Raw genomic sequence first — 57,671 nt, forward strand, 5'->3', positions numbered from 1 at the left:
ACGTGGCGTCCGACCTGTTCGAGGCCCTGCAGACGCCCGAGGAGGTCGCGGCCCGCTACGCGCAGTCGCTCAAGGCCAGCCGCGACCAGGTGCTCCACCTCGCCAAGCCGCCGTACGTCACCTCGCCGGCCCCGGGCGGGTCGCCGGGTGGGTCACAGGGCGGGGGAACGGGCCTCGTCTGGCAGGACGGCGTCCGGTTCCGGTCGGTGTACGACACCGACGGGCTGGCGGACGAGCAGTCGCTGGAGACGGTGCTGCGCGGCACCGCGATCGGCGGCCGGCTGCGGGTGTGCGCCGGAGTGCCGATGAAGCTGGTCGTCTTCGACCGCACGGCGGCCATCATGCCGCTGCGCCCGGACGACCCGGCCGCCGGATCCCTCCTGATCCACGCGCCGGCCCTGATCGACGTGCTGATCACGCTGTTCGAGAGCGTGTGGGAACGCGCCGTGCCGGTCGTGCTGAACTCGCCGGAGCCCGGCGCGGGCCAGGTGGGCGGACATCCCGAGAAACTCGACGGCCGCACCCACGACATCCTCCGGCTGCTGGCCGCGGGCATGAAGGACGAGGCGGTGGCGCGGGTGCTCGGGCTCAGCCGCCGTACCGTGCAGAAGCACATCAGCGACGTGGCCAGGGCGCTGGGCGCCAGGACGCGTTTCCAGATCGCCCTCATCGCGCGCAGCCGCGGCTGGCTGGAGCCGTACGACTGAGGGCGCTCAGCCCCGCGGGGCGTACATGATGACCAGGACGCCGAGCACGCAGACGGCCGCGCCGATCACGTCCCACCGGTCGGGACGGAAGCCGTCGGCCACCATGCCCCACACGAGCGAGCCGGCCACGAACACGCCTCCGTAGGCGGCGAGGATGCGGCCGAAGTCGGCGTCGGGCTGGAAGGTGGCCACCAGCCCGTAGATCCCCAGGGCGACGAACCCGGCCCCCACCCACCACAGCCCGCGCTGCTCGCGCACCCCCTGCCAGACGAGCCACGCCCCGCCGATCTCGGCGAGAGCGGCCAGGACGAAAAGCAGCAGAGAACGCGCGACGGTCACTTCTGGGAGGGTAGAGCACCGTCTCGCGCCACCCGTCACGTCCGGGCCCGAGGGCGGGCCTTCCGCATCTCCGGCGGCGTTCGCTAGGATCGCGGTCATGACTGCCGGGTCGGCCGTGGGCCGCGCACAGAACGGGTACCCGGCCGCCGCTTGATCACCGCGCGGGCGAGAGGCCCGCCCTCGTTGCGAGAAGTGCGTACAGCCACTCGCAGCGGAAGGAGGTGATATGCGTGAGCTGGCAGAGTTTTCTCGCCCGTCACCAGGTGGGTGACGTGATCGAGGGCGTGGTGACCAAGGAGGTGCCGTTCGGTTCGTTCGTCGAATCCGACGGCTTCACCGGGCTCGCCCATCAGCAGTCCTGGCCTGTCGGCAGCCGCGTCTCGGTTCGCATCCTCGCGATCGACCTCGAGAACCAGCGGTTCAGCCTGGCCCCGGCCTGACGACGCCCTGATCTCACGTGAGTGAGAGCGCCGACCCGGGGGAAACGGACTCCCCCGGGTCGGCGTCCCTCCGCATTATCCGGGGCGTCGCCCGGCCGTCGTCGCATGTGGTCGTCTTCCTGCCGGAACGCTGTCGTCTTCCTGTCGGAGGCATGCCCTAGTCTCCAGGGCGTGAGCAGCACAACGCGCACCGTGACCTTGCACCTGCTTCCGCACGTCCGGCGGGCGCGCGACCACATCGACCGCCACTACGCGGCCAAGCTCGACCTCGACCGGCTGGCCCGGGTGGCCGGGATCTCCAAATATCACTTCGTGCGCAGCTTCGAGGCGGCGTACGGGGAGACGCCGATCCGCTACCTGACCCGGCGTCGCATCGAGCGTGCCCAGGATCTGCTGCGCTCCGCCAACCTGACGGTGACCGAGATCTGCGTCATGGTCGGGTTCGCCAGCCTCGGGTCGTTCTCGTCCCGGTTCAAGGAACTGGTGGGAGAGAGCCCCACCGCCTATCGCGACCGGTGGGCCGCCGCGGGCGGGGCCCACGTCCCCGGCTGTTATCTGTTCATGCGCGGCGGCGTCGACCCCGCCGGCACGACGGGGCGCACGACTGGGATCAGCGGGTCCGGCCGGTCCGGGGGGACACAGGAGCGGGTCCGGCGGGACGCGCTCCGGGACGGGTCCCGGCTCGCGCCTCCGGCCGGTGGCGAGAGCCGCGCAATTTCCAGGAAGCGCCCCCTGACCAGCGCGAACTAGGGTGATAAGCGTGATTACCAACATTTCACTGGTCACCGTCTACTGCCTCGACCAGGACCGCGCGCGGGAGTTCTACGTCGACGTGCTCGGCTTCGTGCCGCGCGCCGACGTCACGATGGGTGAGGGCTTCCGATGGGTGACGGTCAGCCACCCGAACCAGCCCGAGATCGAAGTCACCCTGATGACGCCCGGCCCCCCGCTCAACCCCGAGGCCGCCGACTTCATCCGGCGGCAGCTCGAGAAGGGCGAGATGGGCGGCCTCGGGCTGCAGGTCGACGACTGCCGCAAGACATACGAGGAGCTGAAGGCCAAGGGCGTGACGTTCCTGCAGGAGCCGTCCGACCGGCCGTACGGCATCGAGGCGGTCATGCGCGACAACTCGGGCAACTGGCTCGTCCTCGTCGAGCCGAAGGAGTTCGACCCGGCGAACTTCGGCTGAGCCGCCGAAAACCCGCCGATGACGGTGCCCCCGCTGCGAGGGCGCTGGGGCGGCGCTGTGACTGACGGATTGACGGCGTGGGGGTGGGGCGGGAAACCGCAGGCTGCCGTGAAATTTTCATCCCGGCCCGCGGGTCCTGGCGACGCCCGCCCCGCGCGCCGGTCCGCACTCGTCCGGTGGGATGGGCGCCGGTCCGGCGGCGCGGGCCCACGACCAGGCATCATGCCGCGATGACGATGGTGAGGAGTGATTCAGGAAAGACCCGATCTCTCATGGGGTGTTTGTGGAGAATGCGCGGATTGGCCGCCGGTTCCGTGGGCCATTGACCCTATTGCTCCAACGTTCATAGCCTTTCGGTCATCTTGATCAGAGCCTCCTCGGTGCCGTGGGTCCCGCCGAAACCCTCGCGCTGGCAGGTCGCTGTCAGCGCGTGCTCGTGCCGATGTGAGGCCGTCCGAAACCCCCCTTTAGGACGGAGAACCGAGATGTCCGACTTCTCGCGAAGGCAAGTGCTGAAATACAGCGCGGCCGGAGCCGGAGCCGCGCTGTTGCCGCTTCAGTGGACGGCGGCCGCCCGGGCCGCGTCGGTCGCGCCCCCGGAGGTGCGCGCCGCGAACGATCTGGCGCTGTGGTACGACGCGAGCGCGGGCACGGACTGGCTGCGCGCGCTTCCGATCGGCAACGGGCGCCTCGGCGCCATGGTGTTCGGGAACGTCGACACCGAGCGTCTGCAGCTCAACGAGGACACCGTCTGGGGCGGCGGGCCGTACGACCAGAGCAACACGCGGGGCGCCGGGGCGCTGGCGCAGATCCGGCAGGCGGTCTTCCAGAACCAGTGGAGCCAGGCCCAGAGCCTGATCGACCAGAACATGCTGGGCAGCCCGGCGGGCCAGCTCGCCTACCAGACCGTCGGCAATCTGCGGCTCGCCATCGGCAACACCAGTGGCGTCTCGGAGTACACCCGCTTCCTCGACCTGACCACGGCCACCACGACGGTCTCGTATCTGCAGAACGGCGTGCGGTACAGGCGTGAGACGCTCGCCAGCGCGCCGGATCAGGTCATCGCCATCCGGCTGACCGCCGACCGGGGCGGCTCCATCTCGTTCTCCGCGACGTTCGACAGCCCCCAGCGGACGACGCGCTCCAGCCCGGACAGCCGGACGGTGGCGCTCGACGGCGTCTCGGGCAACTTCGAGGGGAAGACCGGCTCGGTCAAGTTCCTGGCGCTGGCGCGGGCCATCGCCGACGGCGGCACGGTCAGCAGCTCCGGCGGCACGCTCCAGGTGTCCGGCGCCAACAGCGTGACGGTGCTGATCTCCATCGGCTCCAGCTACGTCAACTACCAGAACGTCGGGGGCGACTACCAGGGCATCGCGCGGGGTCACCTCGACGCCGCCACCGGCAGGACCTACGACGACCTGCGCAGCCGGCATGTGACCGACTACCAGAAGCTGTTCGGCCGCACGACACTCGACCTCGGCCGCACCTCGGCGGCGGACCAGCCGACCGACGTGCGGATCGCGCAGCACGCCAACACCAACGACCCGCAGTTCTCGGTGTTGCTGTTCCAGTTCGGCCGCTACCTGCTGATCTCCTCCTCGCGTCCGGGCAGCCAGCCGGCCAACCTGCAGGGCATCTGGAACGACTCGCTGGCCCCGGCGTGGGACTCGAAGTACACGCTCAACGCCAACCTGCCGATGAACTACTGGCCGACAGACACGACGAACCTGTCGGAGTGTTACGAGCCGGTGTTCCGGATGATCCAGGACCTCACGGTCACCGGCGGCCGAACGGCCCGCGTGCAGTACAACGCGGGCGGCTGGGTGACCCACCACAACACCGACGCATGGCGGGGCTCGTCGGTGGTCGACTTCGCCGCGGCGGGCATGTGGCAGACCGGCGGCGCGTGGCTGTCGACCATGATCTGGGACCACTACCTCTTCACCGGCGACCTCGACTTCCTCCGGCAGTACTACCCCGCCATGAAGGGCTCCGCTCAGTTCTTCCTGGAAACGCTCGTCCAGGAGCCGAGCCTGGGGTATCTGGTGACGAACCCGTCGAACTCCCCCGAGCTGAACCACCATTCGGGCGTCAGCGTGTGCGCCGGCCCCACGATGGACAACCAGATCCTGCGTGACCTGTTCAACGGCTGCGCCAAGGCCAGCCAGGCGCTCGGCGTCGACGCCGACTTCCGGACACAGGTGCTGGCCGCCCGCGACCGGCTGGCCCCGATGAAGGTCGGCTCGCGCGGCAACATCCAGGAGTGGCTGTACGACTGGGTGGAGACCGAGCAGAACCACCGGCACATCTCCCACCTCTACGGTCTGCACCCGAGCAACCAGATCACCAAGCGCGGCACCCCGTCGCTTTACACCGCGGCCCGGCGGACCCTGGAGCTCCGCGGCGACGACGGCACCGGCTGGTCGCTCGCCTGGAAGATCAACTACTGGGCCCGGATGGAGGAGGGCACGCGGGCGCACGACCTGATCCGCCTCCTGGTGACGACCGCCCGGCTCGCGCCGAACATGTTCGACCTGCACCCGCCGTTCCAGATCGACGGCAACTTCGGCGCCACGTCCGGCATCGCGGAGATGCTGCTGCAGAGCCACAACGGCGAGCTGAACGTGCTGCCTGCGCTGCCGGCGGCCTGGGGGAGCGGGAAGGTGCAGGGCCTGCGCGGCCGCGGCGGCTACACCGTGGGCACCACCTGGAGCTCAGGCGCGGCCACCGAGATCCTCATCGCGTTCGACCGCGCCGGCACGGTCAACGTGCGCAACCGGATGTTCACCGGGACCTATCAGGTGGTCGACGCCGACACCGGTGACGCCGTCACGGTCACCAAGCCGGAGAGCGACGTCATCGCGCTGACCGGCCAGGCCGGCCGTACGTACCGCATGACGGGGACCGGCACGCCGCCGCCCGCCACGAGCTACGTGCGGATCGCCAACGTCAGCTCCGGCTTGGTCCTGGACAGCGGCGGCAACGTCGCCTCCGGGTCGAACCTCAAGCAGTGGAACTGGGACGGCAGCAACAACCTGCAGTGGCAGCTCGTCGACCTGGGCGGCGGCTGGTACCGCATCGTCAACCGGACCAACGGCATGGTCGCCGACAGCTGGGGCAACACCGCCAACGGCGCCGTCTGCCGCCAGTCGGCCTGGAACGGCGGCAACAACCAGCAGTGGCGCCTGAACAACACCGGCAACGGCCGCTACCAGATCATCAACCGTGGCACCGGCACCGCCCTCGACGGCATGGGCAGCACCACCGCCGGTTCCACCGTGGGCATGTGGACGCCCAACACCAACACCAACAACCTGTGGACCATCACGAACCTGTGACGGACGGCCGGTGACCCGCCGGCCCGACCCGGGAGTGCCGGGCCCCGCCTCGGGGGATTCCGACGGCGGGGCCCGGCTCAGTCCTGGACGTCCGCCGAGGTGACCGTCGCGCGCATGACCCGGTCGAAGCCGACGCGGCGGCGCGGCCCGGCCATGGTGACGACCGCGGTGTGGCGGATGTCCGCGCTCGAGGCGCCCACACGGAGCTCGACCCGGCCGGGGTCGACCTGACGGTGACCCGCGGCGCCGGTGTAGGAGGTCTGGTCGGCGTGCAGGGTGACGCTGACCCGGCGGCTCTGGCCGGGGAGCAGGTCGACGCGTGGCGCGGCCAGGAGCGTCTGGACCGGCCTGGCGACCTCGGCGACGGGGTCGTGCAGGTAGATCTGGACCACCTCGGAGACCGCGTGCGGGGCGGAGTTGCGCAGGGTGACGTGCACGTCGAAGGTGCCGTCGGTCGGCCACTCGCGCGTGGTGTCGGCGGTGACGACGGTCCACGCGGGCGGGGCGTAGGACAGGCCGTGGCCGAAGGGGAAAAGCGGGGTGGGGTCGACGGAGCTGACCTCGTTCGGCCGGGCGAGCGGCGACGCCAGGTAGGTGGCCGGCTGCGTGCTGTCGGCGGGGAAGCTGACCGGCAGCCGTCCGGAGGGGTCGGCGCGGCCGGACAGGACGTCGGCCAGAGCGGCCGCGCCCTCCTCGCCGGGGAAGAACCCGCACACGATTGCGGCCAGGCGGCCGGACTGCCGGGACAGGTCGTACGGGCGGCCGGACAGCAGTACCAGCACGACCGGGGTGCCGGTGTCCAGAAGCGCCTCCAGCAGGTCCTCCTGCCGCCCGGGCAGGCTCAGTGTGACCGCGTCGCAGCCCTCGCCCGAGGTGCCGCCGCCGAAGAGCCCGGCCTGGTCGCCCAGGACGGCGACGCACACGTCGGCCGCGGCGGCCGCCCGGGCCGCGGCGGCGATGCCCTCGTCATCGCCGCCGACGACCGGGCAGCCCTGCTCATGGACGACGGAGTAGCCGGCGGCGTCGGACCGCAGCGCGTCCAGCAGAGTCGGGACGCGGACGCCCATGGCCAGATCGGGGTGGTGGACGCCGACGTGCAGGGGGAAGGAGTAGCAGCCCATCATGGCGTGCGGGGTGTCGGCGCGCGGGCCGACGACGGCCAGCCGGGTGGCGGGCGGCAGGGGCAGCGTGCCGGTGTTGCTCAGCAGCACGATCGAGCGGCGGGCCACCTCGGCGGCCAGCGCGCGCTCGGCCGGCCCGTCCAGCGCGCCGTCCAGTGGCCGGCCCACTTCCTCGGGGTGTCCGTCCGACGCCTCGTCGCCCGACTCGGCGAGGATGGGCGGCTCGGGACTCCAGTCCTGGTCGAGCAGGCCCAGGCGGCACTTCTGCAGCAGGACACGGCGGAGGGCGCGGTCGACGAGGGCGGGGTCGATCGCACCGCTCTCGATCGCCTCGGCCAGCGGGGAGCCGAAGCAGTTGACCGTGGGCAGCTCGACGTCGATGCCCGCGGTCAGCGCCAGGCGCGCGGCGTCGGCGGGCGACTCGGCCACGTTGTGCAGAGTCTGCAGGAAGGCCACGGAGAAGTAGTCGGCCACGACGGTGCCGGTGAAGCCGTACTCGGTGCGCAGCAGGTCACTCAGCAGGGTGGGGTCGGCGGCCACGGGCAGGCCGTCGATGTCGGTGTAGGAGTTCATGACCGAGTCCACCCCGGCGCGCAGGGCCATCTCGAACGGCGGGAGCAGGACGTCGGCGATCTCGCGGGGCCCGGCCGAGACGGGGGCCAGGTTACGGCCCGCCTTGGAGGCCGAGTAGCCGACGAAGTGCTTGAGCGTCGCGATGATCCCGGCCGACTGCAGGCCCCGGATGTAGGCGGTGGCGATGGTGCCGACCAGCAGCGGGTCCTCGCCGATGGTCTCCTCCACCCGGCCCCAGCGCAGGTCGCGGGCGACGTCCAGCACGGGGGCGAGCCCCTGGTGGACGCCCAGCCGGGCCATCGTGGCGCCGATCTGGGCGCCCATGCGCTCGATCAGTTCGGGGTCGAAGGTGGCGCCCCAGCACAGGGGGGACGGGTAGACGGAGGCCGTCCACGCCGCCAGCCCGGTCAGGCACTCCTCATGCACGAGCGCGGGGATGCCCCAGCGGCCCGCGGCGACGATCTCCCGCTGCGCCTTGGCCAGAGTCGCCGCCCCCGTACGCGGCTCCACGGGCGCGGTCCCGAACGGCCGGGTCAGCTGGCCGATCCCCGCCCTGATCAGTTCCTCCCATTCGACCGGCAGCCGCGCGAACTCGTGCTGGTGCGGCGCCATCTGGCCGTCGGCGTTGTCGATGCCCACCCATACGCCGTACAGCTGCGCGATCTTCTCGGCCGGGCTCATCCGGGCCATCAGCGCCTCGACCCGCTCCTCATCGGGAACGCCGCTGTCCCGCCACAGCTCCGACGACGCGTCCGTGCTCACAACCACGCTGCTCTCCACTGAAGTCGACGAGTGCGTACGACCGGGTTCGCGGCCCGGCGACCGCCGGGCGCGCCCCGGCCGTACCGGTCGCGACGCGGGCCCGGCGACCGTTATCGGCGCTCCCGCCGAGGAGGGGCGGGAGCACCGCCGGGACCGCCTGTCGCACAGGGTCTCAAGGTGGCGCCGAAAATTTTCGAAAAAATTATGAAACTTGATGGCTCGTGGAGCAACTTAGACGGCTGGTCGAAGCACGTCAAGGGTGAGATGACTCTCCGGTGTCATCCGATGTGGTGATCCCGGCCCGGGGCGGAGCGCGCGCCCGCCCCGGCGGTCCGCGGCTTGGACGGGCTCGGAGCCTCTCGAAACGTCCCCCGAAAACAGTCGCGAAAGGTTTCGGGGCCAGGTCTCGGGGCGACGGTCAGAGGGCGGCCGCCACGCTCACCTCGCCGGCCGCCTCCAGTTGGAAGACCGCGCTCCGCCCGGCCGCCGACACCTCGTAGTCGCCCAGGAAACCGCTGAAACGTACGCGGCCCTCGGCGTCGGTCGCCAGCGTCGTCGGCGGCACCCACCACTCCTCTTTGACCAGTGAGCGCAGCGCGTCGTACGCGGGCTTGGGCGTGCCGTCCGCGCGGACGAACCCGCCCGGGGCGCCGAGCCAGCCCCCGTCGGTGAAGCCCCAGTAGGTGGCGGCCGCCACGGCCGGGTGCGACAGCAGCGTCCGGTAGTGCCGGGCGATCTCGTCGGCCTGCCGGGCCTCGCCCTCGGGCGTGGTCGGCCACTCGGGGATCTGGTAGTCGTTCAGATCGACGATGTCCTCCGGCATCAGATGCCCCGACACGATCGTCGTCTCGGTGAAGTGGATCGGCAGCCCGTACCGGGCGAAGCGGTCGATGACGGCGAGGGTCTTCTCCTCACCCCAGTAGCCCTGGTGCATGTGGCTCTGCAGGCCGAGCGCGTCGATCCGGACGCCCGCCTCCAGGAGTCCCTCGATCAGGCACTCGTACGCGGCCGACATGTCGAAGTCGTTGAGCAGCAGCGTCGCCGAGGGATCCCCCTCGCGGGCCGCCTCGAAGAGCATCCTGACCATCGGAATGCGGCCCATCTCCCGGCAGAGGCGGGTGATGCCGTTGTCGTACTTGTCGAAGATCGGCATGATGACGACCTCGTTGACCACGTCCCACATGTCGACGACTCCGGCGAAGCCGGTCGTCTCCCGCTTGATCCTCGCCACCTGTTCGCGGGCGATCTCGTCGGTGGGCAGGTCCTTCAGCCAGTCGGCCGTCACGGTGTGCCAGGCCAGGGGGTGGCCCTTGACCAGGCGGCCGCGCTCCTTGAACCAGCGCGCGAGCGCGAGCGTCCGCTCGGTCTCCGGCCGGCCGCGCACCGGCTCGAACCAGCCCCAGTAGAAGGGCAGCGTGGCGAAGTTGAAGAGTTCCAGGAACAGGCTCGCGAGCCGCTCGTCCTGCGGCACGGCGGGGTCGTCGCCATTGGGGTCACCGGTGGAGGGCACCAGGTCGCCGCCCGTGCAGCCGAACAGGAACCGGTGGTCGCGCTGGGCGACGACCACCTCCCGTCCCGTGAACGGCGCCCCGTCCACGGTGACGGTGAGGGTGGCGTCGGCGATGCGGTGCGTCAGGCGGGGGTGTGAAGTCATGCCGCCATTGTGCGGCGGACTCCGCCGGGCGGAGGGGAACCCGATCACACCGCCGCCCGTTGCCCCCGTGAACGCGCCGGCACGGGTCGAGGAGGAGAACCGGATGTTCCGGAGGTTGATGGCCGCATTCGGGGCCGGGGTCGAGGTCGACACGGTGCTGGGCGCCGCGCAGGTGCGCCCGGGGCAGAGCCTGCGGGGTGAGGTCCGCCTGCGGGGCGGCTCGTCCGACTACAAGGTGGAGGGCATCACCGTCGACCTCACCGCCGTCGTCGAGGTCGAGCACGGCGACAGCGAGCACCACGCGACCTACACCTTCCAGAGGTCCAGGGTCTCGGGGCCGTTCGAGCTGCGGTCGGGGGAGGCCCGCGCGCTGCCGTTCGAGATCGCGATCCCCTGGGAGACGCCGATCAGCGCCGTCGCCGGGCGTCCGCTGCCCGGCATGCGGCTGGGCGTGGCCACCGAGCTCGCGCTCGCCGGCGCCCTCGACAAGGGCGACCTCGACCCGCTGTTCGTCGCGCCGCTGCCGGAGCAGGATCACGTGCTCGCCGCGCTCGACCGCCTGGGGTTCCGCTTCAAGCGGGCCGATCTGGAGAACGGCAGGCTGCGGGGCTCGTCCATGCCGTTCTTCCAGGAGATCGAATACCACGCGGGCCCGCAGTGGCGCCGCCACTTCAACGAGCTGGAGCTGACGTTTCTGGCCGGCCCGCAGTCGATGGACGTGATCCTCGAGGCCGACACGCGGGGCGGTTTCCTGACGTCGAGCCACGACGTCTACGACCGCTTCCGGGTCCACTACGGTGACCACCCCGCCACCGTCGAACGGTCGCTGCTCGAAGGCCTCGACGCGATGGCCCGCCGCCGCGGCTGGTTCTAGGTCACTCGATCACGAGCTCGACCGGGATGTTGCCGCGGGTGGCGTTCGAGTAGGGGCACACCTGGTGCGCGGCCTCGACCACCTTGCGGCCCTCCTCGGGGGACAGCTCGTCGGGCAGCTCGACGCGGAGCGTGACGGAGAGGCCGAAGCCGCCGGAGCCGTTCGGGTTCAGGCCCACCTCGGCGGTCACCGAGGCGTCGCCCACGTCGACTCCCAGGCGGCCGGCGACGAGACCGAGCGCGCTCGCGAAGCACGCGGAGTAGCCGGCGGCGAACAGCTGCTCGGGGTTGGTGCCCTCGCCCGTCCCGCCGAGCTCCACCGGCCGGTCGAGCCGCAGGTCCAGCTTGCCGTCCGACGAGACGGCCCGGCCGTCCCGGCCGGAGGAGGTGGCGATGCCGGTGTACAGGACGCTCATGACTGCTCCTCAACGTGCTAGACAGACCTGTCTGTTCTGTCGTGCTGGGATCAGAGACTAGACAGGTCTGTCTGGTACCGTCAAGTCATGAGTGCCATCGTCGCCGGAACCCCTCGCAAGACGGCTTCGCCCCCCAGACGGCGCATTCTCGACACCGCCGCCGCCCTCTTCTACGCGGAGGGCATCCGGGCGGTGGGGATCGATCGCATCATCACCGAGGCGGGGGTCGCGAAGGCGACCTTCTACCACCACTTCCCCACGAAGGACCTGCTGGTCGTCGCCTACCTCGAGGAGATGAGCCTCCAGCAGCGGGCGGCCGCCCAGGCGCTCGGCGCGAACGCGCTGACCGCCGGGGAACGGCTGCTGCGCGTGTTCGACGTGCTGGGGGAGATCGCCTGCGGTCCCGGGTTCCGCGGCTGCGCCTTCGTCAACGCCGCCGCCGAGTATCCCGACCCGGAGCATCCGGTACGGCGGACCGTGGCCGGGCACCGGGCGTGGTTCCGCGGGCTGATGGAGGAACTGCTGACGGAGATGGGCCGCCCGGACGCCGCCGTCACGGCGGGCATCCTCGTCCTGCTCCGGGACGGCATGGTGGCGGGCGCCGCGCTCGACGACGCCGCCGAGGCGCGGAGCCGGACCCGCGTCGCGATCACGCGCGTTCTCGCCGCACCGGCCGAGGCCGCCGCGTCCTGACCCGTCCCAGCCGTCCGGGCGCGTGAAGGGTGTCAGGCCGCCCGGTGATCGGCGAGCAGGGCGTGGTGGTCCACGCCCTCCGGCGGGTGCGGATCGGCGTGCACGACCGCTGCGGTGAGCCGCGGGATGGCGTGCATCAGCCCGTGCTCGGCCGCCACCGCGACCCGGTGGGCCTCCACCGCCGTGGCGCCGGCGTCGACGACGACGTCGCACTCGGCCCGGAGCCGGTGACCGATCCAGCGCAGCCGCACCTGCCCGACGCCGAGCACGCCCGCGGTGGCCAGCAGCGTCGTCTCCGCCCGCTCGACCAGCTCGGGGTCGACCGCGTCCATGAGCCGCCGCCACACCTCCAGGGCCGCCTGCCGCAGGACGGCGAGGATCGCGACGGTGATGAGAAGACCCACCAGCGGGTCGGCCCAGCGCAGCCCGGCCGCCGCACCGGCGGCGCCCAGCAGCACGGCGAGCGAGGCGAACCCGTCGGTGCGCGCGTGCAGGCCGTCCGCCACCAGCGCGCCCGACCCGATGGCCCGGCCCACTCGGATCCGATACCTCGCCACCAGTTCGTTGCCCGCGAACCCGACGAGGGCGGCCCCCGCCACGGCCCCCAGATTCGACACCTCCTGCGGGTGCAGCAGGCGGACGATCGCGGCGTACGCGGCGGCCGCCGAGGAGGCGGCGATGGCCAGGACGATCACGATCCCGGCGAGGTCCTCGGCCCGTCCGTACCCGTACGTGTAGCGGCGGTTCGGCGGGCGGCGCCCGAGCAGGAACGCGATCCCGAGCGGGACCGCCGTCAGCGCGTCGACGGCGTTGTGCAGGGTGTCGCCGAGAAGCGCGATCGACCCGGAGATCGCGACCACGGCCGCCTGGAGGGCGGTCGTCGCCCCGAGTCCGGTCAGGGACACCCACAGGGCCCGCATGCCGCGCGCGGACGCCTCCACGGACGCGTCCACCTTGTCGGCGGGCGCGTGGGAGTGCGGGCGGAGGAGATGGCGCGCCCGCCCCAGGATTCCGGCGCCGTGCTCCCGGTGCCCGTGCCCGTGCCCGTGGTCGTGCCCGTGCCCGTGCCCGTGCCCGTGGTCGTGCCCATGGTCGTGGTCGTGGCCGTGGGTGTGCGCATCGTGGTGGTGGCCCGTCCGCTGTCGGCTCATGAGCCCAACAATGCCGCGCGAAACCCGCTGCGGCACCTCGACAACAGCGCCGCCGCCGCTGTTGCGAACGCCTCGCGACGGCGGTGCGGCGCTGACGGGCCGTCAGGCGAACAGGTGGTCGAGCCAGGCCCGCCAGGCCCGCTCGGTCTCCTCCCGGTCCACGTCGGCGAAGACGTGGTGCCCGAGGACGACGACGTCGCCCCGCTGCGGGCCGGAGTGGATGAACCGGTAGAGCGCGTCGGAGGTGCGTACGCCCAGGAAGGTGGGGAGCCCGGCGTAGTCGACGACGCCTTCGGCGGGCGGCAGGCCGTCGACCTGGAAGCGCACCGGATCGCCCTCCGCCGCCGGGCCGTCGAGGCCGAGCGCGGCCATGATCGTGGCCCAGGCCCGATCACGGTCGCCCGCCCGCGGCCGTACGGCCGAGATCGGGACGGCTCCGCGGCCGGGGAAGTAGGTGAGGTACTGGGAGAGCTTGTGGAGGTACATGTCCCAGCCCTCCTGCATGGCCTCGTACTCGGTCTCCCAGTCGTCGCCGAGGAAGCCGCTCTGCACCAGGCGCAGGACGGTGCTGCCGCCGTCCCGGCCCTCGATCAGGTACTCCATCGCGAGAAACGAGCCGTCCGGGTTCGCGTCGCCGCGGATGGAGAACCGTTTGCCCGGTTCCCAGCCGGTCACGGTGGACCGCTGCACGCGTCCGAGGAGATCCATCTCGTTTCTGCCGCCCTCACCCTGCTCAATCTGGTTCCGTCCCATGAACCACGCGTCGGTCCCCGGACCTGTGGCGATCGCCTCCCACACCTGTTCTGGGGTGGCGGTCAGCTCGATCTCCTTGTGCAGCTCGAACTCGTGCAGCATGTCGGAGCTCCTCGTGTCGCGGTGCGTGCCGGTGCCGATCGCCGGGTCCGCGCCGGCGGCCCCGCCGGGCGGGGTGGCGACCGGCCGGCCGGACGGCGACTCGCGGCCCGGCTCCACCAGCGCTCGGAGGACCCACATCTTGCCCGAGACGGACCCCCGCCGCCACCGGCTCCCCGCTCGGCGGGTCCCGGGATCGTCCCATCGGCGCAGGTGGGCGGCCTCCGTACCGGCCCACCTGGGGGATCATCTCGCCGAAGACCGGCGTACCGCCGGCGGGAGCACGGCGGTGAGGGGCCCGGACACCCGCGAGGCCCTATACCGGAACATCGCCCGACATTCCACGCCAAGACGCCCTTAATCAGTCATTACGCCTATAACGTTGTGCGCTCGATCGAACACGCTGTGTAATCAGATCGGCGATGAGCCAGACCTACCCTGGCTCGAAGGAGTGACTATGACGTTCACAGCGATGCACCCCGGTTTCATGGCGACCTCGCTGGGCCACGGCTCCCAGCCGCACATGTCGCCCCTGCAGTTCGGCCAGATCCCACAGGTGCTCGGCCAGCAGGTGTCGCCGATCGCCATGCTCCAGCAGATGGTCCAGCAGGAGGAGCAGATCCTCCCGCAGGAGCATCTCGTCAGCCCGGTGAGCTTCTGGAACAAGCTCGCGCGGCAGGGGATCCGGTACGGCGCTCCGGCCGCCCGTCAGGTGGTTGACGCCGTCCTTTACCAGCATCAGGTCCAGCAGTCCCTCCAGCAGCACCCGCTGCAGCAGCACCTCACGGCCCAGGCACAGCCCTACGGCCAGCAGTACGTCCAGATGCTCGGGATTCAGCCGTACGGGGTCCAGCCCGGCGTTCAGTACGGCGTTCAGCCCGGTGTTCAGTACGGCGCGCAGTACGGCGCCCACTATGGCCAGGCCGGCGTGCTGCCCCCGCAGGTCCAGCAGCTGAACCCGTACGCGGCTCAGGCGAACCTGCACCTGCTGCAGCAGCAGGTCCAGCAGCAGGTCCAGCAGCAGGTCGCCGCCCAGATGGCCCAGCAGGCCGCTCAGCAGGCGGTCCAGCAGGCCGCTCAGCAGGCCTCTCAGCAGTACGGCCAGGCCTACGCCCAGCCGTACGGCCAGCAGGTGCCGCAGGCCTACATCGGCCAGCCGCACCAGCAGGCCGCCGCCAATCAGGCCCCGGTAGCCGCCGGCGCCGCGATCTGATCGGAGGCCGACGGTGGACTCGATGGGAGCCGGGCCGTCCTGGCCCTCCGCGGTCCCGGGGACACCCGGGCCCGCAGTCAACGGAGTGAGCCCGGGGCAGGCGACGGCGGTGGGGGCGGCGACGGGGCCGCTTCCCGGCGGGCCGGGCCAGCCGAACCCGTCGCAGGTGCACTGCGCCGTCACACTTCAGCGGATCTACGGCTGGCTGCAGGCGTCACTCCCGCAGACGCCCCAGCTCGCCGCGGTGATCCCGCTGATCGTGCAGGCGGTGCGGCTGTACCGGACGGGTCAGTTCGAGGCGTGCCTGAGCCAGGTTCAGTACGCGCTGGCCGTCGTGAGCCCCGGTCAGCCCATCGTTCCGCTGCTGTGACGCCATCGAGTGGCCCGGACCGGCCGGCGGCCGGTCCGGGCCCCCGCCGTCCCGCCGTGCCCTGGGCGCGGCCGCCGACACGAGCGCGATCTGGGGAGAGTCGAGACGCATGACCAGCGACGACAAGCCGAAGAACGGGAGCGGGCGGACCCGCGCGACGGCCACGGGCCGGGTGAGGCAGTCCGCCCGCCAGATCCCGCAGGCGGTGGAGCCCCGGCCCCGGCGGTACATGGTGGCGGCGCTGCCCCAGCGGTATCTGACGGCCCTGGGAGTGGCCGCGCCCGCGCTCGACGCCGACACCCTGCACCGGGTGCTCGGCGACGACCCACGGGTGCGGGTGCACCGCCGTCTGCCGGTCTCGGCCGGGGGCCCGCCGCTCGACGCCGACGGCATGCCGTTCCCGGCCGTCGTCGTCGCGGACATGACCCCAGAGCACGCAGACGAGCTCCGCCGGCGGTATCCGCAGGTGCACGTCGAACGCGACCGCCTGCTCACCTACAGCGAGGTGCCGGTGCCGCCGCGCAGGAGGCGCGCGACGACGGCGGCCATCCCGGCCGGTGTGGCGAGCACGTTCGGTTTCCTGGTGCGCGACGCCGACGGCGCGCCGGTGCCCGGTGCCACGGTATTCGTCACCGGGTACGGCTGGCCCGCGCAGGCGGTGACCGGCGCGGACGGCCGGGCGGTGGTCACGATGACGGGGGAGACCCCCGAGTCCGTGATGAGCGTGGTGGTCAAGCCGCGCGCCGGCTTCTGGAGCCGCCACCTGGACCGGCCGGCGCTGTCGACCACCGGGGACAATCTCGTCGAGCTGGTCCGGCTCTCGGACTCGTTCGAGGGGTTCCCCGCGCGGCAACTGCTCGGGTGGGGCCGGCAGGCCATGGGTGTCGACCGGCTCCCGCCGACGTTCCGGGGTGCGGGGGTGCGGATCGCCGTCGTCGACTCGGGAGCTGCCGTCCGGCATCCCGACCTGGCCGGTCAGGTCGCCGGCGGGATCGACCTCGTCGCCCGCAAGGCGGAGGGGTGGTCACTCGACCAGGCCGGCCACGGCTCCCACTGCGCCGCCGTCGTCGCCGGCGCCGACAACGGCCGGGGCGTGCTGGGGTTCGCGGTCGAGGCCGAGACCCACGCCTGCAAGATCTTCCCGGGCGGCCGGTTCAGCGACCTCATCGACGCGCTCGACTACTGCATCGAGCAGCGGATCGACGTGGTGAACCTGAGCCTCGGCTGCCGTCACCCGTCGCCACTCGTGGCCGCCAAGATCGAGCAGGCCCGCGACGCCGGGGTGGCGTGCGTCGTCGCCGCGGGGAACGACGGGGGGCCGGTCGGCTTCCCCGGCACCCTGCCGACCGTGCTGACGGTCGCCGCGATCGGCCGGGCCGACGCGTTCCCGCCCGGCTCCGCGCACGCCGCCGAGATCCTGGAGCCGCGCACCGCCGAGGGCTACTTCTCCCCGCGGTTCACCTGCCACGGCCCCGAGGTCGACGTCTGCGCGCCCGGCGTCGCGATCCTCTCCGCCGTGCCCCCGGACGCGTACGCCGCGCTGGACGGCACATCCATGGCCGCGCCACACGTCACGGGGCTGGCGGCGCTGGTGCTCGCGCACCACGAGGACTTCGCGGGCCCCTACCGGGCCAGGGACGCCCGGCGGGTCGACCGCCTCTTCCAGATCATCCGGTCGAGCTGCGTGCCGGTCGACCTCGGCGATCCGCGCCGCACCGGCGCGGGGATGCCGAACGCGCTGCTCGCCCTCGGGGCGGCGCTCGCCAACGTCGCGTCCGCCACGGGCGAGGCGCGCGTGCTGCTCGAACACCTCACGACGGAGATGGTCCTGGCCGGGCTGCTGCAACCCGCCCCGGGCGGGTCCGCGGGCGCGCCGGCGGCAGGAGGGCGGGCGGACGGCAAGCCGGTGAACGGCGCGGCCCCCACAGTGGCACCCGCAGCGGCACCCGCAGCGGCCCCCACGGCGGCCCCCACGGCGGCGGGGCCCGTGCCGCCGCCTGTGACGGCTCCAATGCCGCCCTCTGTGACGGCTCCTGGGACGGCTCCTGTGACGACGGCCCCGGTTACCGCTGGGGCTCCGGTGCCGGGGACCGTCGCGGGCGATCCGGCGGGGAGCGGCGTGACCGCGCTGGCCTGGCTGGCGGAGGAGATGCGGGCCGCGGGACTGCTCCCGGAGCCCGCGCCGGGGATCTTCGGCTGAGCGCCGCCCAATGGCGGGCCTGCCGGACTACGCGCCGATGATGGCGCGGCTCGGCTCCCTTCCCGAACGGGACCAGGACTACGCCTACGAGATGAAGTGGGACGGCGTCCGCGCGCTCGCCTACGTCGAAGCGGGCCGGGTCCGTCTCGTCTCGCGCAACGCCAATGACATCACCGTGGCCTACCCGGAGACGCTGGGCCTCTCCGGGGCCGTCAGCGGCAACGACGTGGTGCTCGACGGCGAGATCGTGGCGTTCGACGACCGGGGACGGCCCTCGTTCGAGGCCCTGCAGCCGCGCATGCACCAGCGGCGTCCCGCGGAGATCGCCCGGCTGGCGGCGGCGGTGCCGGTGACCTACCTGCTGTTCGACGTGCTCCACGTCAACGCCGCACCGGCCGTCACCATGCCGTACACGGCCCGCCGGGGCCTGCTGGAGGAGATCGTCCACCGGGGGAGCCATTGGGACATTCCGCCATACTTCCGCGGCGGCGGCGCCGGAGTGCTGGCCGAGTCGCGCCGGCTGGGGCTGGAAGGTGTGGTGGCCAAGCGGCTGACCTCGCCCTACCGGCCGGGCAGGCGGTCGCCCGACTGGGTGAAGGTGAAGAACTTCCGCACCCAGGAGGTGGTGGTGTGCGGGTGGAAGACGGGGGAGGGCCGGCGCGCGGCCACGATCGGCTCGCTCCTGCTCGGCGTCCACGACGCGGCCGGCCGGCTGCGGTACGCCGGGAGCGTGGGCACCGGCTTCACCGAGGCGGCCCTGCGCGGCCTGGCCGAACGGCTGGCGCCGCTGGCCAGCGAGACGTCCCCGTTCCACGAGGAGCTCGCCGCGGAGGAGCGGCGCGGGGCGCACTGGGTGCGGCCCGTCCTGGTGGGAGAGGTCCAGTACGCCGAGTGGACCGGCGAGAACCGGCTGCGCCATCCCTCCTGGCGCGGCATCAGGGACGACAAGGACCCGGACGACATCGTCAGGGAGGAGTGATCCCGGGCGCCGGCCGGGCAGGTTCGACCCGCCCCACCCGGTGCCCGGTCCGCCAGAGGGGGAGGAGGACCCGCCGTGTCGCAACCGATCATCGTCGGCGTCGATGGTTCGCGGGAGGCGACCTCGGCGGCCGAATGGGCCGCCGACGACGCCGCCCGGCGCGCCTGTCCGCTGCGCCTCGTCTCGGTGGTGGACCACTGGGCGTACGGCATTCCCAAGTTTCCGAGCGGCGCGGGAGATCCGCTGACCCTGCACTCGGAGCGCGCGCTGACCGCCGACGAGTCGGTCGTGCGGAAGCGGCGGCCGGGCGTCGACGTCAGCCTGGAGATCGTCGAGGGCATCCCGGCCAAGGTCCTCAGGGACAAGGGGCGGGAGGCCGTCGAGATCGTCGTCGGCAGCAGGGGCCTCGGCGGCTTCGCCGGGCTGGTCGTCGGATCGGTCAGCACCCACGTCGCCGGGCACACCGACTGCCCGGTCGTCGTCGTCCGCCCCGGCTGGCGTGACGCGCACGGCGAGGTCGTCGTCGGGGTCGACGACGCGCCCGAGTGCGAGCCCGCCCTGGCGTACGCCTTCGAGCAGGCCCGGCTGCGCGGCGCGACACTGCGCGCGATCTTCGCCTGGCGGGTTCCGGTGTACACGCTGGCACCCGAGGTCACCTACGACATCGACGAGGTCATGGAGGCTCAGCAGCGCGCCGTGTCCGAGCGCCTGGCGAACCACCGCCGCGACAACCCGGAGGTGGCCGTACGGGAGGACCTCGTCTATGGGCACCCGGCGCAGGCCCTGGCGGAGGCGTCCGGCACGGCGGACCTGCTGGTCGTCGGCTCGCACGGCAGGGGCGCCCTGGGCACGGTGGCCCTCGGCTCGGTGAGCCGTGCGATCCTTCACCACTCGGCCTGCCCGGTCGCCGTCGTCCGTCCGCGCGACTGAGACGCCGGCGAGAGGCGACGGCCCGGGGGGCGGCAGGCCCGCGACAGTCCTGCGGCAGGCCTGCGACGGGCCTGCGACGGGCCTGCGACGGGCCTGCGACGGGCCCGGCAAGGCGAGGGCCCGGCCCGCGCGGGCGCCCTCAGCGACCCTGGGGTCGTCGCGCACGGTCCGGGCCGCGTCGTGCGTGGGAAGGGACCGGTGAGTCAGGCGGTGCCCTGCTCCGTCGAACCCTTCTCTGTTGAGCCCTTCTCCATGGAGATCGGGATGCGCTTGGCCCTCTCCTTCTCCTCGGCCAGGCGCACCTTCACCTCCAAGATCCCATTGTCGTAGCTGGCCTTCACATCGTTCTCGTCCGCGTTGGGCGGCAGCGGGATGGATCGGGTGAACGACCCGTACCGGAACTCGGTACGGTGCCCGCGCTTCTCCTCCTGCCTGCGCTCGGCGTGAATGGTGAGGATGCCGTTCGCGACGGTGATCTCCACGTCCCGTTCCGGATCGATTCCCGGCACCTCGGCCCGCAGAACGTACCGCCCGTCGTCCGTGTAGTCCTCGAACCGGATCTGCTGCCCGGTGGGCCGGAACCCGGCCAGCGGCAGCTCCAGCAGATCGAACAAGTCGGGCATCAGACCCCGCTGCTCTCGTTTCATGGGCACGCTCATGCGCTTCACCCCCTGTCTTCGTTCGAGTCCTACCCCCGTCCACGGCGGTGAAATGTCGTGGCCTGGGCCGATGGCGAAAAGTGCCCGGTCAGCCCGTGACGATCGTGAGATCCGCCCGCTCGCGCACCTCGTGGTCGGCGTAGTAGCGCTCCTCCTGGGCGGCCCAGCGCGACCAGTGCGGGGCGTACCGGTCCCCGTCGCGGGCCAGCGCCCGCCGCATGCGGACGTCGTCGGTGGCCTCCAGCCAGACCAGACCGCCGAGGTACGGCCGGGCGGGGCGGGCCCCGGAGCCGACCCCCTCGATCACCAGGACGCCGCCGGGCGGCAGCTCGTGCCATTCGGCGTACTCGCCCCGCTCCCAGTCGTATCTCCGCCACCGCGCCGCCCGTCCGCGTGCGAGCGGGCGCAGCACCTGTTCGGTCAGGGCGCGAACCCCGGCAAGCAGCCCGTCCCAGCCCTCGTAGAGATCGTCCATCGCCACGACGGGCACCGCCAGCTCCGCGGCGAGCACCGCCGCCAGGGTGGACTTCCCCGACCCGGAACGGCCCTCGACCGCGACGACGCGTGTGCCGCCCGCCCGAGCCGGGCGGGTCAGGGCCCACGCGGCGACGTCCCCGGTCCACGCCGGGGTGCCGGGGCCGTCCCGGTCGCCGGTCTGGCCGCGGGACCGGTCGCCGGATCGGCTGCCGGGCTGGTCGCCGGATTCGTCCCCGGCTACACGCCCGCGCGGGTCGGACGGCGTAGCTCGTTCTGCTCCTGCCACTCGGGGGTCTCGCGTCCCTTCTCCATCTCCATCTCCTCCATGCGGAGGGCGACGCCGATCGCGAAGAACGTGGGTGCCCACTCGCCGACGAACAGAGCCCACCGGTCGGCCCGGTCCATGCCCGCGGGCTCGAACTCCTTCGAGATGAACCACGAGGCGACCGACGCCCCGATCGAGATGACGCCTGCCCCGTACATCATGCTGGACCGCAAGCCCATCTTGTGGAGTGTCTTGATCATTGCGTCCCCCTTGTGATGGTTTCGCCCGTTTTATGGCTACCCGTCCGTGATTCCGGTAATCCGATCCGGTGCTCGCCAGAGGGGACGTCGCGGTAGGTTGGCGCCCGATCGTCGCACCGCGACCGCCGACGCCGGCCGGGCCGGCGGGGTGAGCGGTGAGTGCTGGACCGGGAGGAAAGTCATGGAAGCGCTGGGCATCGACATCGGCGGTTCGGGCGTGAAGGGCGCCACCGTTAACACCGAGACCGGGGATCTGACCGGAGAGCGGGTGCGCATCCCCACCCCCCAGCCGTCCACCCCCGAGACGGTGGCCGCGACCGTCCGCGAGATCGTCGAGCACTTCTCCTGGAGCGGTCCGGTCGGTGTCACCTTCCCCGGCGTCGTGCTCGACGGCGTCATCAGGACGGCCGCCAACGTCGACCGCTCCTGGATCGGGGTGAAGGCCACGGACCTGTTCGGCGAGGGGGTCGCCGTGCTCAACGACGCGGACGCGGCCGGCGTCGCCGAGGTGGCGTTCGGCGCGGGACGCGGCCGGTCCGGCGTCGTGCTCGTGCTGACCTTCGGCACGGGCATCGGCAGCGCGCTGTTCCTGGACGGCAGGCTGGTGCCCAACACCGAGTTCGGTCACATCGAGATCCGGGGCAAGGAGGCCGAGCACCGTGCCTCCGACCGCGCCCGCGAGGAGCACGACCTCGACTGGGAGGAGTGGGCCGGGCGCGTCGAGGAATACCTCGTCCGGATGCGCGACCTGCTGTCCCCGTCGCTCATCGTCGTGGGTGGCGGAGTGAGCAAGAAGTCCGAGAAGTTCCTGCCGCTCATCGATCTCGGCGGCACCCCGGTCGTCCCGGCGGAGCTGCGCAACCTGGCCGGAATCGTGGGCGCAGCCATGACCGCCTCCATGACCACCGGCATTTCCTCCGCCGGGGGCCGGGCCGCCGGCTGAAACCCTCGCCGTCTTGCCGCGCTCTCCCCACTTCCTGTATTTCCTACCTGGACACCGGGAAATATTCCTGTCATGATGCGGTCATGAGCTCATCGGGGAAGCTGACCGAGCGCCGCCACATCGATCTGCTCCGCGTCTGCAGCGCCGCCTGTCAAGCACCGGTACCGCCGAAACCCGGAACGCGACATGGCAAGGAGAAACCACCGATGTCCCAGCCCAATGTGATCGACTTCACCGGCCGGCGGCGCGAGCAGGGCGGCCGGCCGGCTCCGCCGGACGGCGGAACGGTCCTCGGCGTGCTGCCGCTGCCCGGAGGCAGGGCGGCGCTCGTCATGGTGGGGCACGTCGTGCCCCTGGAAGAGGGGCGCCCGTCCGGCCCGGCGGCCGAGGGCGAGCGGCGGCCGGTCCCCGTCCGCACGACCACGGTCCCCCGGCAGCGGGAGGCGCGGGAGGAGACGCCCGAACTGGTCGTCGACCGCGCCTGCCGGGTCGTACGGGTGGACGGCGAGGAGATCGATCTCACCTTCCGCGAGTTCGAGCTGCTCGACTACCTGTCCGCGGCGCCCGGCCGCGTGCACAGCCGCCGCCAGCTCCTCGCGGCCGTCTGGGACCGGTACGGCGACGAGGGCGGCCGCACGGTCGACGTCCACGTCCTGCGGCTGCGCCGCAAGCTGGGCCGGTTCGCCGACCGGATCGTGACCGTGCGCAACGTCGGCTACAAGTACCAGCCGCCCCGGCGGCCCTGATCCCGCCTCGAAAAACCACTGGCGGATCGACGGGCGGCGTTGCCTATCCTTGAGCATGGAATGAACGTTCTCGCCGATCTCCAGAGCCGCCTGCCCGACCTCATGCTGCGTGACCAGCGCCGGTTGCGCCGCCGCATCGACGGCATACGCCGCGTGCGCGGATCCTCCCGGCAGGCCGTCGCGGAGGAGATCGCGAAGGACGTGGAGGCCGCCGAACGCCGGGTCGTCACCCGGCGCGAGGCCATGCCCGTCCTCCGCTATCCCGAGGAACTGCCGGTCAGCCGGCGCCGGGACGACCTGCTCGCGGCCATCCGTGATCACCAAGTCGTCATCGTCGCCGGTGAGACCGGCTCAGGCAAGACGACCCAGCTCCCGAAGATCTGCCTGGAGCTCGGGCGCGGCGTGCACGGCACGATCGGCCACACCCAGCCGCGGCGGATCGCGGCCCGGACCGTGGCCGAGCGCATCGCCGAGGAGCTGTCGATCCCGCTCGGCGAGGCCGTCGGCTACAAGGTGCGGTTCACCGACCACTCAAGCGACGGCACGCTCGTCAAGCTGATGACCGACGGCATCCTGCTCGCCGAGATGCAGAACGATCCGCTGCTCCTGCAGTACGACACTCTGATCGTCGACGAGGCGCACGAGCGCAGCCTCAACATCGACTTCATCCTCGGCTATCTGCGGCAGCTCCTGCCTAAGCGGCCCGACCTCAAGATCGTCATCACCTCCGCCACCATCGACCCCGAGCGGTTCGCCCGCCACTTCGCCGGGCCCGGTGGGGAGCCGGCGCCTATCGTCGAGGTGTCCGGGCGGACATACCCGGTGGAGGTGCGTTACCGGCCCGTCGAGGAGGACGACGACCAGACCCAGGCCGTCGTCGACGCGGTCGACGAGCTGTGCGCCGAGGGGCCCGGCGACATCCTGGTGTTCCTCAGCGGCGAACGGGAGATCCGCGACACCGCCGACGCGCTGAAGGGCCGCCCAGAGGAGGTGCTGCCGCTGTACGCCCGGCTGTCCGCGGCGGAGCAGCACCGGGTTTTCCAGCAGCATCGCGGACGCCGGATCGTGCTGGCCACCAACGTCGCCGAGACGTCGCTGACCGTTCCGGGCATCAAGTACGTCATCGATCCGGGCACGGCCCGCATCTCGCGCTACAGCCACCGGCTGAAGGTCCAGCGGCTGCCCATCGAGCCGATCTCGCAGGCGTCGGCCAACCAGCGGGCCGGACGCTGCGGGCGCACGTCGGACGGCATCTGCATCCGGCTCTACTCGGAGGACGACTTCGCCTCCCGGCCGGAGTTCACCGACCCGGAGATCCTCCGCACCAACCTGGCGAGCGTCATCCTGCAGATGACGTCCCTGGGCCTCGGCGACATCGCCGCGTTCCCGTTCGTCGAGCCGCCGGACAGCCGGCAGATCAGGGACGGCGTCAACCTCCTGCTCGAACTGGGCGCGCTGGCCGACGGCGCCGACCGGCTCACCCCGCTCGGCCGCAAGCTCGCCCAGCTTCCCGTCGATCCCCGGCTGGCCCGCATGGTGCTGGAGGCCGAGCAGAACGGCTGCGCCCGCGAGGTCATGGTCGTCGCGGCCGCCCTGTCGATCCAGGACCCGCGCGAGCGCCCGGCGGACAAGCAGCAGGCGGCCGACGAGAAGCACCGCCGCTTCGCGGACAAGGAATCCGACTTCCTGTCGTATCTCAATCTGTGGAGATACCTGCGTGAGCGGCAGCGGGAGCTGTCGTCAAGCGCGTTCCGGCGGCTGTGCAAGGCGGAGTTCCTCAACTACCTGCGGGTCCGTGAGTGGCAGGACATCGAGAGCCAGCTCAGGCAGGTCGCGCGCACCCTGAACATCGTGCCCAACAGCGTGGACGCCGACCCGCAGCGCGTCCACCAGTCGCTGCTCGCCGGCCTGCTGTCGCATATCGGCGTCAAGGACGTGGAGGCCAGGCGCAGGCAGGACGGGCAGCGCCGCCCGCTGACCGAGTACATCGGCGCGCGGGGCGCCCGGTTCGCCGTGTTCCCCGGCTCCGCGCTGGCGAAATCGCCGCCGCAGTGGGTCATGTCGGCCGAGCTGGTCGAGACGTCGCGGCTGTGGGCGCGGGTCAACGCGAAGATCGAGCCACAGTGGATCGAGCCGCTCGCCCAGCACCTCGTCAAACGCACCTACAGCGAGCCCCACTGGGAGAAGGACCAGGCCGCCGTGGTCGCGCTGGAGAAGGTCACCCTCTACGGCGTGCCCATCGTGACCGAGCGCAAGGTCAACTACGGGCGGATCGATCCCGAGCTCAGCCGCGAGCTGTTCATCCGGCACGCCCTCGTCGAAGGCGACTGGCGCACCCACCACCGGTTCTTCCACGACAACCGCAAGCTGCTCGACGAGGTCGAACGGCTGGAGGAGAAGGCCCGCCGCCGCGACATCCTCGTGGACGACGAGACGCTGTTCGACTTCTACGACGGGCGGGTCCCGGCCGAGGTGGTGTCCGGCCGCCACTTCGACAGCTGGTGGAAGAAGGCCTCCAGGGAGAGCCCCGACCTGCTGACGTTCTCCCCGGACATGCTGGTCAACGACAGCGCCGGAGTCAGCGCCCGCGACTACCCCGACGCCTGGCGGCAGAACGGCCAGCGCATGCGGCTGACCTACCGGTTCGAGCCGGGCGCGATCGCCGAGGCCGGCCGGCGGGAGGCCGACGGCGTCACCGTGCACATCCCGCTGGCCGTGCTCAACCAGGTCGACCCGGTGGGCTTCGACTGGCAGATCCCCGGCCTGCGGGAAGATCTGGTCACCGCCCTCATCCGGTCGCTGCCGAAGAACCTGCGCCGCAACTTCGTCCCCGCGCCCAACTTCGCCAAGGCCGTCCTGGAACACGTACGACCCGGCAGCGAGCCGATTCTCGACGCGCTGGAACGCGAGCTGCACCGGATGACCGGCGTGACCGTGCCCAGGGACGCCTGGGCGGTCGACCAGCTCCCCGACCACCTGCGCATCACCTACCGGGTGGTCGACGACGGCAAACGCCCCGTCGGCGAGGACAAGGACCTGGAGGCGCTCAAACGGCGGCTCGCGCCCAAACTGCGGGAGACCCTGTCCAGGGCGGCCGACGACCTCGAACGGCGGGGGCTGCGGGACTGGACGATCGGCGCCTTGCCCCGGGTGTTCGAGCAGGGCCGGCTGCGGGCCTATCCGGCGCTGGTCGACGACGGCGACAGCGTCTCCGTCCGGATGTTCGACACCGAGGCCGAGCAGCACAGGGCGATGTGGGCCGGCACCCGGCGGCTGCTGCTGCTCAACGTGGTGCAACCGGCGAAGGCCATCCTCCGCGGGCTGACCACGGCGCAGAAGCTCGCGCTCAGCCGCAGCCCCCACGGCAGCGCGCCGGCCCTTTTCGACGACTGCACGGCCTGCGCGGCCGACAAGCTCATGGCCGAGGCCGGGGGACCGGCCTGGGACGAGGCCGGATTCCGGCGCCTGCACGATCACGTGCGGGCGTCGTTGTACGACACGACCCTGGAGGTCGTGTCCCGGGTGGAGCGGATCCTGGCCGTCTGGCACACCGCGCAGACCGCGCTCTCCGGGCCCGCCGGTCCGGCCGAGGCCGTGGCCGACGTCAAGGAGCAGCTCGGCGGGCTGATCCATGCGGGGTTCGTGACCGAGACCGGCTACGCGCGTCTTCCGGATGTGAACCGCTACCTGCGGGCCGTCGAGCGCCGCCTGGAGAAGCTGCCCGACGACCCGCACCGCGACCGCGAGTGGATGCACCGCGTCCACGACGTGGAGGACGACTACCACGACCTGCTCGACCGGCTGAAGCCGGCCGAGCGGGACGCTCCGGCGGTCCGGGACATCCGGTGGATGATCGAGGAGCTGCGGGTCAGCTTCTTCGCCCAGCAGATCGGGACCCCGACGCCGGTGTCGGAGAAGCGCATCCGCAAGGCCATGGACCAGATCGAGGCCGGCCCCCGGCCGAGCTGAACCGAACCCGGCCGAGCCGAACCGTCTCCACCGGCGAGACAGCCGGTCAGCGGCCGAGCACGGCGCCGATCAGTGCGCGGGGGTCCGCCGCCCCGGCCAGCACTCCGGACGGCAGCACGTCGATGACCTGCGCGTGCCCGAAGTGCGATCCGTACGGCAGCTCGTTTACGGTGTGGCCGCGTCCCCGCAGCCCGTCGCCCCAGGGGTTGCGCTCCTCGACCTCCACAGAAGGCGCGGAGCGCCAGGTGTCGAAGCCGGTCCCGCCCATGCCGAGCACCCACCGCGGCGCGGAGACCACCTCTCCCGGCGACTCCCCGAGGTCAAGCAGCCGGGTGACGAGCTGCAGCACGATCTGCGGCTGGGCGTCGCCGCCCATCGTGCCGAGCACCGAGCGGAGCCGGCCGTCGGGGTGCGTGACGAGGGCGGGCGACAGCGTGTGCGGCGGGCGTCTGCGCGGGCCGTACTCGGCCGGGTGACCCGGGGCGAGTGAGAACCCGATGCCGCGGTTGTGCAGGTTGATACCGGTGCGGGGCTCGAAGAGCAGGCTGCCGTAGCCCGAGGCGTTCGACTGGATCAGCGACACGCCCATGCCGTCCCCGTCCACCGCGCAGAGGTACGTCGTGTCACCTGTGGCGGCCGGTGGACCCGCCGGGGCCGAGCACCGCTCGCGGTCCACCAGCGCGCGGCGGGCGTCGGCGGTGTCGAGCGGCGGGACGGCCGACTCGTGGAGAGCGTCGAGCCGGTCGTACCCGGCGGCGCGGGCGGCCTCCACCAGCAGGTGCGTCCACTGGGGATCGGCCGGGTCGCGGGGCGGGTCGAGCTTGCCGAGGATCTCCAGCGCGAGCAGCAGCAGGTAGCCCTGTGAGTTCGGCGGGGTCGTCCACACGTGGTGCCCGAACGCCTCCACGCGGATCGGGTCCACCCAGTCCGCGTTCGGCAGCGCGAGGTCGTCCTCGGTGTACTCGCCGTGGCCCATCTCCAGCAGCCCCTCGCCGAACTCGCCGAGGTAGAAGCCCGACCGCCCACCGGAGGCGACGGCGCGCAGGGCGCGGGCGACGCCCGGACGGCGGATGACGTCGCCCGGCCGCTTCACGTGCGTGAAGTCGCCGGCGCCCGGAAGCGAGCCGATGAAGTCGCCCGGCCCCATGAGCGGTGAGGCGGGGAAGCCGTCCTCGGCGTGCCGGATCGCGGGGGCCAGCACGTCGCCCAGCGGAAGCCGGCCGTACCGCTCGTGCAGCGCCGCCCAGCCGTCGACGCAGCCGGGCACCGGCACCGAGCGGATGTCGTACAGGTGCGGCATCCGGTCGTGGCCTTCGGCCCGCAGCCGGTCGGGGTCCGCGCCGGAGCCGGCCCGGCCCGACGCGTTCAGGGCGGCGACGGATCCGTCGCGCGCCGATCCGTCCTGCGCCGATCCATCGTGTACCAGGGCGAACAGGTCGCCGCCGAGGCCGCACATGTGGGGGGCGGTGACGGCGAGCACCGCGTTCGCGGCGACGGCCGCGTCGGCCGCGCTGCCGCCCTGGTCGAGCATGGCGATCCCCGCCGCCGAAGCCAGATGGTCAACCGTACATACCATGCCGTTCAGGGCGAAACGAGTCTCACTCACGAATGGCGACTCTACGGCAGACGGGACGGCTCTATCGCGCTCGCGTTCTAAAGTTGCCGTAACAAAGTTGACGCAACAAAACCGATTAAAGGGGCGTACCTATGATCCGGGCGGTCGTGTTCGACGTGGGGGAGACCCTCATCGACGAGACGCGGCTGTGGTCGCGCTGGGCCGACCGGCTCGGGGTGCCCCGCCTCACCTTCCTCGGTGTGCTCGGCGGCATGGCCGCGCTCGACCGGTCGTACGAGGAGGCGTTCGAGCTGGTCCGCCCCGGGATCGACGTGGAGGCCGAGATCGAGGCGTGGCGGCGGGAGGACCCCGCGGGCCTCCGGGAGAACTTCGACGCCGACGACCTCTATCCCGACGTCCGTGCGTCCCTCGCCGCGCTCCGCGACGCCGGTTACCGCCTGATCGTCGCGGGCAACCAGCCGCCGCAGGCGTACGACGCGCTCGTCGCCATGGACCTGCCGGTCGACGGGGTGTACACCTCGGCCGCGTGGGGGGTGGCCAAGCCGGAGCCCGCCTTCTTCGCCAAGGTCGCGGCCGTGACGGGCGCGGCGGCCGACGAGATCCTCTACACCGGCGACCGGCTCGACAACGACGTGTTCCCGGCCAGGGCCGCGGGCATGCGGACCGCCCTGATCCGCCGGGGGCCCTGGGGCCACCTCCACGCGGCGCGCCCGGGAGCCGCCGCGGCCGATCTCCTGCTGGACGGCCTCGCCGACCTTCCGCGTCTCGTCCCTTGCCTGGCCTGAACCGGCCGGGGGGTCACAGCAGCCGCAGGTTCACCGCGTACGCGAGCCGCCGCCGGCCGGCGTCGCTCATGTGCAGGTGGTCGCCGGAGTCGTAGGAGGCGATGAGCTGCTCGGGGACGGCGGGGTCGCGGACGGCCTTGTCGAAGTCGAGGACGCCGTCGAACGCCCTGCTGGTCCTGATCCACGCGTTGACCCGCTGCCGGATCTCCTCCCGTTCGGGCGTCCAGGTGCCGAACCCGTAAAACGGCGTGAGGGTGGCGCCGAGCACCCGCAGCTTCCGGGCGTGCGCCTCCCGGATCAGCCGCTTGTACGCGTTGACGATCGGCGCGGGCGAGGTGTACGCGCCACGCGAGATGTCGTTGATGCCCTCGTACACGACGACGGTCCGTACGCCCGGCTGGGTGAGGACGTCCCGGTAGAACCGGTTCAGCCCGCTCGGCCCGACATTCGAATAGATCAGTCGGTTGCCCGCGATGCCGGCGTTGACCACGCTCACCCGATGCGCGGCGGAGAGCCCGGCGACGCGGTGCCGCAGGTAGTCGGTCCAGCGGCGGTTGGCGTCGACGGTCTGCCCGGTGCCGTCGGTCAGCGAGTCGCCGAACGCCACCACCGAGTGGACGGCCGCGGGCGCCTGGACGGCGATCCGGTCGAGGAAGTACCACTGCGTGCTGGTGTAGGTGAAGCCGTCCGCCGACTCCGACGCGGCGTGGTCGCCGGGCCCCGACAGGTACGTGGTCGCGTAGGCGCGCTCGTGGCCCGTGATCTCGCGCACCGTCGAGGGGAGGAACATGCTGACGACAACGTCGGCGCCCCCGGGGAACCGCCCGGGGATCGGATCGCTCCACACGGCCCGGCCCGCGGGGACCGTCACGGACGCGTGGCCGCCGAAGGTGACCGGCCGGTTGGTGCCGGGCAGGATCTCCGGCCCGTACGCCTGGATGCCGGCGTGCACGTGCCGGATCGACACCGGCGCGGCGCCGAACACGTTCGACAGCCGGATGCGCATCCCGTCGCCGCCGACGGCGGTCCGCGCCACCATGCGGACGGTCTGCCCGCCGAGTGCCGCGATCAGCCGGTCGCTGGAGCTGGACCAGGTGCTCACGAGACGCGTCGCCGGCGTGGGCGTGTCGCTGCGGCGGTGTGACGAGGGCCGGTTGTCCTGCTCGCGCCGGTCGAGGGCGGCCGAGGCGGCGGGCAGGCCGCGCGCGGCGGCCGGGGACGCGAGCACGGCGGGGGCGGTCGTGGCCAGGCCCGTCGCGCCCAACGCGAGGACCGTGACGGTGAACCTGGTCAACCGGGGGGCCGGCCGTGCCATCGAATTTCCTCCAGGGTGCGACTCATGGGGGCCTTGAGAGCGGTGGGGCCAGAGTACGTACGTCCGCGCCCAGATACATTACGACGCTTTTGCCGAAGGTGAACGAGAACGGCCCACGCGCCACGCCCTCCGCCTTGGAGTTCCAGGTTTGGAACGTGGCAACCTACCGCCGCCGTGCCCCGTCATCTCTACGTTCCCGGTGGGCGAGTCCGGGTGCGCCACCTGGGATGGTCCGGTGCCGGGAAGGGAGGTGCCGGACCGGCGAGGGCCCTCCGCCGTCGCGGTCGCGCGGAGGGCCTCCCGTCCCGGCGGAGCGCCATCCGCCGGGGGACGGTCCACTGGTCCCACAGGTCTCACACGTCGTGCACCGTTCCGGCGTACCGCTGCGCGAAGCGAGTGCCGGCGGCGGCGGTCACGGTGATGTCGTAGCGGCCGTCCTGGATCTCCCAGGCGACCTTGGTCCGGTCGCCGGGGCCCACCCAGACGGTCTGCGGCTTCCCGCCGAAGTCGTTCGGGGTGATCGTGAACGCGACCTCGGCGCCGCCGTCGTTGGACAGCGTCAGCCGGATCTCCGGCTTCCGCCCGGCGCACCGCAGCTCCGCCTCGGCCGACGGGACGGCGACGTCGTCCTGCCCGGCGCGGATGACCGTGCCCGCGAACCGCCGGACGAAGCCGTCGGCGCCGTGCACCGCGAAGTCGTACCGCCCGTCGGTCGCCGTCGCGTCCCACACGTACGTGCGGGAGGAGCGCGGCGGCACCGTGAAGGGGACGCCGGCGAACGGCTCCGCGATGGCGGGCAGGACGGTGAAGTGGAAGCCGGCCTTGCCGTCGTTGCGGAGGGTGCAGGTCACCGTCCCCTTCTCCCGGTCGACCGCGACGTCGGCCCACGGGGCGTACGGCAGCGCCCGGCGCGGCCGCTCACCCGGCTCCTGGACGGGCATCGCCTGCTGCCCGGCGGCCGGTGGCTTGACCGCCGGCAGCGACTGGCCGGCGTCGGCCCTGGCCATCAGTGCCACCGTGTCGGGCAGGCGCGGGATGCTGTAGTCGGGCTTGCCGAAGTCGAAGCAACTCGTCAGGTCGCCGCAGACGGTGCGCCGCCAGTCCGAGATGTTCGGCTCCCGCACTCCGGTGACGACCTCCAGGAAGCGCAGCACCGAGGTGTGGTCGAACACCTGGGAGTTCACCCAGCCGCCCCGCGACCACGGGGAGACCACGAACATCGGCACCCGGCTGCCCAGGCCGATCGGCTTCCCGCCGGCGAACTCGTCCGGCGTGCCCGTCTCGGGGAACGGCGGGATCACATGGTCGAAGTAGCCGTCGTTCTCGTCGTACATGAGCAGGAAGACGGTGTGCCGCCACACGTCCGGGTTGGAGAAGAGCGACTGCAGCGCCGTGTTCACCCAGTGGGCGCCGTAGTCGGGGCTCGCGTCGGGGTGCTCGCAGAACAGGTACGGCGCCACCAGCCACGACACCGTGGGCAGCGTGCCGTCCTTGCAGTGCTGGTCGAAGGCGGTCAGGTCCCACTTCGTCATCGCGTTGACGTAGCGAGGGTCGTCCTTCGGGAAGGCGTGGAACTGCTTGAAGTACGACAGGCCGTTGTCGTCGTAGTCGCCGTTCCGGTCGTCCGAGCCGTCGGGGTTGTGATAGACGCGCCACGTCACCCCGGCCTTCTCCAGCCGCTCCGCGTACGTCGTCCAGTCGGCGACCGGGTTCTGCGTCACCACGGAGTTGTCGGTGAACGGGCCGGTCGTGCCGTCCCGCCCCGGGCCCGCGGTGCCCGACCACAGATAGAGGCGGTTGGGGTCCGTCGGGCCGTTCAGTGAGCAGAAGTAGCCGTCGCAGAGCGTGAAGGCGTCGGCCAGCGCGTACTGGTAGGGGATGTCGTCGCGAGTGAAGTAGCCCATGGTGCGCTCGCCCTTGGCGGCCACCCACCGGTCCATGGCGCCGCCGCCGACGGCCTGGTGGCCGGTGTCCCAGTCATGCGGGAGGCCGCCCGCGTTCTGGGCGTTGTACTTCGTCGTGTCCATCCGGAACGGCAGCAGGTGGCCCTCCTGCCGGCCGAGGTCGGGCTGGCGGAAGACGCTGTCGCCGTTCGGGAAGGTGAGCGCCTGGCGGTCGCCGAATCCGCGTACCCCGCGGAGGGCGCCGAAGTAGTGGTCGAAGCTGCGGTTCTCCTGCATCAGGATGACGACGTGCTTGACGTCGCCGATGCCCCGGGGCCGGTCCGCGCTCGCGAAGCCGTCCCCGGAGCCGTCCGCGGAGGCGCGGGCCGTGCCCGTACCGGCCAGTCCGACCGCGGCGGCCGCGCCGGCTCCCGTGCCGAGGAAGACCCGGCGGCTGATCTCAGTCATCGAAAGGTTCCTTGATCCGATGGGGGGTCAGCCGCGAGAGGCCGACAGGGTGAACGTGACGACGGCCGCGGCGTGGTCGGACGGCCAGCCGTTCCCGGCGGTGCCGGGCACGGGCCGGGGCCAGCCCGTGTAGAGGGTGTGGGCTTCCACGACTTTCAGCGCGCCCGCGTACTGGATCTGGTCGACGCGGTCCTGGGGCTCCGGACCGCCGCCGTCCCGCTCGGGCCGCACCGGCGACCAGGTGTAGCCGGGAGCCTTGGCCGGGTTGGGGTTGGCCTCGCGGAACGCGTCGACGAGCTTCGCCCGCTCCAGCTCGTAGGTGACGGGCCAGCGCAGCCTGCGCACCCCTCCGTGCGCGGACGCCGTACGGCTGGTCCAGTCGAGGTGGGACGGCGAGGCCAGGCCGGCGGCCAGGACCACGGGGACGCCGGAGGAGAGGTCTCCGCGCATGGCGGTCAGCAGCGCCTGGACCTGCCGGTAGCGGAGTGTCAGCTTCTCGGCCGCCTCCACGTCCGCGGCGGTCCGGCCGGCCAGCAACGCGTACGGGCCGTAGCCGGCCTCGTCGAGCTGCGCCGTCCACAGCCGCACGGTCCGGTCGCCGGGCAGGCGCACCGTGGCGGCGGCCGCGGGCAGCCCGGCCGTGGCGACCACGACGTCACCGAGCGGGTGGCGGCTGACGATGCCGAGGCCGCCCGTCGTCTGATGGACGTTCCAGCCGAGGGCGTCGGCCAGCGCCCGGGCCCCGGTGTCGCCGGTCTCCTGGAGCGCGACCACGTCGAGGTTCTGGGTCAGCACGAGCCGGATCTGCTTCTCCAGCGCGCCGGCGACATGCGTGCCGGCGTCCCAGAGGTTCAACGTGGCGATCTTCAGGGGCACCCGGTCGCCGGTCTGCCTGACCGGCACCTGAACGGTGACCGTGTCGGTCCCGGCCGCGCTGTCGCGCACACCGACCAGCAGCCGTCCGGGGGTCTTCGGCGCCCGGGCGGGCACGGTGCCGGTGACGGTGCCGTCCGCCGTCACGGACAGCCACGCGTCGCCCTCGGCGCGGGTGAACTCGGCCCGCCCGTCGGGGTTGCCCTCCGGGCGGACCCACAGTCCGCCGAGCCGCACGGAGAGGGCCGTGCCCACGGTCTGCGGCGCCGTGGTGAAGGCGTCCACGGCCGCGTACGGGCGTGGGGTGACGGGCCTGGGCGCGAAACCGAACGGCGTGGTCTTGGCCAGGACGCCGTATCCGTCCTTCGCCAGGAGATAGGCCGTGTACGGCCCGCCGGTCAGGCCGCCGGTGTCGAGGGTGGTGTCGCCGGAGGCGCCGGGGGTGTACACCCAGACGAGCGAGCCGCCGTTGCCCGGCTGGCGGTTGCCGTCGTAGACGCCGATCCAGTTCTTGGCGTCGGGGGCCTCGGTGGTCCAGTGGAAGGTGAGCCGGTCGCCCTCCAGCGGGTGGGCGGGCGAGGCGAGCACGATGCTGTCACCGGACGGCGAACCGGCGAAGCTGAAGGGCTCGCTCTGCGCCAGGATGCCGTAGCCGTCCTTGGCCAGCAGATAGGCGGTGTACGGGCCGCCGATCAGAGTGGAGGTGTTGAGGGTCACCTCGCCGGATTCGCCCGCTGTGTACGACCACACGAGCGAGCCGCTGCCGCTGGCCGGCTTGCGGTCGCCGTCGTAGACGCCGATCCAGTTCTTGGCGTCCGGGGCGTCCGTGGTCCACCGGAAGGTCAGCCGGTCGCCCTTCTGAGGCTGGGACGGGGAGGTGAGTGTGACGCTGCTGCCCGCGGTCGCGGCAGTCGAGAGGGGTGGCACTGGTACGGGTCCTCTCCGCCCGGGCGACGTCGCGACGGCACCCGGGTTGGACGAGTTGTCTGTATAACTCGCCCCAGTAAGCACGGTCCCGGGGACGGACCGATGAACGACAGGTTGCCGGGGCCGGGGGACAGATGGAAATCATCGGCGCTGCTCAACGGGTGATCCCCCGCCGGACCGTCCGCCCTGACGGCCGCGCCGGGGGCCGGTCAGGCGGGGGGGCAGACCGGTTGACCGCACGATCCCTGCGCGCACATCCCATGGTTCTGGACCCCGGCCCATGACCCGTCGGGCCTCGACGGTTTGGGATGGTTTGGAGGGAAGACATTCACCCCACCCTCACGCACGCGACATATGCCGGCAGATAGGCTCACGGGGGTGAACGGGCGCTGGATTGAACTGGAAGGTGCGGTCAACGTACGAGACCTGGGCGGTCTCCCCACCGTCGACGGCGGGACCACCTGCTTCGGGCGGGTGCTGAGGGCCGACAACCTGCAGGGGCTCACCGACGGAGACGTCGGCCGGCTCATCGGTGACCTCAAGCTGAGAAACGTGGTCGACCTGCGGTCGATGACCGAGGTGCGGCTGGAGGGTCCGGGACCGCTGCACCGGCTCTCCGAGGTCGTCATTCACCACCACAGCCTGTTCGCCGAGGGGGGTCACCTCACCGACGTGGAGGCCGACACCGTCGACGCGCGGGCACTGCCCTGGCAGGGCGAACTGGCCGAGGAAGACCTCGCGGAGTTGCGGGTCACCGGCTACTACTACAGCTACCTGCGTGACCGCCCCGACTCTGTGGTGTCGGCGCTACGCGTACTCGCCGACGACGACGGCATGGCAGTCGTGCACTGCGCGGCGGGGAAAGACCGCACCGGGGTGGTCAGCGCGCTGGCGCTCGAGGTCGCCGGCGCCTCCCGCCAGGCCATCATCGCCGACTACGTGGCGACCGGTGAACGGCTCGCCGCCGTACTCGCCCGGCTGCGGGCCAGCGACACCTACCGGGACGATCTCGACTCCAAGCCCGCAGACAGCCACCTCCCGCGCGGTGAGTTCATGGCGCAGTTCCTCGGGACGCTGGACAGCAGGTTCGGCGGGCCGCTGGGCTGGCTGGAGGCCAACGGCTGGACGGCCGCCGACACCGAGGCGTTGCGGAGCCGGCTGCGCGACTGACAGTGATGATGTAGGTGAGCACCTCCCGCCAGGGTTTGACCCAGCGACTGACTGACCTTGGGTCCTGAACGGGATCTGTCGGCCCTGGCCGGGAGGTGCTCATGTGCACTCACTGGACGTGGCGTTGTGACTTCATAGGAGCCTGGCCAGAGGCCCCATCACTGTCTTGTCCGCCTTGCCCGGCTGGTGCGTGCCGCCCTGCCCCCGGTCAAGACGACAGGACGACGATGCCCCCCATTACACCCCAAGACCCGGCACCCACCGAGGTCGCCGGCGGCGTCGACACCCATCAAGACACCCACACCGCGGCCGTCATCGACATGGTCGGGCGGGTGCTGGGCAGCGAGCAGTTCCCCGCCACCACGGCCGGATACCACGCGCTACTCAGCTGGATGCAGGGATTCGGGCGCCTGGTGACAGTCGGGGTCGAGGGCACCGGTGTCTACGGCGCCGGGCTCGCCCGGCTGCTCCGCGAACGAGATGTCTGCGTGGCTGAAGTTGACCGCCCCGATCGCAAGGCCCGCCGGTTCCAGGGCAGGTCCGACCCGATCGATGCCATCGCCGCTGCCAAGGCGGCCCTGGCCGGACAACGGACCGGCACACCCAAACAGCGTGACGGCCAGATCGAAGCGCTGCGCAATCTGCGGGTGGCGCGCCGGTCGGCGATCGATGCGTGCCGATGTCCAGCGCCAGATCAAGGCGTTTGCTTGTCGCCGCCAACGGAGTGGGGACCGACGTCGCCGGCCAATTGCTGATCACCGCCGGTGAAAATCATGACCGGCTGCGCTCGGAGGCCGCCTTCGCCATGCTCTGCGGCGCCGCCCCCATCCCGGCCTCGTCCGGCAAGACCACCCGGCACCGGCTCAACCGCGGAGGTGACCGGCAGGCCAACGCCGCCCTCTACCGCGTCGTCCTCTGCCGCCTGCGCTGGGACCCCCGCACCCGCGCCCACATGGAACGACGCACCAAACAAGATCTGTCCAAGAAAGAGATCATCCGCTGCCTCAAACGCTACATCGCCCGCGAGCTCTACCGAATCATCACCACGAACGATCACGAGCTCGCTGCTTGACATCCATAGGAGCATCCACCACCTCGGGGCGCGCCGTCGTCAGGTCGTCCGCGCGCGTGAACGCCGTTTCTATGCGTGCCGTGGGTTCTATGCGTGCCGTGGGCCGAGGCGCACGATTTCGCCGGTCGCGGCGGAACGCCGGGCGGCCTGCAGCACGGCGATGGGCTCGATGACGCTCTCCACCGTGACCGGTGGCTCCGCCCCCGAGACGAGGCAGGCCACCACACCCTCGTAGAACCGCTGGTAGGCCCCTGGTTCTGTGGGGACGGCCCGGTGCTCGCCCTCGACCCCGAGCGCGCCCCACCGTTCGGGGGGCTCCGCACCCCAGCCCGTCGCCAAGGCGCCGGGACTCTCCGCGAAGGCGGCCGGCCCGGGTCTCTCGCCCGCCCGCAGCCGCTCCTCCTGCGGGTCCAGGCCCCATTTCACGTACGACGCCCGGGACCCGAGCACCCGGAACCGGGGTCCGAGCCGCCCGGCGACCGCGCTCATCCACAGGTGGGAGCGGGTGCCGCTCTCGTGCGTCAGAGCGACGAACGCGTCGTCGTCCGCGCGTACGCCGTCCCGCCTCGCGTCGGCCTCCGCGTAGACGCAGGCGACCGGGCCGAACAGGCGCACCGCCTGGTCGACGAGGTGGCTGCCCAGGTCGAGCAGCGTGCCGGCGAGGTCGTCGGGCCCGCCGGACTCGCGCCAGCCGCCCTTCGGCGCCGGACGCCACCGCTCGAACCGGGACTCGAACCGGTGCACCCGCCCGAGATCGGGCAACAGGCGGCGCAGAGTGAGGAAGTCGCCGTCCCAGCGCCGGTTCTGGAACACCGACAGCATCAGCCCCCGGCCGGCGGCCAGTCGAATGAGCGAACGGGCCTCATCGACGGTGCCGGCGAGCGGTTTGTCCACGACGACGGGCAAGCCGGCCTCCAGGGCCTCCTGGGCGAGCGGCACATGGGTGCGGTTGGGAGACGCGATCACGACGAGGTCCGCGCGCTTCCACAGATCCCCGGCGGCCGCGACGACGTCGGTGCCCGGGTGGTCCCGTCGTACCGCGTCGGCCCTGCCCGGGTCACGGGTGACGACGGCGGTCAGCCGCAGCCCGGGGGTGGCCGCGATCAGTGGTGCGTGGAAGAACGCGCCGGCGGGGCCGTATCCGACCAGGCCGACGCGGATGTCCGCGGTGCCGTACATGGGGAGGGTGTCGTCTCCTGGGGGTCAGCTGTCGCTGTCGTCGCGCTCGGCGAGGAACGCCTCGAACTGCGCGGCCAGTTCGTCGCCCGTGGGCATGGGGGTGTCCTCAGCGAGCAGGTTCTCCCGCTCGGCACCGGACTGGAAGGCGTCGTACTGCTGCTCCAGGCCGCGGATGGCCACCGACAGCTCGGTCGAGGAGCTGATCTGCTCCTCGATCTCCGTCAGGGTCTTGTCCGCCGCGTCCCTGAGCCCGTCGAGGGGGAACACCAGCCCGGTGTGCGAGGTCACGGCCTCCAGTACGGCCAGGGCGGCCTGCGGATACTCCGCCTGGGCCAGGTAGTGCGGCACGTGGACGGCGAAACCGGCCGCGTCGTGCCCCTTGGCGCCCAGCCGGTACTCCAGGAGGGCGGCGGCGCTGCCCGGCACCCGTACCTTGCCGAACGGACTCGGGTTCCCGCTGAGCAACTCGGGCTTCGATCCGTGGGCGGTGTGTCCCAGCGGACGTGTGTGGGGGACGCCCATGGGGATGCCGTGCCCGGTGATCACCTTGGCGACCTTCAGGTCGTCGACCAGTACGGCGACGGCCTCGGTGAAAAGCTCCCACTCCCGGTCGGGCTCCGGCCCGGTCAGGATGAGAAACGGCGTGCCGGTCGTGTCGTGCGCCAGGTGAACGGACAGCTCGGGGGCGTCGTAGTCGGTCCAGCGATCGGTGTCGAACGTCATCACGGGTCGCCGGGACCGGTAGTCGAGCAGCCGGTCCACGTCGAACGTCGCGACGACCCGGTGCTCCAGCTCGGCGAGGAGATGTCCGAGAGCGAGCCGTCCGGCGGATCCCGCGTCCACGAAGCCCTCGAAGTGATAGAGCAGCACCGGATCGGTCAGCTCGGGGAGCTCCCCGTCGAGCCGATAGAGATCCGTAGGGTCGAACACGTGTCCCAGCCTTTCTCAAGGGAACCTTTTAGCTAGTGAACCTACGGGGTACGACCGGCATTCCGTGCGGTCCAGGTGACCTTACCGGGGAACAATGCACCGCATGGAGCCCGACCCGGAGCTGGAGGAGCTCGCCACCAGGCTGTTCGACCTGGCCAGGCGGGGCCGTACGGAGGCGCTGTGCGCGTACGTCGACGCCGGCGTCCCCGTCGATCTGCGTAACCAGAAGGGCGACACGCTGCTGATGCTGGCCGCCTACCACGGCCACGCGGAGACCGTCCGGGCACTCGCCGAACGGGGAGCCGATCCGGACCTCGCCAACGACCGCGGGCAGACGCCGCTCGCGGGGGCCGTCTTCAAGCAGGAACCGGACGTGGTGCGGGCTCTGCTGGACGTGGGCGCCGATCCGTACGCCGGCACCCCTTCGGCCCTCGACACCGCCCGCATGTTCGGTCAGACGCAGATCATCTCGTTGCTGGAGTCGTGATTCGGTCGGCCCGAAATTTGTCACTATAAGCGTCGGGTCTGGCCATCTTCTCACCCCGTGGTCATGCTGTACCGCATGGCTGCTACGTCCGTGCATTCTCCTGGCAGACATCCGCTCCGAATTCCCTCACTGGACTGCCCGTTTCCCAGTGAGATCAATCAGTATGTAGAAGAGGCGAACGAGGAGAGCTTCGTCTGGCTCATTCGCACCGGCATGATCGAGGATGAGCGGCAGCTCGGCGTCTACCGCAAGGCGAAGTTCGGATGGCTGACGGCTCGCGCCTACCCCCGTGTCGACCGGGACATGCTCCGGCTGCTCATGGACTGGTGCATCTGGCTCTTCGCCTTCGACGACGGTTTCTGCGAGTCCGAACAGCTGAGCCGCCGCACCGCGCTGATCGCCCGCGCCCTCCCCGACATGTTCCGGGTCCTGCACGACCTGGAGAACGACGACGAGCCGACCAACGTCTTCGCTCTCACCCTCCGCGAGCTCAAGGATCGCATCGCCGTGCACGCGGAGCGCGACCAGCTCGAACGGTGGTGCACGGCCACCAGGGAGTACATATTCGCTCAGGTCTGGGAAGCGTCCAACCGCGAGACCGATTTCGTTCCCACTCCCGAGGATTACATTTTCATGCGCCGCCGGACCGGCGCCATGTATCCGGTCTACGCTCTTATCGACATCGCGGGCGGATATCGCCTCTCTCCCGAGGAGTGGCACCACCCCGACATCAGGGAACTGACCGAGCACGCGAACGATCTGGTGGTCTGGGACAACGACCTGTTCTCCTACGCGAAGGAGAAGAGGCACGACCAGGCCCGGCACAATCTGGTCAACGTGCTGATCACTCACCGTGGTTACGCCCTGCAGGACGCGCTGGACGAGGTCGCCGGGATGCACGACCGGGCGGTCGCCCGGATGATCGAGCTCCGCTCCTCGGTGGAGACGTGGGGTTCGCCGGCGGTGCTCGACTACACGCTCGGCCTCGAGCACTGGGTGCGCGGTCACATCGAGTATTCGTTCGACAGCGCTCGCTACATCCTGGCGTGGCCGGAGGACACGAAGTGGCCCGCCAGACGGGCCGGGGCCCGCGGTCGCTAGTCGGCGTCCTGCTCGCCGAGCGCGAAGCTGATCGCGTCGTCGAGGTTCCGCTGCGCCCCCTCCTCGAAGGCCGCCTGGTAGGCGTCCTCGCCGAGCGTGCGCTGACACTCCTTCACCGCCTGCTCGTGCTCGGCCGTGAAGAAGGGCGAGCCGAACTGGGGGAGACCGAACAGCTCCCAGTTCGCCTGGGCGGCGCCGAGGATCTGCGCCGCCTGCGCCGCCTGGCCCTGATCGATGCTGAGGTTGGCCAGCGTCTCCATCGTCATGACGGTGCCCAGCACGTCGTGGAACGCCCGCTTCAGCCGGAGGGCCTGGCGTGCGCTGTCCACCGCCTCCTCGATGCGGCCGGTTGCCCGCAGGGTCAGCGCCATGGCGTACGACGTGTATGAGCGCAGCCACAGCTCACCGCGTTCGTGGCTGATCTTGAGACAGTCCTGCAGCAGGGTCTCGGCCTCGAAGAACTCCTGCTGCGCGGTGAGCACGAGCGCGAGCTCGACGATCGCGGGGAGCAGGCCGGGGTTGAGCTCCCGCCCGCCCCGGTGGAACTCGATGGCCACGCCCAGCAGCGCCATCGCCTTCCTCAGGTCGCCCTGGAGGAAAGCGGCCGTTCCGAGCATCTTCGTGGCGAGGATAACGGCGCCCGAATCTCCCACCTGAACGGCGTCGGTGCTGCACTGCTCGGCCGCCTCGACGGCGCCGTTGATGTCGCCCTGGGCGCTGCGGATGTAGGACAGGACCCACAGCGCCTTGCACCGCTCCTTGCTGGCCTGCGGGGTGGCCTCAAGCGTGCGCTCCAGGTAGAGCCGTCCTTCGCGGGCGAATCCGCAGGCCATCCACATGTACCAGAGCGCCGACAGCAGTTCGAGGGCGACCCTCTCCTCGCCCCGCCTGGACAGGCAGAATTCGAGGGCCACGCGGATGTTGTCGTGCTCCTGCCGCATCCGGACGAACCAGTGGACCTGGCGGGGCCCGGACCAGGCGTGTTCGCCGCGCTCGGCGAGCTGCAGGTAGAAGTCCCGGTGCCGGCGCCGCCGCGTCTCGGTCTCGCCGAGCTTGTCGAGCCACTCTCCGCCGTACTGCCGCAGCGTGTCGATGAGGCGGTACCGCTGTCCGGCGGGCGTGGAGAAGCTGAGCAGCACCGACTTGTCCACGAGGCCGGTGATGACGTCGAGGATGCGCTCGGAGATCAGGTTGTCGCCCGCGCAGACGTAGCGGGCCGCCTCCAGCTCGAAGTCTCCGGCGAAGACCGACAGGCGGGCCCAGAGCAGCCGTTCGGCCGGCTCGCACAGCTCGTGGCTCCAGCCGATCGCCGCGCGCAGCGTCTGGTGCCGCGGCAGGCCGGTACGGCTGGCCCCGGCCAGGAGGCTGAACCGGTCGGTGAGGAGTCCGAGGATCTGCTCGACCGACAGCGTCCGCAGGCGTACGGCGGCCAGCTCGATCGCGAGCGGAATGCCGTCGAGGCGGCGGCACAGCTCCGCGACCACAGCGATGTTGTCCTCGTCGACCGCGAAGTCGGGCATGACGGCGCCCGCGCGTGCGCCGAACAGCTCGACGGCCTCGTTGGTGAAGGGGCTCTCCGCCGGATCGTCGCCGGGGACCGTCAGCGGCGGGACGGCGACCGTGTACTCGCCCGGTGTGTTGAGCGACCGGCGGCTGGTGGCGATGACGCGCAGATTGGGCGCCGCCTGGAGCAGTTCCTGGATGAGCTCCGCGCAGGCGTCGACGAGGTGCTCGCAGGTGTCGAGGATCAGCAGGATCTCGCGGTCGGCCAGCCAGTCGGTCAGGGTGTCGGAACCCCGCCGGGCCGACTGGTCCGCGATCCCGAGCGCCGCGGTGATCGTGTGGTGCACCATCTCGGGATCCTGGAGGCGGGCCAGGTCGGCGTACCAGACGCCGTCCCTGAACCGGCGCCGCACCTGGTGGGCGATGCGCAGCGCCGTGCGCGACTTGCCGACCCCGCCGATGCCGGTCACCGTCACCAGCCGGGACTCCTGCAGCCGCTGCCTGAGCGTGGCCAGAAGCCGTGCCCGTCCCACGAAGCTGGTGAGCTCCACGGGAAGGTTCCCGTCCTGTCGCCATCCTGCTGGCGTTGCCATGCCGCCTCACGGGGGGTGTCGTCCGGCGTGCTGTCTGCTCCCGCATCGTACCTTCGCGCGCCGACGGCTGTCCGGGCGCTGAGTGGAGGGTTTGTCCCCTCGGAGAAATTCGCGGGACCCGCCGGATGTCACCCCGCGGCCGCTCTCCGTTTCACCGTTGCGGCTAGCATGGACGACGTGAGTGTGCAGCATCCGGATGACATGCGTCCGGTGGACCTCTTCGACGAGGGGCTGCCGGTGCTGCCAGACCAGACGAGCGACGACACCGATACGGGGTGGGGCGACTGGCGTCCCGACTCCGACGACTCCCGTTATCTGGAGGAACGCCCGCCCCACTGGGACTGACCAGGGGCTACGACACCACGTCCTTGCGCCGGAACCGGCGGAAGGCCAGGGCGATCAGGACCGCCGAGTACGCCACGGAGATCGCGACGCCCTTGGCCATCCCGCCGTATTCGGGCTGCGGTGAGAGCGCGTCCAGCCAGGCGGTGTTCCAGAAGGTCGGGAGGAACTCGCGCAGCGAGCCCAGGGCCTCCACCGCCTGGAGGATGCTGCTCACGATCACGAGCCCGACCGCGCCGCCGACCGCGCCCAGCGGTGAGTCCGTGCTGACCGACAGCAGGAAGGCCAGCGCGGCGACCACGAGCTGGCTCACCATGGCGTAGCCGATGACCAGGGCGAACTTGGGCAGCACGTCGCCGGCGGGGATCACCTCTCCGGTGCCGGGGACCCGGATGTCGTTCCAGCCGAAGGCGAGCGTGCCCGCGAGCAGCGCCATCAGCGGGACCACGGTCACCGCCGCCGCCGAGTACGTCAGCGCGACCAGGAGCTTGTGCCACAGCAGCCGGTCGCGCGGCACGGGCGCGGCGAGCAGGTAGCGCAGCGACGACCAGCTCGCCTCGCTGGCCACGGTGTCACCGCAGAACAGCGCCACGGCGACGACGAGCAGGAAGCCGGCCGACACCGACAGCGCGAAGGCGGCGAAGTTGAGCCCGCCCTGCGTGGCGAGGTCCGACAGCCGCAGGCTGTTCTGCCCGTTCTGCCCGCCCGCCGGCCCGAACTGGAACGCCACGACGAGGATCCACGGCAGCGCCAGCAGCAGTCCGAACATCACGAGCGTGCGGCGCCGCCGGAACTGCCGCGCGAACTCCACCCGCAGGGGCAGCGTCCGCCCGGGGGAGTAGCCGGGCGCGTGCCCGGCGGTGTCCGGCCGGGTCTGGTTCATCGGCCCTCTCCGATCAGATCGAGGAACACGTCCTCCAGGCGGGTGCCGGAGCCGTTCGCCGGCGCCGTCGCGGTGAGCAGCTCGCCGACCGGCCCGGCCGAGACCAGCCGCCCCCGGTGCATCACCACCACGTGACTGCAGGTCTGCTCGACCTCGCCGAGGAGATGGCTGGACACGATCACCGTCCTGCCGCCCTCGGCGTACGCCCGGAGCACCCGGCGCATCTCGGCGATCTGCGGCGGGTCGAGGCCGTTGGCGGGCTCGTCGAGCACCAGCAGATCGGGCAGGCCCAGCATGGCCTGTGCGATGGCCAGCCGCTGCCGCATGCCCTGCGAATAGGTGCGCACGGCCCGGTCGAGGGCGGCGCCCAGCCCGGCGATCTCCAGTGCCTCCTCGAGACGCGCGTCCGCCGCCGGGCGGCCCGTGGCCCGCCAGTACAGCTCCAGATTGGCCCGCCCGCTCAGGTGGGGCAGGAAACCGGGGCCCTCCACGAACGATCCGAGCCGCGAGAGCACCGCCGCCCCCGGGAGGACCCTGGTCCCGAAGATCCGGATCTCGCCCTCGTCGGGATGGATCAGGCCCATCAGCATGCGCAGGGTCGTCGTCTTCCCCGCGCCGTTCGGTCCGAGTAGACCGAGCACCTGCCCTCTCTCGACCCGGATCGACAGGTCGTCGACCGCCTTCTCGCCGTCGCGGTAACGCTTGCCCAAGCCCGTGATGACCAGGGGCACGTCCGCCAGGTGCTCGTCGGTACGCCCGGCACCGCGGGGCGCGCGCCCGGTGAGCAGCAGGACGGCCGCGGCGAGGAGCCCCGCCAGCGGCAGCGCCCAGGTCCACCAGACGGGACCGGTCGAGGGCGCGGTCAGCGCCGGGTCGCGGGGCAGGGTCAGCCGCGGCGAGGCGAGCTCCACGGTGTGTACGGCGGGGGCGGCCGGGGTGGCGTATCCGAGGTCGGTGGTGGAGAAGACGACACGCAGCCGGTGTCCCGCGTCGAACCGCCAGTCGATCGCCGGGAGCGTCACCGTGACCGGCGTGCCCGCCTCGGTCGCGGTGACCCGGAACGGCGCGACCAGGTTCGACGGCAGCATCGGCAGGGCGCCCCCGGATACGTCGTAGAGCTTGCCGAACAGCGTCGTGTCCCCCGTGCCGCGGACCCGGATCGTGATCGACGGGCTGCCGGTCACCTGGACCGCCCCGGCCAGTGGCGCCGACTCGAAGGCCGCCGCCTGGCCGGGGATGTCGAGGGCGGGCGACACGCTGCCGCCGGCTCCGCCCAGCAGGCCGCCGAACCCCGGCACCGACGAGATCGCCGCCGGGGAGCCGCCCGGGGGATTGGCCACCGGCTGCGGAGAACCGGCGACGTCCACGGTCGTCCGGTCCGTGCCGCCCAGACCCGGATACCGGCCGGCGGTGGCGTGCAGCAGGACGGGCCGGCGCGTCCCCGGATCGCGGCCGCCGTCCCGGGTCACCGTGAAGGCGGCCCCGTCAGGGGAACTCTTCGTCGGGGTGCCGCCGCGCGCCGAGTGCCTGAGCCACTGGTCGAACCAGCCCACCGTGCGATCGAAGACCCAGTCGGACTCCGGATCGCCGCCGTCGTGCCCGCCCGCGTACCACGCCACCTCGACCGGGGCGCCGGTGGCGGCGATCACCCGGGCGTTGGCGTCGGCGTGGGAGAGCGGGAAGAGCGAGTCGCGCCGCCCCTGGATCAGCAGGGTGGGAATCGCGATCCGGCCCTGGACCGACACCGGGCTCGACCGCCGGAGCAGGTCGATCGCCTCAGGCGTGGCCCGCCCGGTCGCGGCCACCGTCTGGTACATGTCGCAGATCGCCGGCAGGAACCGCCCGCACCGCACCTGATCCGGCGTCGGCGGCGGGGCCGCACCCGCCGGTGTGCCCCCGCCCGCCGCAGCGGCGACCCCGGCGACCCCCGCCGCGCCCAGCCCGCCTTCGGGCGCGAGCCGGTCGGCGGCCGAGCTGAAGAAGAGGCCGGCCCACATCTTCTTGAAGACGCCGTTCGCCGGTCCGGCCCCCGCCGCGTCGGGGAAGAGCGCGTCGGCCAGGTCGTACCAGGTGATCTGCGGGACGATCGCGTCGATCCGGCTGTCGTAGGCCGCGGCCATCAGCGCGACCGACCCGCCGTACGAGCCGCCCGCGATGCCGACACGCGGGTCTCCGGCCCGGTCGAGCAGGACCTCGGGGCGCCGGGCCAGCCAGTCGACGAGCTGACGGACGTCCTTCACCTCGTAATCGGGGGAGTTCAGTGCGATCTGACCGGTCGACCGGCCGAAGCCGCGGGCCGACCAGGTCAGCACCGCGTAGCCCCGCGCGGCCAGGCGTTCCGCTTGATCGCGCACGCTCTGCTTGCTGCCGCCGAAGCCGTGCGCGAGCAGTACGGCAGGGGCCCGGCCCCCGCCGGATCCCAGGCCGGGCGGGGCGAAGAAGGTGGCGTCGAGCGTGACCCGCTGGTCGCCCGCCGGCCCGTCGAGCACCGGGATCGTGACGTCGCGGCCCGGTGGCGGCGCGGGCGCGGGCCACAGGGCCCAGACCAGGGCGCCGGTCACCAGAACGGCCAGCGCGACGATGCCTGTGATGGCCCGCCGGCCGCCCCGAAACGTCATGTCGCGATGCTATCCGGCGGCCCTGAAATCCGCGTCGCTCCCGGATCGTGATGGTGTATCGGGGAGAACCCCGATTGCGCGGCGGTTGGGCGACCGGCATCATTTCGCGCGTGACGACAGGAAAGACCCTCAGGGACCTCCCCGGCGACGCCCTGAGGTGGGCCCTTCCCTATTGGACGCGCGGGGAGGCCGGAAGACAGACGCCGGCGGACCTCTTCCGCGTGCTCTACTACGGCTGGCTGATCGCGTTCGTGCTCAAGGTCCTCGGCGCGAGCTGGGACGTGTCCTGGCACTTCCGCTGGCTGCGCGACGACCTCGCCCCGCCGCACCTCCTCAACACCGTCGGCACGGTGATCGCCGTGGCGCTCACGATCGTGCACTGGTACACGGGGTACGGCGTGGACCGCACCTCCTCCAAGCTGATCGTCTGGGGCACCGGGGTCTTCCTGATCGCCATCCCGCTCGACCTGATCAACCACAGGGTGAACGGCGTCGACATCACCGCCTGGAGCCCCTCCCACGCGCTGCTCTTCATCGGGACCGCCCTGATGATCGTCGGAGTGATCCGCGGCTGGTTCGTGGGATCCGGCCGGTATCCCGAGATCTCTCCGATGCGCCGATCCGTCGTGCTGAGCGGGCTGTTCCTGTTCCTTTTCGAGGACGCGCACTTCCCGGAGCAGCACCAGGAGTACGGCGTGCTCGAGTTGGCCTCCTGGGACCGCGGCCATCCCTTCGCCGAGCCGTCGCTGCTCCGCTTCGCCGCCGAGCAGATGGGCCGGGCCGTCGACCGCGGCATGCTCCTCAAGTTCTCGCTGCCGGTGCCCGACTACGTCTATCCGCTCTACGCCACGATCATGGGCGTGTCGATCCTGGTTCTCGCCCGGCTCATGGTGGGCCGCCGATGGACGGCGACCTCCGTGGCGGCCACCTACGTCGCCTACCGCTGCCTGATCTGGCCGCTGCTCGTCGGCACCGGATTCCCGGCCTCGACGGTCCCGTTCTTCTTCCTGCTCGCCGGGATCGGCGTCGACCTCGCGTTCCTGCTGGCGATGCCGTTCCTGCTGCGTGCCGTCGCCGGGGCGGTTCTCGCGACCGCGGGCGTCTACGGCGGCCTGGCGCTGCAGGACCGGCTGCTGGAGGCGCCTCCGTTCCTGGCCGCCTCGTGGCCCGTGGCGGTCGCCGGGCTGGCGGCGGCGTGGATCGCCGTCGACGCGTTCGCCCGCGGGCGAGGGTGGTTCGCCGGCGGCCTCGACGTCACCGGCTCCGCCACCGCCTCCGGATCTCCCGCCGGGGCTCCCACGGAGACCGTCGTCGCGGTCGCGCCCGCCACGCTCACGTCGGGCGAGCCCGGGTAACCGCGCGCGGGGCGGCTCAGGCCACGGGCGCCCGGGTCAGGGCGACCGCCACGCCGTAGGCGAGCCCCATGAGGGTGACCTCCAGCGCCGCCCAGCGGGCGAACGCCGTGGGGGCGCGGCGGGCGACGGCGGGCATGAGCCGCCACCGCATGTTCGCGCCCGCCACGGCGACCAGGCCGATGAGCAGCGTCTTGGCAAGCACCAGCCAGCCGTACTTGGTGGTCACCAGCGACTGGGGGAAGGGCTCGAGCGGGGAGAGCAGCAGCTCGACGGCCCCGTTGAACAGCCCTGAGAGCGCGACCACGATGAGGGCCCAGGTGGCGAGCCGGGAGAACCGCGGGAGCGTCCGCGCCAGCAGTTCACGATCGCGCGACAGCAGCACGGCGAGGGAGAGCAGGCCGCCCGTCCACGCGGCGGCCCCGATGACGTGCAACTCCATCGAGACCATGCTCAGGTCGTGCCAGTACCAGTTCGACGCGTGGCCGGTGACCGGGAGGGGGAGCAGCCCGAAGCCGGTGACCAGGACCCGCAACTCGGCCGGCACCTTCTCGCCGAAGCGCACGGCGAACATGCCCACGGCCGCGCTCGCGAGCGCGCAACTGGCGCTCACCACGAGGCCCTGGCCGGTGCCGATGCCGTCGACATAGGCCACGACGTCGGGCACGGACCCCGGGGCCAGCTCGGCGGCGCTCAGCACCGTGCACACCAGCGCCGCGGCGCACCAGGCCAGCGCGGACAGCACCGCCCAGTGCCGCGCCCGGGCCGCGATCGGCTCCGTGCGATCGGGATCGTCGAAGCCGAGGAGCTTGGGCAGCAGGCTGAGCCCGACCGCGGCCGTCGCGGACAGGTCGAGGAGCTCCCGGAAGAACGGCAGGCCGTACTCGACGACCGGGCCCGGCATCGGGATTCCGGGGACGGACGCGGGAACGGTGAGCCACGTCGCCACCACGACCGCGAGGACGCCGCCGGTCACCAGGCCCGCGATCGGGGCCCGTGGCCGCGCGGCCCGGGCGCCGCTGTCCGCGGCCGCCGGCCGCTCCGTCGTCGCGGTCACGCCGCGCTCCCCGTCCGCCGGTCGTGGCGGACCAGCACGCGGACCGCGAGCGCGAGCAGCGCCGCCATCGCCACCAGCAGGCCCCAGACCCAGCCGCCGCTCGACCCGCCGCCGGCCCCGCTGCCCGTCCCGGAGTACGCGCCGGGGGCGGCGGCGGTGCCCCCCGTGGTGCCGCCCGTGATGCCGCCGGCCGTGCCGCCCGTGGTGCCGTCTGACGCGGTGCCGGAACCGGCGCTCGCCCCCGCGCTCGGCCCGGCCCCGCCCGGAGCCGCGCCGTCGCCCACGGTGTAGGTCAGAGTGCCGGTGACCGGGTGGCCGTCGTTGGAGACGATCCGGTAGCCGATCTGGTACGTCCCCGAGGCGCCTGCGCGCAGGCCGATGAAGACGTCGTCACCCGACACCCCGACGTCTCCCTGCTCGTAGTGGGCGCCGTCCGGGCCGGTCACCGCGATCCTCGCGAAGTCGCGGCGGACCGCCTGGTCGAAGGTGAGCGTGACCCGGGCCGGCGCCGCCGTCAGCCGGGCTCCGTCCTTCGGATCGCTGCCCACCAGCACGTTGTGCGCTTGCGCGGGCGCGGCGAACAAGAAGATCGGGACACAGGCGGCCAATAACACCAGGAGAGCGACCGGCGCCTTGGCGCCTGACAGGCGCCGGGTTCTGGGGGCGCGCGACACCTCGGACAACGTTTCGGCCTTTCCCTGGGGCGTCGGAGGACCCCGCTATGGTCCCACCGCCGGCCGCGGGCCGCAGCCGCGCCCTCCGGCCTGTGGACGAGCGCCGGCCTGTGGACGACGGCCGTCCGGCCCGATCACGCCCGGAGCCCCGCGGGCACGGGCAGGCCGTCAGACCAGCACCCATCCGTACAGCCAGGCGAGGAACGCGAGCCCGGACAGGACCGGGACGATCTGCAAGCCGCGGGCGTGCAGGCGGAACGCCTCGATCGTGGACGGCACGGCCGCCAGGACGGCGAGCGGCCCACACCACAGGAGGACGTGTGGCACGCCGACGGCCAGAGCCGTGTAGTCGGGCATCTGGTAGACGCTGACGGCGGCCAGCGCGATCAGCCCCACGCCCGCGAGCCCGGCCACGGTGTTCGCGGCTCCGCCGCGGCGGCGGATCAGGGCGAACAGCCCTGCGAGCAGCTGGACGATCGAGACGACCACGAAGAGGACCATGGGCGCGACGAGCCCGGGCGAACGCGAGACCCGGTACGCCGCCTCGGTCAGGAAGAGGTCTCCCGGCCGGACGACGGCGTACGGCGCCTTACCGGCGTCGCACGGCGCGGCGGTGGAGGAGGGGTCGTCGAGGAACGCGGCGATGGTCGCGCGCCCGCAGGCGCTCGACAGGAACACGGCGTGCCCGACCCCGGAGAACTCGGCGAATCGCGCGCCCGGGAGGGCCGTCGCGGCCTGCCGGGCGGCCTCCGGAGGCGCCGTCGGGTCGAGGCTCCCGCCGAGCACCAGCACCGGCGAGGTCACCTCACGCGCCGTGCTGAAAGCGCCCGCGCGAGCGGACGCCGTTCGAGCGGACGCTGTTCGAGCGGACGCCGCATGAGTGGGCGCCGTACGCGTGGCCGTCGCCTGTGCCGTCGCCGGCGTGGTGCCGGCCGGGAACGCGAGGCGGGCCCGTCGCGCCGGGGAATTGGCGTGGATCAGGGCGCCGGCGTCGGTCGACGTCGCCGTCGGCGCGGGTACGGCGAGGCCGGTCACGCTGTCACGGGACGCCGGGAGCTTCCAGGCGCCGCAGACCGTGGCGTCCACCACTCCGGTGAACAGGCGCGGTCCGCTCTGGGCCGGGAAGGCGTTGAACGGCACTTCGTCCTGGCACTGGACGGCGTAGTACAGGCCCCAGTCGTGGGAGGTGAGGGCGTCCCCGGCCTCGTCGACGATCGGCTGGAGCAACTCCGTCTTCCCGTCCGCGAGCCCCTCCACGAGGGCGGGGAGGATCGGGATCACGTCGCTCTCCTGCAGCGCCTCACCGAGGAGGGTGGCCACGTCGTCGCCGTTGAGCGTCACGTCGATCCGCTTGTGCGAGAGCGGGTCGACGGTGAGGTAGCCGGCCGGGTGGCCGTTGAGCCGGGCGACGGCCTGGTCGAATTTGGCGGCGATGCCGAGTTTGGTCAGCGACGACCTGAGGTTCGCGCCGGCCTGGTCGTACCACTTCGAGCCCTGGGGGAGGAAGGAGTCGAGCACGACGGCCCGGGTGCCCTGCGGGTCCCGTGAGGCGGCGAGCAGCATCGGCCGGGTGGAGTAGCTGACACCGAAGAGGTTCCACTGCTGGTAGCCGAGCGCCCGGCGCAGGTCGACGATGTCGGCGGCGATCTCGGCCGTGTTGTAGCCGCGCAGGTCGACGTGCTCGCTCACGAGCCGCGACTGGCAGGTCAGCGCCTCGCGGATGATCGGCGCGGTCTCCTTCGCGGTCGGCCCGGGGGTCGTGAGCGTCTCGATGACGGCCCGGGGGATCTCCGGGCAGCTGAGGCGGGGCTCGGAGTGCCGGCCGCCGCGCTGGTCGAGCACCACGACGTCGTGGTCCGGCACCATGTCCGACACGAACCCCGTGAGCTGGAGGGACGCCGATCCGGGGCCGCCGCTCATGTAGACGACCGGGTCGGGACGGCGGTTGGGCGAGGCCGACTTGTGGACCGCGAACGCGACCTTGATGGTCCTGCTGTTCGGGACGTCACGCCGTTCGGGGACGAGCAGGAACCCACAGGTGGTGCCGGAGGGCTCCGCCACGGGACAGTGCCCGTCCTCGATCGAGGGGCCGGGGGCGGCCAACGCGGCCGGGCCGCTCACGGCCAGCCCGGCATAGGCCGCGACTGATGACACGGCGATGACCAGAGCCGCGGCCGACGCCCTGATGGCCGCTCCACACCGACTAAGCAACCGTCAGCCCCGTCCCGCGAACCCGGCGATATCCGCAGAAACCTTAGCGCGGATCGGTGGCGGTCCGTTCCCCGCTCCCCCGTGGCCGCCGGCGGCGGCCATGTCCGACCGGGGGGCCATGTCAGACGCGGCGGCCATGTCAGACCCGGGGAGTCGCGGTGCTGTCGCGGACCACGAGATCGGTGGCGAGCTCCACCCGGCGGGCCTCGGTCCCCTCGCCCCGGCTCATGGCGAGGACCATGCGCGCGGCCAGCGAGGCCATTTCCTGGAGGGGCTGGCGGACCGTCGTCAGGGGCGGCCAGGCCGAGCTCGACAGGGGCAGGTCGTCGAAGCCCACGACGCTGAGGTCCTGCGGCACCCGCAGCCCCCGCTGCCGGGCGGCCTCGAACACCCCGAACGCCTGCATGTCGCTCCCGGCGAAGATCGCCGTGGGCGGGTTGGGCAGGGACAGCAGAGCGTGCCCGTGATCGTGCCCGGAGTTGACGAGGAAGTCTCCGTGCCGGATCAGCTCGGGGTCGATCGGCAGCCCCGCCGTCTCCAGGGCGGCGCGGTAGCCGTCGATCCGCGCCCGGCTGCACAGCATGTCGGCCGGCCCGCTGATCATGCCGATCCGCGTGTGCCCGAGGTCGAGCAGATGGCGGGTGGCGGCCAGGCCGCCGTGCCAGTTCGTCGCGCCCACCGACGCCACGCCGGGCGCGGGCTCCCCCTCCGGGTCCACCACGACGAACGGCAGGGAGCGGGCGCTGAGCTGGCCCTGCTGGCGCGCGGACACCCGCGAGCCCACGATGATCACACCGTCAGTGCGCCGGGCCGCTATGCGCTCCAGCCAGTCGCGGCCGGGCCCGGCGTGGGTGTGCAGCACCGATATGACGACGCTGGCCGCCGCCTCGTGGGCGGCCGACTCGGCGCCGCGCACGAGCTCCATGGCCCACGGACTCTCGATCTCGGCGAAGACCAGGTCGAGAAGGCCGACCGGGCCGTCTCCCTGGCCCGTCCTGCGCTGATATCCGTGTTTGTGCAGCAGGCGCTCGACCCGCTGCCGTGTCTCGGGGGCCACCTCGGGACGGCCGTTGATCACCTTGGACACCGTCGGAACGGAGACTCCCGCCTCCTCCGCGATTTGGGCGATGGTCACCCGCCTTTTCACTGGCATGGGCAGAGCGTATCCGAAAGTTTCGGGCGGCCGCTCCCCGGGTCTCGCCTGCTGAGCCGGAAGGCGCCGGAGATCTCCCTCCCCGCCGTCGGCGGGCGCCGGATGCCCCCTCAGGGGCGTTCCGGGCGGAAAACGTTCGGAGAGGCGCAGAAATTTTCCACTACGCCGCTCCGCGCACGGCGCGCCGGCGGCCGGGAAAGCCTCAGCGGGAGGTCTCAGCAGGAGGTCTCAGCGGGAGTTTTCCGGTGGCGGAGCGGGCCGGTTCACCTGGGTGCGGACCCGCCCGTGACGCGCGTGCGAGTCGCCCGGAATTCGCGGTCTCCAAGATTTTCCCGCGCTACAGTTAGCCGAGGCCACGCGTCTGTGACCTTCTAGTTCCGCCCTGCCTCGCCTACTGTCGAAGCGAGGGGACGGCGAAGCATTGGGAGCCCGCGTGCCTGACACCTGCGACGTCGCGATCATCGGTGGTGGAGTGATCGGTTGCGCGATCGCTCACCGGCTCGGTACGGAGGGCCGCAGTGTGGTCCTCGTCGAGGAGGGCGCACGGCTCGGTCTCGGCGCCTCCGACGCGGCGATGGGCGGCATCCTCACTCAGACGGAGCCCGCGTGCCTGGGGCCCCTCAGCAAGGTGATCAAGCGCAGCCGTGACATGTACCCCGGCTGGCTGGCCGAGCTGAGCGGCGTGTCCGGGCTGGAGGTGCCGCTGCTGGAGGGCGGCGACATCCAGGTCGCCCTCGACGACGCGGGCATGGAGCGTCTCGACACCGAGCTGCTGCCACGGTGGAAGAACTCGCCGTTCAAGGTGGAGCGCCTCGGCCCGGCGGAGGCCAGGGAGCTCGAACCACTGCTGAGCGAGGCCGTCGTCGGCGGCTTCCTGCTCCCCGACGAGCTGGCGCTCGACCCCCGCGAGCTGATGTCGGCGCTCGCGGCGACGCTCGGCCGGTCCGGCCGGGTCCGGGTGCTGACGGAGGCGCGGGCGACCGCCGTCACGTCGGGGCCCAGGGGTGCCCGCGTCTACCTCGCCTCGGGCGACCGGGTGTCCGCCGACACGGTGATCGTCGCGGCCGGCCACCTGAGCGGCACCCTTCTCCCCGCGCTGAGCGAGCACCTGTTCCCCATCAGGGGCGTGGCGTACGACGCCCGCCCGCCGGGGGTCACCGGCTACGCGCTGCGCCACCACGTCTTCGCGGAGTTCGAGGAGAACGGCGTCGAGTACTTCCCCTACCTCGTCCCGCGGCACGACGGCAGGGTGGCCGTCGGCGTCACCTACGAGGAGAACGTGGGCGACCCGACGGTGACCGAGCAGGCGCTGGCGGAGATCCGGCACGGCGTGGCCGCGATGATGCCGGAGGCCGCCGCCTGGCCGGTCGGCCGGACCTGGGCGGGGCTGCGCCCCGGAAGCCGGGATCACATGCCTCTCATCGGCCGCGTGGACGGGCACCGCGGCGTGATCGTCGCGACCGGCCACAGCGGGCTGGGCGTCACGCTCGCCCCGGTCACCGCCGAGCTCGTCTCCGCCCTGGTGGGCGGCCACATCGACGACGCGACGCGTGACCTGCTGGAGATCTGCCGCCCCGACCGCGACTTCTCACCGCGAGGGGCCGCCGAGGACGTCGCCGTGCCACGCTGAGGCGGCGGACGCGGTTCTCGGCGGGAGACGCGGTTCAGGCGGCGGGAGACGCGGTCGCCCACAGTTCGCTGAACCGCTCGGCCTTCTCCCGCACCTTCTCGGGCTCCCTCACCACGATCGTGCTGAGGATCGCCGGGGCGATCCCGTCTCCCCGCTGCGGCGCGGGGTTGGACTCGTAGTAGATGACGCCGTCGAAGAGGATGAAGTCGGACAGCGATCCGCGCAGCGTCGGAGGGGCGTCCGCGTAGGTGAGGACCCGCACCTCGATGCCGATCTCCTCCTGCCACTTCCAGACGCGCCGGAACGTCTCCGAGTCGAGCCGCTCGGAACGATCCACCAGGAAGATGCGCCGCACCCGCACCCCGCGCTGGACCAGGTCCCGCTGGAGCTTGACGTAGCGCTGTCCCAGGTCGGTCATCCAGAACCCGCCGTCGAACTCGGTGTCCCTGGCGTCCACGCTGCTCAGACTGATCGCGTCGAGGCCGATCCGGGTGCCCGCGGTGAGCGCGAGCAGCCAGTCGCGGTCCTCGCCCTCGTAGATCGCGTGGCCTCCGTCGCCCAGCTCCTTGAGGAACTTCGACATGCGGCCGATCTCATGGTGTACCAGGCTCTTGACCAGTTCGGGCACGTCCTCGCCGACCATCGTCGCGTTGCGCACGAACTGCGTCACCACGTCGGTCTGCAGCGCGGACGCCTCGATCAGCCCGAACAGCTTGCTCGCCTCGTTGATCTTCGAGAAGCCGTCGGCCACCAGCATGTGCGTGCTGCGGTGCTGGCGGCCCTGCTCCTGACGCAGGGTGTCCAACTGGTTGTCCACGTCGACGAGGAACTGCACGACGAAGATCACGCCGCTGACGAAGGTCGCGAGCAGCAGGCTCCACAGGTCCTGGTTCTCGCCGTGGATGAAGGCGTTCGACACCAGATAGCCGATGCCTCCGACGAGCACGGTGACGAAGACCTTGCGGACGATCCTCGGCACGAGCGTGGGGGAGGGCTCGTTGGTTCCGTCGTTCACTGACACCTCCGTCCGGTTTGGGCTGTGATGCTGAGAAGAGTCAGGGTGTTGAGCGCCACCTGGTCGCGCACGCGGTCCTCCAGCGTCCGCCACTGGCGGGTGAACCCGGGACGGCGGTCGAGGCTCTCCCAATAGGGCGCCAGGGACTCGCCGACGTGGGCCCCCGGCATCCACAGATGCAGCAGGTGGTCGACCGCGGGGGCCAGCTTGGCGGCGGCCTGGGCCCCCGGGGCGGAGCCGATGCCCGCCCGCTCGACGAGGACAAGCAGCGTGGTGAGCAGCCAGTCGTGCAGGGCCAGGTCCTCGCACAGGGCGGCCAGGGCGGGGGTGAAGGGCTCGGGGTGCGCGATCCGCACGGTCCTGACCTGGTCGCTGTGGAGCGTGAAGCGGATGGACGGCTCACCCACCTCGGTCACCCACCGCAGCCGGGTGCGCGGGATCCGGAAGGGGGCCCGCCGGTCGAGCAGCGGTGACGACTGGGCGAGATCGAGGAACCGGCCGCTGATCGCGCCAAGGTCGAGGCAGTCGGGGGGTGCGCCGTCCAGGAACCCCGCGGCCAGGTCGCCCGCCTTGGCCTTGCCCAGCACCTCGGCGACCCCGGGCCGGGACAGATAGTGCGACCAGGACAGGCGCCGGTCGACCGCGGCGCGTTCGACCCGGACGTACGACGATCCCTGGGCGACCCGGCCGCCCGTGATGGCGCAGCGGGACACGACGGTGCCGACGGCCCGCACCCGTGCCTGCGACGCCGAGGGGAGCCGGCAGTCGACACCGGTCAGCAGGTCGGGCGACAGGGCGTGGGCGATGGGCCGGCGCGAGACCCGCACGGTCTCACCCGCCATCAGCCCGAGGACCTGGCGGCACACCGGCTCCTGGATCTCGCCGGAATTCTGTAACAGCGCCGTGTGGACTTCCCCCATGACCAGCATCGGCTAGCCGAACACGTAGGTGACGCGGTCCACGATCTCGTCCTCCAGTGCGACGCCCTCGCCGTCGCTCCGCCTGCGCACCTGTTCCAGCACCTCCGCGTCCACCGCCACCTGGCTCAAGACGGTCCGTACGGCCAGCTCGACCGGGAGGAATCGGGGCGAGAGCACCGACAGCGTGGTGTACGCGCTGAACGGGGCCGCCTGGTCGTTGAGCTGCACGATCGGCGGCAGGTCGTCCCAGCGGGCGGGCCACGAGGCGCCCGCGGGCACCGGCCGCAGCGGCAGCTCGCCCTCGGTGCGGAGCATCCCCAGCCGCAGGAGCTGCCAGACCGCGGCCAGGAAGGGGCACGACCAGGTGCGCCGCCCCCCGTTCTCGTCCCACAGTTCGACGTCCACGAAGATCGAGTGGCCTCGCTTGGCGTTCTGCACGGGCGGGGCCCATCGCTGCGCCGGGCCCATCGCCTGGACGCTGCCGGGCCGGGGTGAGCGGCTCCCGTTGCAGAGCCAGCCCGTCTCCTTCACCGGCGGGCGCGACCCGGTGGTGCCCGGGGGCGGGTCGTCGACCAGGCGGCCTTCGACGAGCCGGGCCAGCTCCACCCCGTCGGCCTCGGCGCAGGAGGACTCCCTGGCCAGATAGTCGATCGACAGGTCGTGCTCGGCCGCCGCCTCCAGGACCATCGGGACCAGTTCGGCCGGGGTGCTGAACCGGCTGAAGTAGTCATCGATCAGGAAGCAGGTGCTGACCCTGGCCCGGCCTCCGGGGATCCGCCGCTGCCAGCCGGACCGTACCGCCGCGGCCCAGGGCGCCACCCGGCCGAACTGCTCC

The 57,671-nt window shown here is 71.9% G+C and carries 47 protein-coding genes and 1 pseudogene (2 of these 48 running past the window's edge); 23 read left to right on the forward strand and 25 right to left on the reverse strand.

The features are described from left to right. Positions 1-707, forward strand: partial view of a helix-turn-helix domain-containing protein gene (locus JOL79_RS24645; protein WP_210158256.1) — the 3' portion only. It extends 331 nt beyond the left edge of the window; only the last 707 of its 1,038 coding nucleotides appear in the window; the start codon falls outside the window, past its left edge; it ends in the stop codon at positions 705-707. Between the two features lie 6 nt (positions 708-713). Here the strand turns inward: JOL79_RS24645 and JOL79_RS24650 are convergent, their stop codons facing one another. Beyond that, positions 714-1,046: a YnfA family protein gene (locus JOL79_RS24650; RefSeq protein ID WP_210158257.1), complete on the reverse strand. Its 333-nt coding sequence runs from the start codon at positions 1,044-1,046 to the stop codon at positions 714-716. Between the two features lie 230 nt (positions 1,047-1,276). Between JOL79_RS24650 and JOL79_RS35580 the strand changes: the two genes are divergently transcribed. The 4 genes from JOL79_RS35580 to JOL79_RS24670 all read left to right on the forward strand — a co-directional run bounded on the left by JOL79_RS35580 (position 1,277) and on the right by JOL79_RS24670 (position 6,013). Beyond that, the gene (locus JOL79_RS35580) at positions 1,277-1,486 is read left to right on the forward strand and encodes a S1 RNA-binding domain-containing protein (RefSeq protein ID WP_210158258.1); all 210 of its coding nucleotides are present in this window, start codon (positions 1,277-1,279) and stop codon (positions 1,484-1,486) included. A gap of 171 nt (positions 1,487-1,657) precedes the next feature. After that, positions 1,658-2,236, forward strand: coding sequence for a helix-turn-helix domain-containing protein (locus tag JOL79_RS24660; protein WP_307848702.1), 579 nt, complete (start codon positions 1,658-1,660; stop codon positions 2,234-2,236). 10 nt (positions 2,237-2,246) lie between these two features. Next, the gene (locus tag JOL79_RS24665) at positions 2,247-2,675 is read left to right on the forward strand and encodes a VOC family protein (RefSeq protein WP_210158260.1); all 429 of its coding nucleotides are present in this window, start codon (positions 2,247-2,249) and stop codon (positions 2,673-2,675) included. A 485-nt stretch (positions 2,676-3,160) separates the two neighbouring features. Continuing rightward, complete coding sequence (locus JOL79_RS24670) at positions 3,161-6,013, forward strand: glycosyl hydrolase family 95 catalytic domain-containing protein (protein WP_210158261.1); 2,853 nt, start codon at positions 3,161-3,163, stop codon at positions 6,011-6,013. A 77-nt stretch (positions 6,014-6,090) separates the two neighbouring features. On the opposite strand, the gene JOL79_RS24675 is transcribed toward JOL79_RS24670, so the two are convergent. Both JOL79_RS24675 and JOL79_RS24680 read right to left on the reverse strand, forming a co-directional pair. Beyond that, the gene (locus JOL79_RS24675; RefSeq protein ID WP_307848703.1) at positions 6,091-8,475 is read right to left on the reverse strand and encodes a beta-glucosidase family protein; all 2,385 of its coding nucleotides are present in this window, start codon (positions 8,473-8,475) and stop codon (positions 6,091-6,093) included. 412 nt (positions 8,476-8,887) lie between these two features. Beyond that, positions 8,888-10,123, reverse strand: a complete 1,236-nt coding sequence (locus JOL79_RS24680) for an endo-1,4-beta-xylanase (protein WP_210158262.1) — start codon at positions 10,121-10,123, stop codon at positions 8,888-8,890. Between the two features lie 103 nt (positions 10,124-10,226). On the opposite strand from JOL79_RS24680, the gene JOL79_RS24685 reads away from it, so the two are divergent. After that, a complete protein-coding gene (locus JOL79_RS24685; protein WP_210158263.1) occupies positions 10,227-10,997 on the forward strand; it encodes a sporulation protein in 771 nt (256 codons plus the stop codon). A gap of 1 nt (position 10,998) precedes the next feature. On the opposite strand, the gene JOL79_RS24690 is transcribed toward JOL79_RS24685, so the two are convergent. Then, positions 10,999-11,412, reverse strand: a complete 414-nt coding sequence (locus JOL79_RS24690) for an organic hydroperoxide resistance protein (protein ID WP_210158264.1) — start codon at positions 11,410-11,412, stop codon at positions 10,999-11,001. A gap of 87 nt (positions 11,413-11,499) precedes the next feature. Between JOL79_RS24690 and JOL79_RS24695 the strand changes: the two genes are divergently transcribed. Beyond that, complete coding sequence (locus JOL79_RS24695) at positions 11,500-12,105, forward strand: TetR/AcrR family transcriptional regulator (RefSeq protein ID WP_210158265.1); 606 nt, start codon at positions 11,500-11,502, stop codon at positions 12,103-12,105. Between the two features lie 32 nt (positions 12,106-12,137). On the opposite strand, the gene JOL79_RS24700 is transcribed toward JOL79_RS24695, so the two are convergent. Both JOL79_RS24700 and JOL79_RS24705 read right to left on the reverse strand, forming a co-directional pair. Next, positions 12,138-13,256, reverse strand: a complete 1,119-nt coding sequence (locus JOL79_RS24700) for a cation diffusion facilitator family transporter (protein ID WP_210158266.1) — start codon at positions 13,254-13,256, stop codon at positions 12,138-12,140. A 102-nt stretch (positions 13,257-13,358) separates the two neighbouring features. After that, positions 13,359-14,249, reverse strand: coding sequence for an SRPBCC family protein (locus JOL79_RS24705; RefSeq protein WP_230985392.1), 891 nt, complete (start codon positions 14,247-14,249; stop codon positions 13,359-13,361). A 316-nt stretch (positions 14,250-14,565) separates the two neighbouring features. Between JOL79_RS24705 and JOL79_RS24710 the strand changes: the two genes are divergently transcribed. From JOL79_RS24710 to JOL79_RS24730, 5 genes are all read left to right on the forward strand, one after another. Beyond that, positions 14,566-15,321, forward strand: coding sequence for a hypothetical protein (locus tag JOL79_RS24710; RefSeq protein WP_210158267.1), 756 nt, complete (start codon positions 14,566-14,568; stop codon positions 15,319-15,321). Positions 15,322-15,406: 85 nt separating this feature from the next. Then, complete coding sequence (locus JOL79_RS24715; protein WP_210158268.1) at positions 15,407-15,691, forward strand: hypothetical protein; 285 nt, start codon at positions 15,407-15,409, stop codon at positions 15,689-15,691. Between the two features lie 109 nt (positions 15,692-15,800). Then, positions 15,801-17,891, forward strand: a complete 2,091-nt coding sequence (locus JOL79_RS24720) for a S8 family serine peptidase (protein WP_210158269.1) — start codon at positions 15,801-15,803, stop codon at positions 17,889-17,891. A 10-nt stretch (positions 17,892-17,901) separates the two neighbouring features. Beyond that, on the forward strand, positions 17,902-18,870 hold the full coding sequence (gene ligD, locus JOL79_RS24725; RefSeq protein WP_210158270.1) for a non-homologous end-joining DNA ligase: 969 nt from the start codon (positions 17,902-17,904) through the stop codon (positions 18,868-18,870). A 75-nt stretch (positions 18,871-18,945) separates the two neighbouring features. After that, positions 18,946-19,800 (forward strand): universal stress protein, encoded by an 855-nt coding sequence (locus JOL79_RS24730; protein WP_210158271.1) that lies wholly within the window; start codon positions 18,946-18,948, stop codon positions 19,798-19,800. 203 nt (positions 19,801-20,003) lie between these two features. Here the strand turns inward: JOL79_RS24730 and JOL79_RS24735 are convergent, their stop codons facing one another. The 3 genes from JOL79_RS24735 to JOL79_RS24745 all read right to left on the reverse strand — a co-directional run bounded on the left by JOL79_RS24735 (position 20,004) and on the right by JOL79_RS24745 (position 21,461). Further along, positions 20,004-20,459 (reverse strand): Hsp20/alpha crystallin family protein, encoded by a 456-nt coding sequence (locus JOL79_RS24735; RefSeq protein WP_210158272.1) that lies wholly within the window; start codon positions 20,457-20,459, stop codon positions 20,004-20,006. A gap of 88 nt (positions 20,460-20,547) precedes the next feature. Next, positions 20,548-21,222, reverse strand: coding sequence for an AAA family ATPase (locus JOL79_RS24740; RefSeq protein ID WP_307848704.1), 675 nt, complete (start codon positions 21,220-21,222; stop codon positions 20,548-20,550). After that, positions 21,174-21,461, reverse strand: a complete 288-nt coding sequence (locus tag JOL79_RS24745; protein WP_210158273.1) for a hypothetical protein — start codon at positions 21,459-21,461, stop codon at positions 21,174-21,176. Before JOL79_RS24745 ends, JOL79_RS24740 begins: the two co-directional genes overlap by 49 nt. Before the next feature lie 181 nt (positions 21,462-21,642). Between JOL79_RS24745 and ppgK the strand changes: the two genes are divergently transcribed. The 3 genes from ppgK to hrpA all read left to right on the forward strand — a co-directional run bounded on the left by ppgK (position 21,643) and on the right by hrpA (position 27,119). Beyond that, positions 21,643-22,404 (forward strand): polyphosphate--glucose phosphotransferase, encoded by a 762-nt coding sequence (ppgK, locus tag JOL79_RS24750; protein ID WP_210158274.1) that lies wholly within the window; start codon positions 21,643-21,645, stop codon positions 22,402-22,404. 206 nt (positions 22,405-22,610) lie between these two features. After that, the gene (locus tag JOL79_RS35585; RefSeq protein WP_307848705.1) at positions 22,611-23,150 is read left to right on the forward strand and encodes a winged helix-turn-helix domain-containing protein; all 540 of its coding nucleotides are present in this window, start codon (positions 22,611-22,613) and stop codon (positions 23,148-23,150) included. Between the two features lie 60 nt (positions 23,151-23,210). Beyond that, on the forward strand, positions 23,211-27,119 hold the full coding sequence (gene hrpA / locus JOL79_RS24760; protein ID WP_210158275.1) for an ATP-dependent RNA helicase HrpA: 3,909 nt from the start codon (positions 23,211-23,213) through the stop codon (positions 27,117-27,119). Between the two features lie 46 nt (positions 27,120-27,165). Here the strand turns inward: hrpA and JOL79_RS24765 are convergent, their stop codons facing one another. After that, positions 27,166-28,695 (reverse strand): gamma-glutamyltransferase family protein, encoded by a 1,530-nt coding sequence (locus tag JOL79_RS24765; RefSeq protein ID WP_230985393.1) that lies wholly within the window; start codon positions 28,693-28,695, stop codon positions 27,166-27,168. 131 nt (positions 28,696-28,826) lie between these two features. On the opposite strand from JOL79_RS24765, the gene JOL79_RS24770 reads away from it, so the two are divergent. Further along, positions 28,827-29,480 (forward strand): HAD family hydrolase, encoded by a 654-nt coding sequence (locus JOL79_RS24770; protein WP_210158277.1) that lies wholly within the window; start codon positions 28,827-28,829, stop codon positions 29,478-29,480. Between the two features lie 13 nt (positions 29,481-29,493). Here the strand turns inward: JOL79_RS24770 and JOL79_RS24775 are convergent, their stop codons facing one another. The 3 genes from JOL79_RS24775 to JOL79_RS24785 all read right to left on the reverse strand — a co-directional run bounded on the left by JOL79_RS24775 (position 29,494) and on the right by JOL79_RS24785 (position 34,946). Next, positions 29,494-30,795, reverse strand: a complete 1,302-nt coding sequence (locus tag JOL79_RS24775) for an SGNH/GDSL hydrolase family protein (protein ID WP_210158278.1) — start codon at positions 30,793-30,795, stop codon at positions 29,494-29,496. Between the two features lie 353 nt (positions 30,796-31,148). Further along, positions 31,149-33,146, reverse strand: a complete 1,998-nt coding sequence (locus tag JOL79_RS24780; protein ID WP_210158279.1) for a phosphocholine-specific phospholipase C — start codon at positions 33,144-33,146, stop codon at positions 31,149-31,151. 27 nt (positions 33,147-33,173) lie between these two features. Next, complete coding sequence (locus JOL79_RS24785) at positions 33,174-34,946, reverse strand: endonuclease/exonuclease/phosphatase family protein (RefSeq protein ID WP_210158280.1); 1,773 nt, start codon at positions 34,944-34,946, stop codon at positions 33,174-33,176. Between the two features lie 378 nt (positions 34,947-35,324). Here JOL79_RS24785 and JOL79_RS24790 point away from each other — a divergent pair, with 378 nt between their 5' ends. Both JOL79_RS24790 and JOL79_RS24795 read left to right on the forward strand, forming a co-directional pair. After that, positions 35,325-36,116 (forward strand): tyrosine-protein phosphatase, encoded by a 792-nt coding sequence (locus JOL79_RS24790; protein WP_307848706.1) that lies wholly within the window; start codon positions 35,325-35,327, stop codon positions 36,114-36,116. Between the two features lie 227 nt (positions 36,117-36,343). Continuing rightward, a pseudogene (locus JOL79_RS24795) lies at positions 36,344-37,188 on the forward strand (IS110 family transposase). An 87-nt stretch (positions 37,189-37,275) separates the two neighbouring features. Here the strand turns inward: JOL79_RS24795 and JOL79_RS24800 are convergent. Both JOL79_RS24800 and JOL79_RS24805 read right to left on the reverse strand, forming a co-directional pair. Further along, positions 37,276-38,367: a Gfo/Idh/MocA family oxidoreductase gene (locus JOL79_RS24800; RefSeq protein WP_210158282.1), complete on the reverse strand. Its 1,092-nt coding sequence runs from the start codon at positions 38,365-38,367 to the stop codon at positions 37,276-37,278. 24 nt (positions 38,368-38,391) lie between these two features. Then, a complete protein-coding gene (locus JOL79_RS24805) occupies positions 38,392-39,297 on the reverse strand; it encodes a PAC2 family protein (RefSeq protein ID WP_210158283.1) in 906 nt (301 codons plus the stop codon). Between the two features lie 94 nt (positions 39,298-39,391). On the opposite strand from JOL79_RS24805, the gene JOL79_RS24810 reads away from it, so the two are divergent. Next, positions 39,392-39,784: an ankyrin repeat domain-containing protein gene (locus JOL79_RS24810; RefSeq protein ID WP_210158284.1), complete on the forward strand. Its 393-nt coding sequence runs from the start codon at positions 39,392-39,394 to the stop codon at positions 39,782-39,784. 213 nt (positions 39,785-39,997) lie between these two features. Then, complete coding sequence (locus JOL79_RS24815; RefSeq protein ID WP_210158285.1) at positions 39,998-40,885, forward strand: terpene synthase family protein; 888 nt, start codon at positions 39,998-40,000, stop codon at positions 40,883-40,885. On the opposite strand, the gene JOL79_RS24820 is transcribed toward JOL79_RS24815, so the two are convergent. Beyond that, positions 40,882-42,981, reverse strand: a complete 2,100-nt coding sequence (locus JOL79_RS24820; protein ID WP_210158286.1) for an ATP-binding protein — start codon at positions 42,979-42,981, stop codon at positions 40,882-40,884. The genes JOL79_RS24815 and JOL79_RS24820 overlap by 4 nt on opposite strands. Positions 42,982-43,158: 177 nt before the next feature. On the opposite strand from JOL79_RS24820, the gene JOL79_RS24825 reads away from it, so the two are divergent. Beyond that, positions 43,159-43,326, forward strand: a complete 168-nt coding sequence (locus JOL79_RS24825; RefSeq protein ID WP_210158366.1) for a hypothetical protein — start codon at positions 43,159-43,161, stop codon at positions 43,324-43,326. A 7-nt stretch (positions 43,327-43,333) separates the two neighbouring features. Here the strand turns inward: JOL79_RS24825 and JOL79_RS24830 are convergent, their stop codons facing one another. Together JOL79_RS24830 and JOL79_RS24835 are read right to left on the reverse strand one after the other, a co-directional pair. After that, the gene (locus tag JOL79_RS24830) at positions 43,334-44,206 is read right to left on the reverse strand and encodes an ABC transporter permease (protein ID WP_210158287.1); all 873 of its coding nucleotides are present in this window, start codon (positions 44,204-44,206) and stop codon (positions 43,334-43,336) included. Next, positions 44,203-46,824: an alpha/beta fold hydrolase gene (locus JOL79_RS24835; RefSeq protein ID WP_210158288.1), complete on the reverse strand. Its 2,622-nt coding sequence runs from the start codon at positions 46,822-46,824 to the stop codon at positions 44,203-44,205. The genes JOL79_RS24830 and JOL79_RS24835 overlap by 4 nt, the downstream gene beginning before the upstream one ends. A gap of 110 nt (positions 46,825-46,934) precedes the next feature. Between JOL79_RS24835 and JOL79_RS24840 the strand changes: the two genes are divergently transcribed. Continuing rightward, positions 46,935-48,179, forward strand: coding sequence for a hypothetical protein (locus JOL79_RS24840; protein WP_210158289.1), 1,245 nt, complete (start codon positions 46,935-46,937; stop codon positions 48,177-48,179). Positions 48,180-48,195: 16 nt separating this feature from the next. Here the strand turns inward: JOL79_RS24840 and JOL79_RS35590 are convergent, their stop codons facing one another. From JOL79_RS35590 to JOL79_RS24860, 4 genes are all read right to left on the reverse strand, one after another. Continuing rightward, a complete protein-coding gene (locus JOL79_RS35590) occupies positions 48,196-49,233 on the reverse strand; it encodes a CopD family protein (RefSeq protein ID WP_210158290.1) in 1,038 nt (345 codons plus the stop codon). Further along, positions 49,230-49,841, reverse strand: a complete 612-nt coding sequence (locus tag JOL79_RS24850) for a copper resistance CopC family protein (protein WP_210158291.1) — start codon at positions 49,839-49,841, stop codon at positions 49,230-49,232. The genes JOL79_RS35590 and JOL79_RS24850 overlap by 4 nt, the downstream gene beginning before the upstream one ends. A gap of 234 nt (positions 49,842-50,075) precedes the next feature. After that, positions 50,076-52,061, reverse strand: coding sequence for an alpha/beta fold hydrolase (locus JOL79_RS24855; RefSeq protein WP_210158292.1), 1,986 nt, complete (start codon positions 52,059-52,061; stop codon positions 50,076-50,078). Positions 52,062-52,257: 196 nt separating this feature from the next. Further along, on the reverse strand, positions 52,258-53,271 hold the full coding sequence (locus tag JOL79_RS24860; RefSeq protein ID WP_210158293.1) for a LacI family DNA-binding transcriptional regulator: 1,014 nt from the start codon (positions 53,269-53,271) through the stop codon (positions 52,258-52,260). Positions 53,272-53,704: 433 nt separating this feature from the next. On the opposite strand from JOL79_RS24860, the gene JOL79_RS24865 reads away from it, so the two are divergent. Next, on the forward strand, positions 53,705-54,901 hold the full coding sequence (locus tag JOL79_RS24865) for an NAD(P)/FAD-dependent oxidoreductase (protein WP_210158294.1): 1,197 nt from the start codon (positions 53,705-53,707) through the stop codon (positions 54,899-54,901). 34 nt (positions 54,902-54,935) lie between these two features. Here the strand turns inward: JOL79_RS24865 and JOL79_RS24870 are convergent, their stop codons facing one another. The 3 genes in view from JOL79_RS24870 to JOL79_RS24880 are tightly spaced (at most 12 nt apart) and all read right to left on the reverse strand, a layout consistent with a single transcriptional unit that may run on beyond the window. After that, the gene (locus JOL79_RS24870; RefSeq protein ID WP_210158295.1) at positions 54,936-55,916 is read right to left on the reverse strand and encodes a hypothetical protein; all 981 of its coding nucleotides are present in this window, start codon (positions 55,914-55,916) and stop codon (positions 54,936-54,938) included. Further along, the gene (locus JOL79_RS24875) at positions 55,913-56,836 is read right to left on the reverse strand and encodes an SCO2521 family protein (protein WP_210158296.1); all 924 of its coding nucleotides are present in this window, start codon (positions 56,834-56,836) and stop codon (positions 55,913-55,915) included. The genes JOL79_RS24870 and JOL79_RS24875 overlap by 4 nt, the downstream gene beginning before the upstream one ends. Before the next feature lie 12 nt (positions 56,837-56,848). Next, positions 56,849-57,671, reverse strand: the 3' portion of a protein-coding gene (locus JOL79_RS24880) for an SCO2522 family protein (RefSeq protein WP_210158297.1). 134 nt of this gene lie beyond the right edge of the window; 823 of the gene's 957 nt are visible here — the last part of the coding sequence; its start codon lies off the right edge, out of view; the stop codon is at positions 56,849-56,851.

This window comes from Microbispora oryzae, assembly GCF_017896165.1.
GTDB classification, from domain to species: Bacteria; Actinomycetota; Actinomycetes; order Streptosporangiales; family Streptosporangiaceae; genus Microbispora; species Microbispora oryzae.

Coding starts and splice junctions, on each gene's coding strand:
- JOL79_RS24680 (WP_210158262.1), bottom strand. CDS start 10,123: ATGACTTCACACCCCCGCCTGACGCACCGCATCGCCGACGCCACCCTC.
- JOL79_RS24710 (WP_210158267.1), top strand. CDS start 14,566: ATGACGTTCACAGCGATGCACCCCGGTTTCATGGCGACCTCGCTGGGC.
- JOL79_RS24770 (WP_210158277.1), top strand. CDS start 28,827: ATGATCCGGGCGGTCGTGTTCGACGTGGGGGAGACCCTCATCGACGAG.
- JOL79_RS24690 (WP_210158264.1), bottom strand. CDS start 11,412: ATGAGCGTCCTGTACACCGGCATCGCCACCTCCTCCGGCCGGGACGGC.
- JOL79_RS24775 (WP_210158278.1), bottom strand. CDS start 30,795: ATGGCACGGCCGGCCCCCCGGTTGACCAGGTTCACCGTCACGGTCCTC.
- JOL79_RS24670 (WP_210158261.1), top strand. CDS start 3,161: ATGTCCGACTTCTCGCGAAGGCAAGTGCTGAAATACAGCGCGGCCGGA.
- JOL79_RS24815 (WP_210158285.1), top strand. CDS start 39,998: ATGATCGAGGATGAGCGGCAGCTCGGCGTCTACCGCAAGGCGAAGTTC.
- JOL79_RS35585 (WP_307848705.1), top strand. CDS start 22,611: ATGTCCCAGCCCAATGTGATCGACTTCACCGGCCGGCGGCGCGAGCAG.
- JOL79_RS24735 (WP_210158272.1), bottom strand. CDS start 20,459: ATGAGCGTGCCCATGAAACGAGAGCAGCGGGGTCTGATGCCCGACTTG.
- ppgK (WP_210158274.1), top strand. CDS start 21,643: ATGGAAGCGCTGGGCATCGACATCGGCGGTTCGGGCGTGAAGGGCGCC.
- JOL79_RS24875 (WP_210158296.1), bottom strand. CDS start 56,836: ATGGGGGAAGTCCACACGGCGCTGTTACAGAATTCCGGCGAGATCCAG.
- JOL79_RS24695 (WP_210158265.1), top strand. CDS start 11,500: ATGAGTGCCATCGTCGCCGGAACCCCTCGCAAGACGGCTTCGCCCCCC.
- JOL79_RS24810 (WP_210158284.1), top strand. CDS start 39,392: ATGCACCGCATGGAGCCCGACCCGGAGCTGGAGGAGCTCGCCACCAGG.
- ligD (WP_210158270.1), top strand. CDS start 17,902: ATGGCGGGCCTGCCGGACTACGCGCCGATGATGGCGCGGCTCGGCTCC.
- JOL79_RS24800 (WP_210158282.1), bottom strand. CDS start 38,367: ATGTACGGCACCGCGGACATCCGCGTCGGCCTGGTCGGATACGGCCCC.
- JOL79_RS24720 (WP_210158269.1), top strand. CDS start 15,801: ATGACCAGCGACGACAAGCCGAAGAACGGGAGCGGGCGGACCCGCGCG.
- JOL79_RS24685 (WP_210158263.1), top strand. CDS start 10,227: ATGTTCCGGAGGTTGATGGCCGCATTCGGGGCCGGGGTCGAGGTCGAC.
- JOL79_RS24780 (WP_210158279.1), bottom strand. CDS start 33,146: ATGACTGAGATCAGCCGCCGGGTCTTCCTCGGCACGGGAGCCGGCGCG.
- hrpA (WP_210158275.1), top strand. CDS start 23,211: ATGAACGTTCTCGCCGATCTCCAGAGCCGCCTGCCCGACCTCATGCTG.
- JOL79_RS24820 (WP_210158286.1), bottom strand. CDS start 42,981: ATGGCAACGCCAGCAGGATGGCGACAGGACGGGAACCTTCCCGTGGAG.
- JOL79_RS24835 (WP_210158288.1), bottom strand. CDS start 46,824: ATGACGTTTCGGGGCGGCCGGCGGGCCATCACAGGCATCGTCGCGCTG.
- JOL79_RS24705 (WP_230985392.1), bottom strand. CDS start 14,249: ATGTGGGTCCTCCGAGCGCTGGTGGAGCCGGGCCGCGAGTCGCCGTCC.
- JOL79_RS24860 (WP_210158293.1), bottom strand. CDS start 53,271: ATGCCAGTGAAAAGGCGGGTGACCATCGCCCAAATCGCGGAGGAGGCG.
- JOL79_RS24765 (WP_230985393.1), bottom strand. CDS start 28,695: ATGGTATGTACGGTTGACCATCTGGCTTCGGCGGCGGGGATCGCCATG.
- JOL79_RS24700 (WP_210158266.1), bottom strand. CDS start 13,256: ATGAGCCGACAGCGGACGGGCCACCACCACGATGCGCACACCCACGGC.
- JOL79_RS24745 (WP_210158273.1), bottom strand. CDS start 21,461: ATGATCAAGACACTCCACAAGATGGGCTTGCGGTCCAGCATGATGTAC.
- JOL79_RS24830 (WP_210158287.1), bottom strand. CDS start 44,206: ATGAACCAGACCCGGCCGGACACCGCCGGGCACGCGCCCGGCTACTCC.